Raw genomic sequence first — 57,019 nt, forward strand, 5'->3', positions numbered from 1 at the left:
ACTCCCTTCGAGGCCGACCGCCTCCCCGGCGGTCTCCGACACGGCGGTCACCAGGTGGGCGAAGGAGGTGGCACCCGGGTCAGGGTGACCGTGGCTGCGGGCGGCCAAGCGGGCCGCGCGCCCCTTGGCCGGGGTGAGGTCGGCGGTGGCGCGCGCTGCCTGCTGGGCCTGCTCGGCGGCCTGGGCCCAGCAGCCGGCGGCCTCGGCGGGGCCCGCTCCGGGCGCTGCCGCGTCGGCACCCTCCCTCAGGGTTCGGCGGAACGGCTCGATCGCGTCGAGCATCGTCTTGTCCCCCAGGCGGGCCCCGCCCAGGGCGATGAAGGCGCGCACGGCCCCGTCGAAGGCGTCGGCGAGGGCCGCAGGGCCGATGTCGCCGACGCCCCTCCCCTCCAGCCCGGCGCCGGTCTCGGCGAGCAGGACCCCGTACAGCGCCCCGGAGGCGCCGCCCGCCGCGTCGGCGAAGGCGGTCCCGGCCGCCAGCAGCGCCCCGGAGACGGGTTCGCCCGCCTCCTCTGCTCCGCGTGCGGCGGCGACCGCGGCGCGGATGCCGCGCGTCATCCCGAGGCCGTGGTCGCCGTCGGCGGCGACCGCGTCGAGACGGCCCAGCTCGTCCTCGGCCTCTTCGAGCCGCACCATGGCCGCGCTCAGCGCGCGGTCGACCGGCCCTGCGGCGGCCCCGGGAGCGGGGCGCTCCAGTCCGGCGTCGGCGGTGCGCACGGGTTCGACCGGCTCCAAGCGGGCCCCGGTGCTGCGGTAGCCCGGGGTGTCGCAGGGGGCGGCGTAGAGCTCGGCCAGCTCGTCGTCGAGCACCATGACCGACAGCGACAGGCCCGCCATGTCCAGGGAGGTGACGAACTCCCCGGCCTCGGTGTGCACGGGGGTGAGCCCGGCGGCGGCCAGGCGCTCGTGCACTCGGGTGGAGACGGTGAACATCTCCTCGTACTTGGTGCGGCCCAGGCCGTTGAGGAGGACGGCCACACGCCCCTGGCAGGGCAGTTCGGGCAGGAGCCCGTCGACGAGCTCGTCGGCCAGCGCCTCGGGGCCCAGCCGCCCGACGGTGCGCACCCCGGGTTCGCCGTGGATGCCCAGTCCCAGCTCCATCGCGCCGTCGTCGACCGTGAACAGCGGGTCGTGCGCCCCGGGGAGCGTGCACCCGCCGAAGGCGACCCCGAACGTGCGGGTGGCGGCGTTGGCCTTCTGTGCGGCGGCGTGCACGGCGGCGAGGTCGTCGCCGCGCTCTGCGGCCGCACCGGCGACCTTGAAGACGAGGAAGTCGCCCGCGACGCCGCGGCGGCGCGCGGTGTCGTCGGCCGGCCCGCTGGCCACGTCGTCGGTGACCAGGACGGTGCGCGAGTCGATCCCTTCGGCGGCCAGGCGGCGCGCGGCCAGGCCGAAGTGGAGGACGTCGCCCTGGTAGTTGCCGTAGCCGAAGAGGACGCCGCCGCCGTTGTCGGCTTCGCGGGCGGTGCGGTACACCTGCTCGGCGCTGGGGCTGGTGAAGACGTCGCCCACCACGGCGCCTCCGGCGAGGCCGGGGCCCACGAGCCCGGCGAAGGCCGGGTAGTGCCCGCAGCCGCCGCCGATGACCACCGCGACCTTGCCCTGGCGGGGGCGGTCGCGGGTGACCACGCCGTAGGCGCCGGGGACCTTGCGGACCAGGCGCCCGTAGGTGGTGGCGAACCCGTCGAGCCAGTCCCGCTTGAAGGTCGCGGCCTCTCCCAGGACCGTCATCGCCGTGCTCCTTCGGTCTCGCGCTCGCCGTCCAGGCGGGCCAGCAGCAGGCCGCGCGCGGCGACCGCCCCGTCGGCGACCTCGGCGGCCAGCTCCAGGGCGTCGGGCTTGGGCGGGTAGGCGGGGTTGGGCACCGCGATCACGGTCAGCCCCGCGGCGGCCGCCGCGCGGATGCCGTTGCTGGAGTCCTCGACCCCGAGGCATTCGGCGCCGGTGCGGCCCAGTCGGGCGGCGGCCTCCTGGTACACGTCCGGGCTCGGCTTCCCGCGGGCCACCTCGGCGCTGGAGACGGTGGCGGTGAAGGCGTCGGCCAGGCCGTGCGCGGACAGCGCGGCGTCGATGACCGGGCGGGCGGCCGATGAGGCCAGGGCGACCGGGACCCGGGCGGCGGCGTCGCGGACCATGGCGGCCGCGCCCTCCAGCAGCGGTGCGCGGCCCTCGGCGACCGCCGCGACGAGCCCGTCGACCACCGCCTTCTCGGCCTCGGCGGCGCCCTCGGGCACGCCGCAGGCCTCGGCCAGGTAGGCCGCCCACTCGGGGGCGCTCTTGCCCTGGCATGCGGCGGTGTCCTCAGGCGACCACTCCACGCCGTGCCGGGCGGCGTAGGCCGTCCAGTTCTCCTCCCATAGGTGTTCGCTCTCCACGAGCACCCCGTCCATGTCGAACACCACGGCGGCGAAGGCCATGTCAGCAACCCCTCTCACAAACTCACCGGGAAATTAACATGGACACTGTTATTTGTCACGACCGATCTGATGCCCTTCCGAGCAGGACCCCGCCCCGATGCGCGATCCTGGTGCGCATGAACAAGGAGACGCCGAGCGGCGGCAGCACCCGCTCCCGCAACATCCGGCAGCAGCGGATCACGGACCACGTCATCAGCCGGGGGTCCGCGTCGGCCGCCGAGCTGGTCGAGCTGACCGGGGTCAGCCTGATGACGGTCCACCGCGACCTGGACGAGCTGGCCCGGCGCGGGCTGCTGCGCAAGTTCCGCGGCGGGGTGTCGGCCCTGCCCTCGACGGTGTTCGAGAGCAACGAGGAGTACCGGCGCCAGGTGCACGTGGAGGCCAAGGCGGCGATCGCGCGCAAGGCCGCCGAGCTGGTCGAGCCCGGGATGTCGGTGATGCTCGACGACTCCACCACCGCCCTGGAGGTGGCCCGCCTGCTGCCCTCCGCGGGGCCGCTGACCGTGGCCACCAACTACCTGCAGGCCATCGAGGCGCTCAAGGGCGCCGAGGAGGTGCGGCTGATCTGCCTGGGCGGGGACTACTCCTCCACCCACGACTCCTTCAACGGCATGGCCTGCATCGAGGCGGTCGAGCGGCTGACCGTGGACGCCGCGTTCCTGTCGACCTCGTCGATGACCGCGCAGACCACCTACCACCAGGAGCCGGAGATCATCATGGTCAAGCGGGCCATGATGGCCGCCTCGCGCACCCGGGTGCTGCTGATGGACTCCAGCAAGATGCCGCGCCCCGCCCTGCACCGGCTGGCGCCGCTGGCCGAGTACGACCGGCTGGTCGTGGACGAGGGCGTCCCCGACGACCTGGTCGAGGAGGCCCGCCAGCACCTCCCGGTGGACGTCGCCGCCCTCTGAGTCCGGGCCCCGGCCGGCGGGGTCCGCGGGGCGGCCCGCGATGCCGGTCGGCGGGGGCGGTCGCCGGGGCGGCCCACACGGATTTTCCATTCACATATTGCGCGTTAAGTTAACAAGGTCCATGATGTGCTCCGGATCTCACCTGGAGGACACATGACCGCAACTTCACCGACGGCGGACTCCCGCGCGCCGAGCGCGCTCTCCCGGTGGCTGGACCGGGTGGGCGTCCCCGTCCCCCTGGCCCTGGGCTACCTGGGCCTGCTGATCTTCATGATCGGCGACGGCATCGAGTCCGGCTTCATCACCCCGTTCATGGCCGCCAACGGCGCCGGCGACGACGTGCACGCCTCCTACGCCGTCACCGTCTACGGCGTGGCGGTCATGGTCGCCTCGTGGCTGTCCGGGGCGCTGTCCCAGCTCTGGGGGCCGCGCCGGGTCATGATGATCGGCCTGGGGATCTGGCTGGTGTTCCACGTCGCCTTCCTGGCGGCGGCAGCGGCGCAGAACTACCCGATGATGCTGGCCGCCTACGGCCTGCGCGGCTTCGGCTACCCCATGTTCGCCTTCGGCTTCCTGGTCTGGATCACCGCGGTGGCGCCCACCGCGCGGCTCGGCGCGGCCGTCGGCTGGTTCTACTTCGCCTTCACCGGAGGCCTGCCGACGCTCGGCTCGCTCGTCGCCAGCGGCACCAACCCGATCCTCGGCCACTACGGCACGCTGTGGCTCTCCCTGGGTGTGATCGCCCTGGGCGGCGCCATCTGCCTGCTGGGCGTGCGCGAGCGCACCGGATTCACCCGGATGGCCCCCGAGGGCGTCAAGCCGGTGCAGAGCCTGATGTCGAGCATGTCCCTGGCCTGGCGCAACCCGCGCGTGGGCATGGGCACGGTGGTGCGCATCATCAACACCGCGCCGCAGTTCGGCATGCTGGTGCTGTTCCCGACCATCTTCGCCCAGCAGATCGGCTTCGGCGAGGCCCGCTGGCTGCTGCTGGTGTCGGTCATCTACGGCACCAACATCTTCTTCAACCTGATCTTCGGCGTGGTCAGCGACAAGATGGGCTGGCGGAACACCATCTTCTGGTTCGGCGCCCTCGGGTGCTCGGTCTCCATCCTGCTGCTGTACTTCGTGCCGGTGGCCTTCGGCGCCGACTACTACTGGCTGGCGCTGATCGTGGGGGCCCTGTACGGCGCGACGCTCGCCGGGTTCGTGCCGATCTCCGCGCTTCTGCCGTCCCTGGCCCCGGAGAACAAGGGCGGCGCGATGGCGCTGCTGAACTTCGGCGCGGGCGGCGCCACGTTCGTAGGCCCCGCCCTGGTGAGCCTGCTGCTGGTGCCGTTCGGCGCGGGCGGCGTGGTGATCTCCTTCGCGGTGCTCTACCTGATCGCGGCGGCGATGACCTGGTTCCTGAAGACGCCGGCCGACCCCGCCCATGCGGCTGCGGCGGCCGACGGCTCCGCCGACAGGGCACAGGGCGGCGACCGATCGGCAACGGATGTGACACGGGAGGCGCCCCCGGCCGAATCGGCCTCCCCCCGCTGACCAGCATCGACGCCGATCGGGGCGGAGAAACGGCGGCGAGGTGCGCGGCGGAGTCCGGCAAAGAGTGTAAAAATCGACCTACATGAAGCAGCCGCCGCACATCCTCGTCGTCAACGGGACGAAGGTCAGGCGCCCGGTGTTCGTGCTGGGCGCCCCCCACTCGGGTGCCGACCTCCTCGCCCGCGCGCTCGGCCGTGCGCCCGGCTTCCTGGTGAGGGCCGGGCACGCGGCCGTTCTCAATGCCGTCTACACGGTGGCGCGGCGCCCGTCCCTGGCCGAAGAACGCGCCTCGGGCACATCCGCCCTCCTGCGGGACGCGTTCGCCGAGGCGTGGAGCCTGACGCCGCCCAACTGCCCGTTCTGCCCGGGCGTGCGCTTCCCCGCGCGGGAGGCGGCCGCCCCGTGCCGCCACGCGGGCGGGATCAACGCCTATGGCGACGCGAGCCCGGACCTCTTGTACAGCGCCCCCGCACTGAGCGCGGCCTTCCCCGATGCGGCGTTCGTGCAGATCATCCGGGACGGCCGGGACGTGGTCGCGGAGATGCTGGAGGACGAGCGCTCGATGGCCTGGTTCCGCCCGGGCGCCGTCCGCCTGGAGGGCGAGCTGCCCCATCCCTTCTACGGGGTGGAGGACGAGGAGGAGCGTGACGGGTACACGTCGCTCTCCGACACCGCCAAGTGCGCGATGCGCTGGCGGGGCGCGGTGCGGCTGTCGGCCCGCCTGCGGGGCGAGATGGACGCCGAGCGGCTTATGACGCTGCGCTACGAGGATGTGGCGGGCAAGGAGGTCGAAACGGCGGAACAGCTGCGGGCGTTCACCGGGGCTCGGGTGTCGGCCGTGGAACTCATCCGCGAGGAGTCGGCCGGTCCGCCGTCCCGCACCCGCCTGACGACCGACCAGCACACGGAGATCCGCTCGGTCGCCGGAACCGAACTGTCCCGCCTGGGCTACGGAGAGAAGAAGTCCCGCTCGGCACGGGCGTGAACGGCGCTTCGGTCCGCCGTTCGCCCCGCGGCCACAGGATCTGGTCGGCCCCTGCCCCGCCGACGCCCGTGAGGACCCGCCGCCAGGGCCCATCCGATGAGTTCGGTCCGCCAGGGGAGTCCTACCTGGCTGACGGAACGATTCTCCTTCTACGACGCAGTATGGAGGCCCACCGTGCGGACACTCGCGGTAACGCAGAACATCACTGTCGACGGCTCGATCGAGATGCTGGGAGACTGGTTCGACCCGCAGGCGCAGGGCGACGCGGACGGCTCAGACCACTCCGAAGAGGTGCACCGTCAGGCCGGCAAGGCCGACGCCCTGGTTCTCGGCCGCAATACCTTCGAGGACTTCCGCGGCTACTGGCCCGAGCAGTCCGATGACACCACGGGTGTCACCGACTACCTCAACAAGGTCCACAAGTACGTCGTCTCCTCGACCATGACCGACCCGCAGTGGCAGAACTCCACGGTCCTGTCCGGCGACCCCGCCGAGGAGGTCCGCGCACTGAAAGAGCAGCCGGGCGGGGACATCGTGGTCACCGGCAGCATCACGCTGTGCCACACCCTGATCGGGGCCGGACTGGTCGACGAGTTCCGGCTCTTCGTGTATCCCGTTGTGCAAGGCCGCGGCCGTCGCCTGTTCCCGGAGGGGGGCGAAGTGCCGACGCTGAGGCTGCTCGAAACGAAGGAATTCCGCAGCGGCGTCACCTACTCGCGCTACGCCCGAACCTGACCCGGCACGAGGGGGCGGAACACGCCCCCGCCCGATCCAGGTCGGCTGCGGTGCCTGGATTCCTGCACGTGCTCCCGGGGCCCGAAGGGCCCCGGGAGCACGGTGGCCGGAAGCGGGCAGGGGCCCGGCTCAGGACCCCGAGCTGGACTCCATCCATGCGCGTGCCGCCGCCCAGGCTCGGTGGGACGGGTCGATCATCACGAAGTGGTCGGCACCCGAGACCTCCTCGAAGTCGACCTCGTCCCCGGCCAGCCGCGCCTCCTGGACATAGGTCCTGCTCTGCTCGATCGGGACGCGCTGGTCCTGGTCCCCGTGCACGATCAACTGTGGGACGCCCACCGGCACCTGCCGCAGGGGCGAGGACTCGTGGAACGCCGAATGCGGTGCCTCCTCGCCCAGGAACGCGTCGACCGCGCCCTCCCCCAGCCCCCGTTCGGCGGTGTCGACCATGTCGGTGACGGGCGCCAGTCCGACCACCCCGCGCAGCGGGGACCCGGGGGCGGCCAGCAGTGCCAGGTGGCCTCCGGCCGAATGCCCCACGGCGACCACCTTGCCGGGCGCGGCCCCCTCCGGGTGCTCGGAGAGCTCCTCGGACAGCAGCACGAGCGCGGCCCGCACGTCGTCGAGGGTCTGCGGCCAGCCGCCGCCGTCGGCGCCGGTGCGGCGGTACTCCACGTTCCACACCTGCCACCCGGCCCGCACCAGGTCCTCGGCGATCGGCTCCATCAGCTCCATGCCGTGCCGGTCCCGCCAGAACCCCCCGTGCAGCAGGACCGCCACCGGCGCGGGGCCGTCCCCGCCCGACTCCGGCCCTAGAACGCGCACCCGCTGGCTCGGGTGGTCTCCGTACCGCAGTTCCCGCTCATCGCGCTCCATGACTCCCATCCTCCGTCACCGGACGCCCGGTCAAGCGGTGCGCGGGCCTCCGGCGTGTTGGGGCCGCCACCGCCGGTGCGCGGGCCCGGGGTCGGGACTGCGCAGCAGTTCCAGGCGGGGGCGCGGGCCGTCGGTGCGCCCGGTGGGCGGGCGCCGGGACCCCGCCTTGAATTGCACCGGCCACTGCGCGCCCGGCCCTGAGTACTCCTGCTCGGCGGCGGCGTGCAGGGTCCACTGCGGGTCGTACAGGTGCGTGCGCCCCAGGGCGCAGAGGTCGGCGCGCCCCGCCAGCAGCAGCGAATTGACGTCGTCATAGGAGGAGATGGCCCCCACCGCGACGACGGGCACGTCCACGCGCGCGCGGATGCGCTCGGCGAAGGGCACCTGGAAGCTGCGCCCATAAGCCGGCTGTTCGTCCGGTGTCACCTGGCCGGTGGACACGTCGATGGCGTCGGCCCCGGCCTCGGCGAACGCGCGCGCGATCTCCACCGCGTCCTCGCCGGTGGTGCCGCCCTCGACCCAGTCGGTGGCCGAGATCCGCACCGTCAGCGGCTTGTGGTCCGGCCACACCTCGCGCACCGCCGCGAACACCTCCAGCGGGTAGCGCAGGCGGCCCTGGAGGTCGCCGCCGTAGCGGTCGGTGCGCCGGTTGGTGACCGGCGACAGGAACGACGACAGCAGGTAGCCGTGGGCGCAGTGCAGCTCCAGCAGGTCGAATCCGGCGCGGTCGGCCTCGCGCGCGCTGTGCACGAACGCGTCGCGGATCCGGTCCATGCCGTCATGTGTCAGCTCTTCGGGCACCTGGTTGACGCCCTCGCGGTACGGCAGCGGCGAGGGGGCGACGATCGGCCACTCCCCCTCCTCCAGGGGCTCGTCGATGCCCTCCCACATCAGGCGTGTGGCACCCTTGCGGCCCGAGTGCCCGAGCTGCACCCCGATCGCCGCGGTGGAGCGTTCGTGCACGAAGTCGGTGACGCGCCGCCAGGCCTCGGTGTGCTCAGGTGCGTACAGCCCCGCGCACCCGGGGGTGATGCGGCCCGGCGCCGACACGCACACCATCTCGGTCATCACCAGGCCCGCACCGCCGAGCGCCTTGGAGCCCAGGTGGACCAGGTGGAAGTCGCCGGGGGTGCCGTCCTCGGAGGAGTACATGTCCATCGCCGAGACCACGACCCGGTTCTTCAGTTCCAGGCCGCGAAGGCGGAACGGGTGGAACATGGGGGGCCGCGCCTCGCCGCCGCCGTTGGCCCGGCCGAACCAGTCGTCCACCGCGTCGGCGAAGTCGGGGTCCCGCAGCCGGAGGTTGTCCCGACCGACACGGCGGCTGCGGGTGAGCAGGTTGAAGGCGAACTGCTTCGGCTCCTGGCCGACGTGCATCGCCATGTCCTCGAACCACTCAAGGCTCGCCTGCGCCGCGCGCTGGACGCTCTCGGCGACGGGCCGCCGCTCCTCCTCATAGGCGGCCAGCGCCTCCTTCACCCCATCGTGCTCGTGCAGGCACGCCGCCAGCGCCAGGGCGTCCTCCATCGCCAGTTTGGTGCCCGAACCGATGGAGAAGTGCGCGGTGTGCGCGGCGTCCCCCAGGAGCACGGTGGCGCCCCGCCTCCAGGTGCGGTTGCGGACCGTGGTGAAAGACCGCCACCGCGAGGCGTTGGGGATGAGGGTGTGGCCCTCCAGGGCGTCGGCGAACAGGTCGGCACAGCGCTCCACGGCCTCCAGGTCGGTGCCGTCGGGGGCGGTCGGCCGCCCCGGCGCGTCGAACCCTGCGGCGCGCCACACGTCCTCGTGCATCTCCGCGATGAACGTCGAGGCGCCGTCGGAGTAGGGGTAGGCGTGCGCCTGCATCACCCCGTAAGGCGTCTCGACGACGTGGAAGTTGAAGGCGTCGAAGACCTTGTCGGTGGCCAGCCACATGTAGCGGCAGTGCCGCCGCTCCAGGGTTGTGCCGAAGTCGCCCGCGAACGCGGTGCGGGTGGCGCTCCCGGCGCCGTCGCAGGCCACCACCACGTCGTGGGTGCGCTCCAGCTCCTCGGCCGGCGGGGCCTCGGTGCGCAGGCGCAGGTCCACGCCGAGCGCCGTGCACCGGTCGCGCAGGATGCCCAGCAGGCGGCGGCGGTCGACCGCGGAGAACCCGTGCCCGCCCGAGGTCGTCACGGTGCCCCGGTAGTGCACGTCGATGTCGTCCCAGCGGGCGAACTCGGCCGAGAGCGCCGCGTACACCTCGGGGTCGGCGTGCTCGATGCCGCCGAGCGTCTCGTCGGAGAGCACGACGCCGAACCCGAAGGCGTCCCCGGGGGCGTTGCGCTCGTAGACGGTGACCTCGTGTCCGGGGCCGAGCCCCTTCATCAGGGCGGCGAAGTACAGCCCTCCCGGGCCGCCGCCGACGCAGGCGATGCGCATGTCCCCCCTCAGCCGTTCTCGCGCAGCTTGTAGCGCTGGAGCTTGCCCGTCTCGGTGCGGGGCAGCGCCGCGGTGAACTCGACCAGCCGCGGCGTCTTGTACGGCGCCACGCTCTGCTTGACGAAGGCCTTCAGCTCCTCGGCGGTGGCCTCGTCCGAGCGTGTTCCCTCGGCGGGGACCACCACCGCCTTGACGATCTGGCCCCGGCCGGGGTCGGGCACCCCCACCACCGCCGCCTCGCGCACGAGGGGCGAGCGCATCAGGACCTCTTCGACCTCCATGGCGGCGATGTTGTACCCGGCGGAGACGATGATGTCGTCCGAGCGCGACCGGTACCAGAAGTAGCCGTCGGCGTCGCGGACGTAGGTGTCGCCGGTGATGTTCCAGCCGTCCTGCACGTAGCGGCGCTGGCGCTCGTCGGCCAGGTAGCGGCACCCCACGGGGCCGCGCACGGCCAGGCGGCCGGGGACGCCGTCCGGGGCCGGGCGGCCTTCCTCGTCGAGCACCTCGGCGGTGAACCCGGGCACCGGCCTGCCGGTGGACCCGGGGCGGATGTCGTCGTCGGAGGCGGAGATGAAGATGTGCAGCATCTCGGTGGCGCCGATGCCGTCGATCAGCTTCACCCCGGTGGCCTCGTACCAGGCGGCCCATACCGCCTCGGGCAGGTGCTCCCCGGCCGATACGCACCTCCTGAGCGAGGACAAGGCGTGCGCCCGGGGGTCGGACAGCATCGCCCGGTACGCGGTGGGGGCGGTGAACAGGACGGTGACGCGCTCCTCCTCCACCGCGCGCGCGAGGCGGTCGGGCCCGGCCTTCTCCAGCAGGAGCGTCTCGGCTCCGGCCCGCATCGGGAAGATGAGCAGCCCGCCCAGGCCGAAGGTGAACGCGAACGGCGGGCTCCCGGCGAACAGGTCGTCCGGGCGCGGTTTGAGGATGTGGGCCGAGAAGGTGTCGGCGATGGCGGTGACGTCGCGGTGGAAGTGCACGCACCCCTTGGGGCGGCCGGTGGTCCCCGACGTGTAGGCGATGAGGGCGACGTCGTCCGCGGCCGTCCGCACCGCGGGGAACGGGGGTTCCCCCTCGGCGGCGGCGCGCTCCGCGAGGACCGCCGGGTCGTGCGGTCCGCCGCCGCCGTAGAGCGCGATCGCTGTGCGCTCCCCGACCTGCGGGGCAGCGCGGTCGGCCGCCTCCTCCAGGTCGTCGGCGAACCGGGCGTCGCACAACGCGTGGGAGACGCGCGCCGAGCGGAGGATCGCCTCCAGCTCCTCGGTGCGGAGCACGTGGAGCACGGTCACCACGACGCCCCCGGCCTTGAGGACCGCCAGCCAGCAGGCGGCCAGCCACGGCGAGTTGGGGCCGCGCAGCAGGACGCGGTTGCCGGGGCGCACCCCCATGTCCTCGGTGAGCATCCGGGCGATGCGGTCCACGCGCGCGCGGAGCTGGCCGAAGCTCCAGGCGTGGCGCGCGCCGTCGTGCTCGCCGCGCACGCACGGGCGGTCGGCGCCGAAGCGCTCCAGGCCGCCGTCGAGCAGTTCCTCGGCGCAGTTGAGGTGCCGGCCGGTGCGGTCGAGCTCAGGCAGGGTGAAGCGGAGTTCGGGCCATTCCTCCGGTGGGGGAAGGCGGTCTCGGGCGAATGTGTCGGTGTAGGCGGACGGGGAAAGGGTCGGCTCCATTGCGTGCTCCTCCTCCGGTCTTCCTCATCCGGTGCCGGACCGGCGTGGTCAGCCGACGCCGGTGCGGTGCGTCCGGGAGGCGTCCGCGCGGCGGTACATCTCGCGCGCGATGATCCCGCGCTGGACCTCCGAGGCGCCCTCGTAGATGCGCGGGGCGCGCACCTCGCGGTAGAGGTGTTCGAGCAGGTGTCCGCGGCGCAGGGCGCGGGCGCCGTGGATCTGGACGGCGGCGTCGACGACGAACTGCGCCGTCTCGGTGGCGTAGAGCTTGGCCATGGCGGCGCGCTCGGTGGCGCCGGGGCCGGGTGCGGTACTCGGCGGAGCGCCGTTCTCTGCGCCGGAGGGGCCGCCCTCTCCGCCGCCCTGGGCGTCGAGGGCGTCGGCGGCCCAGTAGACGAGCAGGCGGGCCGCCTCGGTGCGGGTGGCCATGTCGGCCAGCGTGTGCGCGACCGCCTGCTGGTCGCGCAGGGGGCCGCCGAAGGCCTGGCGGCGGTCGGCGTGCCCTCGGGCGGCGTCCAGCGCCGCCTGGGCCATGCCCACGGCGAACGCGCCCACGCTGGGGCGGAAGAGGTCGAGGGTGCGCATGGCGGCGCGGAACCCCCGGCCCTCCTCGCCCAGCAGGTCGCCGCGCCGAACCGGGGCGCCGTCGAAGCGCAGCGTGCCCAGGGCGTGCTCGCCGAGCATGTCGATGGGCTCGGCCGACAGGCCGGGGCGGTCGGCGGGCACGAGGAACGCCGTGACGCCCTTGGCGCCCTGTTCGGGCCCGGTGCGGGCGAAGACGGTGATGATGTCGGCGTGGGGGGCGTTGGAGATCCACGTCTTCTCACCGTGCAGGGTCCACCCCCCGCCGACCGGGTCGCGGCGGGCCTCCAGCCTCAGGGCGGCCGCGTCGGATCCGGCCTCGGGCTCGCTCAGCGCGAAGGCCGCCGCGGCGCGCCCCGAGGCGACCTCCGGGATCCAGCGCTCGACCTGTTCGGGGGTGCCCGACTGGAGGATCGGGTAGGCGCCGAGGCCCTGCAGGGCCAGGGCCGTCTCGGCGGCGGTGCTCACGCCCGCGACGGCCTCGCGGAGCAGGCAGATCTCGATGGCGGGGGCGGGGCCGCCGGGGAAGAGGCGGCCCAGCAGCCCGGAGCGCGCCAGTCGCCGCAGGAGGTCGCGCTCGCCTCCGCCGGGCCCATCGCCCCGGTCCGATGTGCGTGGGGCGGGCGCCGTCTCCGGGCCGTCGCGGCCGAACTCCCGCTCGGCCGCGGTCCGCGCCCAATCGGCGAAGCCGCGGTGGTGCGGGCTGAGCGAGAACGCCATGTGCCCTCCCCGAGTGACCGGTGGCTCCCTCCCGAATATACAGAGTTGGTGACGCTCGTCAATGGGACGACACGGGACCCCGTCCGCCGGTATCGTGCCGGTGTGACGACCCCATCGAACGCGGCCGGGGGCGGGTGGGCCCCGCGCACGGGCGGCGAGCGGCGCAACCGCCGCCCCCGGTCGCTCATCGTGTCCTTCTTCGGCGCCCACGGCCGCCGCATCGGCGGCTGGGTCTCGGTCTCGGGCCTCATCGGCCTGATGGGCGGGCTCGACGTGGACCCGCCCGCGGTGCGCTCGGCGGTCTCCCGCCTCAAGCGGCGCGGGCTGCTGGAGGCCGAGCGGCGCGGCGGGGCCGCCGGGTACCGCCTGTCGGAGGAGGGGGTGCGCATCCTGGCCGACGGCGACCGCCGGATCTTCGACCGCCGCCCGGCCGACCTGGCCGACGGGTGGGTGCTGGTGGTGTTCTCCATCCCCGAGTCCGAGCGCGGCAAGCGGCACCTGCTGCGCACACGCCTGGCCTGGCTGGGGTTCGGAGCCACGGCGGCGGGGGTGTGGATCGCCCCGGCCCACTTGGCGGGCGAGGCGCGCCGGGCCCTGGGCGAGCTCGGCGTGAGCGAATACGCCCAACTGTTCAGCGGGCACCGCATCGGCTTCGGGGAACTGTCGGACGCCGTCGCCGACTGGTGGGACCTGGACGCGCTGCAGGAGATGTACCAGGGCTTCCTGGACGAGTTCGAGCCCGTCCTCGCGCGCTGGCGCGCCGTGCTGCACAGCGGCCACGGCGGGGCCGCGCATGAGCGGCCCCAGGAGCGGGCGGCGGACGCGCCTTCAGCTTTCGCCGACCACCTGCGGGCCGTGGACGCCTGGCGGCGCATGCCCTTCCTCGACCCGGGGCTGCCGCCGGAGGTGCTGCCCGCCGAATGGTCGGGGGTGCGTGCGGGCCGGGTCTTCACCGACCTGCACGCCCTGTTGCGGGAACCGGCGCTGCGCCACGTCGAGGACGTCGCGGGGCCGTTCCCCGATCCGGCCGTCCCCGGCGCGGCGCCCTCCGGCTCCGGTCAGCCCGAACCGGCCGCCGGATCCCCTGAGGGCCCAGACGGCGCGTCCTCAGGGACGACGGCGATGCCCACCAGCTCCACCCTCGCCTGAGGGTCGAACAGCTCGGTCACGCCGAACAGCGCCATCGCCGGGTAGTGGCGCCCGAGGTGGCGGCGGTACACCCGGCCGATGTGCTTGAGGTCGGCACGGTAGGCCGGGACGTCGGTGGTGTACACGGTCAGCGAGACCAGGTCGCCCGGGGCGCCGCCCGCCGCCCGCAGCGCGGTCACCAGGTTGCCCAGCGCCAGGTGGAACTGGCCGGGCAGGTCCGGGGCGCCGATGGTGCCGTCGGGGAGCTGCGCGGTCTGCCCCGCCAGGTGGACCGTGCGGCCGGGGGCGGCCGCCACCGCGTGGGCGAACCCCACGGCGGGCGCCAGCCCCGGCGGGTCGACCATGCGGTGGCGGGTGGCCGCACTCGCCTCCTCGGGGCCGCCGCCCCCGGTCCCCGCACCGTCACCGGCGCCCGCGGTGCGCCCGGACCCCGCGTCGCCCTCGGTCTCCGCGCCGTCACCGGCGCGCCCGGCACCGTCCGCATCCGCCGTCATCGCACTACCTCCCCTTCCACTCGGGGTCCCGCTTGCCGGTGAAGGCGGCGTGGAACTCCCGGTAGTCCTCGCTCTTCATCAGCAGGGCCTGGGTGACCGCCTCCAGCTCCACCGAGCCGGACAGGCCCATGTCCAGCTCGCGGGAGAGCAGCGCCTTGGTCTGGGCGTAGGCGAAGGCGGGGCCGTCGGCCAGGCGGCGGGCCAGGCGCTGCGCGGCATCGGCCGCCCCGCCCTCCCCCACCGCCTCGCTGACCAGGCCGCACCGGTCGGCCTCCGCGGCGTCCACCGTGTCGCCCAGCATCAGCAGCCGGGTGGCGTGGCCCAGCCCGGCGATGCGCGGCAGCAGGTAGGCCGCGCCCATGTCGCCCCCGGCCAGGCCCACCCGGGTGAACAGGAAGGCGAACCGGGCGGTGCTCTCCACCACCCGGAAGTCGGCGGCCAGGGCCAGCACCGCGCCGGCCCCGGCGGCGATCCCGTGCACGGCGGCGACGACGGGGACCGGGCACTCGCGCATCGCCCGCACGGTCTCGCCCGTCATGCGGGTGAAGGCCAGCAGGTCGTCGGGGGCCATGTCGAGGGTGGCGCCGATGATCGCGTCGACGTCGCCGCCCGAGCAGAACCCGCGGCCGCGCCCGCGCAGCACCAGGGCGCGCACGTCGTCCCGGTGGGGCAGCTCCAGCAGCAGGTCGCGCAGGTCGGCGTAGGCCTCGAAGGTGAGGGCGTTGAGGCGGTCGGGGCGGTCGAAGGCGACCGTGGCCACCCCGTCGTCGACCGTGAAGCCGAAGTGCTTCCACTCCGGGGTGAAGGGCGCCGAGGCGCGGAACGGGCTCACGACTGGATTCCTCCTCCGTCGAGTACGAGGGACTGGCCGTTGACGCAGGCCGCGGCGCCGGAGGCGAGGTAGGCCACGGCCGCGGCGACCTCATCGGGCTCCACCAGGCGGCCGAGCGGGGCGGATCGGGCCAGCGCCTCCTCCGCGGCGCGCGCGTCGCGGCCGGTCCGTTCGGCGATGCGGGCGGCGGAGCGCTCGGTCATGGGGGTGCGCACGAAGGCGGGGCATACGGCGTTGCTGGTCACGCCGCTTCCGGCGACCTCCGCCGCGACGACCCGGGCCAGGCCGAGGACGGCGTGCTTGGAGGCGGCGTAGGCGGCGGTGTAGGGGGTCCCGGCCAGGGCGGCGGTCGAGGCGACGAAGACGATCCGGCCGCGGTCGCGCTCGCGCATGCCGGGCAGCAGGGCGCGGGTGAGGAGGAAGGCGGTGGTGGCGTTGGCGGCGAAGTGGGCGTTCCAGGAGTCCAGGCCGGTGCGGTGCAGCGGGGCCGACTCGGCCGCGCCCGCGTTGTTGACCAGCACGTCGACCGGGCCGGGGAGGGCGTCGGCGGCGGCCGCCACCTGGTCCTCGTCGGCGGCGTCGCAGACCAGGGTGCGCACCGGGAGGTCACGGGAGAGCGCGTCCAGCCTCTGTGCGTCCCGCCCGAGGGCGACGACGTCGAGACCGGCGCGGACCAGCTCGGCGCAGACGGCGCGGCCGATTCCACCGGCCCCGCCGGACACCAGGGCGCGTCGGGGGGCAGCCTCCATGGAGGCAAGGTATCACTCGATCATGACCGCCGTCACGAATACGACACACTTGATTCGAACGGCGACCCCCCCGGACACCGCTTCTGCCGTGTGGCCCCACAAGAGCGTTCGAGGGCGGCGGTTCAACCGCCCGATCGCCCCTGACGAGGCCTTTTCACCACGCCAGACATTCGAACCGGCGTTCCCACACCCGGCAGACGCTCGGGTGGCACACCCCGGCCCAGCGCCTGGCCGAGCTGATCGCCCCTGCCCCGGCACCCGGCCCGTAGTCGCACTCACCACGTGCTCCGGCCGACGGATCGACAGCATCTTCGTTGAGATCATCGGCAGGAAGGGCGCGCCCGGACCACGAGCGGCTCGACGGGCGGCAAGCAGGGCCTGGGAACCGCCCCGCTCCCCCGTCACCGCCCGCAACGGTGACCACGCACACGCCCGACAGCCGACGACCCCCCCGAAAGGAACGCCGACGACACCTCGCCGCCACCGGGCACGAGGACACCGGCTCGCCTCTCCCCCCTTCCCCTCCCCGCTGCTCGGGGGCGGGTATCGGCGCTTAGGATGGACCCCATGGGTGAACTCGGAATCGCCGGCCTGATCATGCTGGCCGTCATCATGGCGATCCCCGTCAGCATCTTCGGGGGTTTCGCCTTCTACACCGCGCGCGTGGCGCGCATGGGCCCTGAGGCCACGCTGGCCGCTGCGCGCAAGCGCCGCGAGCTGGCCTGACCGGCCGCGCCCGGCGGGACGGCCGCGCCTCAGCGGCCGGGACCCGCAGGGGCACATGAGCGTGGCGGTGGGCGGCTCCCCGGTACGGGGTCGCCGCCCACCGCCGCATTTCGTCCTGCCGGTCAGCGCACGTCAGTCGGCCACGTCGAAGGTGTCCGGATCGGGGCCGAAGCGCTGGTCGGCGTTGAGGGCGGTGATCGCCTCCATGTCGCCGCTGGACAGCTCGAAGTCGAAGACGTCGATGTTGGCGCGGATCCGCTCCGGGGTCACCGACTTGGGGATCACCACGTTGCCGAGCTGCAGGTGCCAGCGGATGATCACCTGCGCCGGGGCCTTGCCGTAGGCCTCGGCGATCTTCACGATGGCCGGGTCCTGCAGCAGGTTCCCCTGCCCCAGAGGGCTCCACGCCTCGGTGATGATGCCGTGCTCGGCGTCGAACCGGCGCAGCTCCTCCTGGACGAGTCTGGGGTGCAGCTCGATCTGGTTGACCATCGGCGTGATGCCGCCCTCGTCCATCACCCGCTCGAGGTGGGACGCGTGGAAGTTGGAGACGCCGATGGCGTGCACTCGCCCGTCGGCGTAGAGCCGCTCCAGCGCCTTCCACGTGCTGACGTAGGCGTCCCGGGCGGGAAGCGGCCAGTGGATCAGGTACAGGTCGAGCTGCTCCAGGCCGAGGCGCTGCATGGAGGCGTCGAAGGCCCTCATCGTCGCGTCGTACCCCTGGTCGCTGTTCCACAGCTTGGACGTGATGAACAGGTCGTCGCGCGCGATGCCCGAGCGGCGCACCGCCTCGCCGACGCCGTCTTCGTTGCCGTAGGCGGCGGCCGTGTCGATGCTGCGGTACCCCGCCTGCAGTGCGGTGCCGACGGCGTCGGTCGCCTCCGCCGAGCCCACCTGCCAGACCCCGAAGCCCAGCTGCGGCATGCGCACGCCGTTGTTGAGAGTGACCTCAGGCACCTCGAACATGTCTCTCCCCCGTTGCGGTCATTCGCGTCCTCCGCGGCTGAACCCCGAGCCCCGGAAGATCATTCCGGCGGGAGGCGCGCTGTGCCCAGCGCCACTCCCGATTCCCCTCATACCCGGTCCGTCGCGTCGGACCGGGCCCGCCGCCCGAGCATGCGGCACGGAGGCGCCGACCGCAAGCGGACGTGCGCTAACACACTCCGGACGACGCTTCCGGGGCACGATCGGCCGCCCCGGGGCCGCACGTGGCCGAAGAGTCGGCGCCCTTCCGGCTCACGGCGCCCCGCCGATCCGCACTCGCGGAACTCCCAGCGCTCCCGGAGCGGCGCCCCACACGCCCTTGAGGCCCCGGATCACTCCCCGGCCGAGGGCCAACCGACCCGGTACACGATGCCGATGACGACCTCGTCCCCGTGGGCGGCCTGGGGCACAGCCCCGGGGAAGTCCTCGGCGGGGCCGTGGCGGACCACGTAGGGGGCGCCGGGCCAGCGCTCCTCGATCTCCTCGGCGACGGCGGTGCGCGCGGCCGCGTCGGCGGTCTCCCGCTGACCCCGGGTCTCGAGCTCGGCGGGGCGGTAGGTGCGGGCGACGACCCCGACCGCACGGGCCTGCCCGGGGACGAGCCCCGCCATGCGCCCGACGACGTCGACGACCTCGGGCGGAACCCGGCGTCCGGCCTGTTCGGCCTGTCTGTGCTCCATGGTTCATGGTGCATCACGGATCGCCGGTTGTCACCAGCACATACACGCAGAGCGACGAAAGTCCCGGGATCGCCTGCGGGCCGGGAAACCTGTCCCGACCACGGCCGCGAGTGCGATAGAGTTTCATCCGTCGCCGGGGGCGCGGATTCCGGCCCAGCGGCAGGACACGGGACGTAGCGCAGTTTGGCAGCGCACTTGACTGGGGGTCAAGGGGTCGTGGGTTCAAATCCCGCCGTCCCGACATATCAGAGCAGTTCAGGAGCCCGACCTCCGGAGACCGGCGGTCGGGCTCCTGAATGTCCGCCCCCTGCCGCCACGTGATGGCGCGGGGAGACGTTCGTCCGGCGTCCCACAGTGCTCAAACGGGGCCCAGACGAGGCGCCGTGCGCCGCTCCCCCAACACCTGGCCCCTGCCGCGGCGGTCGGCGGCGGCTACCGGATGAGGCCGTCGGACGGGGGCAGTTCCCCCGACCCCCGCACGATCAGGCGTGTCTCCAGGCGCTCCTCCCACACCGGGGACGCGTCCCCCGCGATCCGGCTGAACAGGCGGCGGATGGCCAGCGTGCCGATCCCGAAGACGTCCTGGGCCACCACGGTCACCCGGGGGTCCAGGAGGTCGGCGGCCGGGAAGTCGTCGAACCCGACCACCGCGACACGGTGGTGCAGGCCCATCGCCTGGAGGGTCTCGATCGCCCCCATGGTGACCAGGTTCTGGCTGGTGAACAGTGCCGTCGGCGGGTTCGGCAGCCGCATCAGCCCTTGCGTGGCCCGGGCCGCGGCGGCCGCATCGGAGAGGTCACAGGCCACGATCTCCTCCCGGCGCGGCAGCCCCTGGTCCGCCAAGGCCCGCTCATAGCCCTCGTACCGTTCCACGACGGTACGGATCGACCAGTCGTCGCCCAGGAAGGCGATGTCGCGATGGCCGTAGGCCGCCAAATGCGCCGTCGCACGGTAGGCGCCCCCGGTGTTGTCGGAGAGCACCGCATCGGCCACGAGGCCCCGCGGCGGCCGGTCGACGAACACGACCGGGGTTCCGGTGTGCATCTCGCGGTGCAGATACCCGTGGTCGGACGACGCGGGGACGATGATGATGCCGTCCATGCGGTGCTGCACCGCCGCGCGCACCAGTTCCAGTTCCCGCTGGGGGTCCTCGTCGAGGCTCCCGGCGAACACCAGGGTGTCGTGCGTGTTGGCGACATCCTCGATCGCGCGGTGCAGGGTGGCCGAGAACGGGTTCGCGACGTCCTCGATCAGCAGCGCGACCTGCCGCGTCTTGCCGTCTCTGCGGCGCAGGCTGCTCGCGGCCAGATTGGGATGGAACTCCAACTGGGCACTCGCCTGGGATACCCGCTGCCGCAGCTCCGCGGAGACCTCCGGGGACCCGTTGACCACCCGGGACACGGTCTTGATGCTCACGCCCGCCAGGGCGGCCACGTCCCGCATCGTCGGCCGACGGGCCGGGGGGTCCGCCTTCGAGCCGAGCGTCCCGTCCTGCCCAGCGCTGCCCGCCGCCACGCCCTGTCTCCCCCGGTTCTTCGCCCTGGCCGCCTGTGTGGTCCGGCCCGCGCCGGACCCGGGACTCGCCTCCCGTCTCCCCGGCGCGGGCCGATATCGCATGTCCTATTGTGCCGTACCGTCGCGATAGGGGTTCAGCGGACGGACCGAGAGGTCACGGGCGTAGCCGCGCCCGCCCTCGGCGTACAGGGAGATCCCCGTCGCCTCGGCGCCGGGGAAGATGCGGTGGGTCAGGACCCTGGAGCCGCCCTCGGCGAACACCTCGACCGAGGACGTGTCGACGACCACGCGGAGTTCCAGCGTCGCGCCGGGGTCCACGGCCACCGAGCTACGGCTGGGGAACGCGCTGTTGAAGCCGACGTCGCCGGACCGCTCGCGGTCCACGAACAACCGCGAGCGCCGCGCGTCGTAGCCGATGACGGTCCCCGTGGTCCCGTCCTGCCGCACCGTGAGGCCGATCTCGTCGGCCGTTTCGGGGTCGAGCTCCACGTCGAGCTCGAAGACCTCCCCCTCGGCTCTGGGCGGGAGCCGCCGCTCCCCGCCGTCGAGGGGCAGGGCGTCGTGGGAGTAGGCGATGTCCCCGCGCAGGGACGCCAGTTGGTCCACCGGACGCTGCACCAGCTGGGGCCGCCCGTCGAGGGTCGCCAGCTCCAGCCGGCGGGGCAGGCTCATCGCGCCCCGCCACGGCGACGTCGGGATGTCGCCGGCGTAGTCCCAGTTGTTCATCCACCCGAGCATGATCCGCTCATCGTCGGGCGCGTCGTTGTAGGACACGGCGGCGTAGTAGTCGCGGCCGTGGTCGAGCCAGTCGTAGTTCTCCAACCCGCTGCGCGCCGGTGCGTCGGAGAACATGATGTGGTCGAGGAGCACGTGCCCCCAGCCGTCCGAAGCGTCGTCGCGGACCCGGATATGCGCGGTCCTCCCGCGGTATTCGCTGACGTTCCAGGCGGTCCAGTCGAGGTGTTCGGAGTCGCGCCCCGTGGCGGTGCGCACCACCTCGCCGTCGACCACCAGGTTCACGGAGGTGTCGCCGGTGTCGGAGCGGGGGTTGTCGCCGCCGCCCACCAGCAGGTTGATGTAGTCGCGTTCGATCGTGAACGCGGGTGAGGCCGCCTCGCCGCGCGGAGCGTCCCCGTCGACGAAGCCGTTCATCAGGTGCCCGCCCCGGTGGCCGTCGACGGGCTGCTGGCCCGGCAGGGTTCCCGCGGCGGGCGCGGAGCCGAAGGGCCCCTCGGTCCCGGTCCCGTCGAGGTCGTTGGTGATCTCCCAGTCGCCGTAGCCGTTCTCGAAGTCGGCGAACACCTCCCCCTCGGGCGGATCGTCCCCGGTGACGAGGCGGTCGGGGGTGAACTCGACGCCGTCGAAGTCGCCGACGAAGTACTGGGCGCCGGAGCCGCCGGCCACGGCCCCGGGGTTCAGGTTGACGACCAGGACCCACTTGCTCCCGCCCGCGCCGCCGTCGACCGGGAGCTCGAACAGGTCGGGCACCTCCCATACGCCGCCCGTGGCATGGGCGGGGCCGAACTCGCTGAGCTTGGTCCAGTCGAGGAGGTCGTCCGAGCGGTAGAAGTGGACCACCCGCTCGTCGGCGACGACGACCGCCATCACCCAGTAGCCGCCCTCCTCATACCAGAACACCTTGGGGTCCCGGAACTCCCCGGAGCCGATGTCCAGGACGGGGTTGCCCTCGTACTTGGTCCAGGTCTCGCCGCCGTCGTTGCTGTAGGCCAGCGACTGCGCCTGGATGCCGGCGTGTTCGGACCGCTCGGTGTAGGCGCTGGTGTAGACGGCCACCATCGGGGCCTCGCCGTCTGTTCCCAGGCCGCTGGAGTTGTCGTGGTCGACCACGACGCCGCCGGAGAAGATGTGCTCCTCCTCGGTGTAGGGGATCGCCAGCGGGCGCTCCTCCCAATGGACGAGATCAGGGCTCACGGCGTGGCCCCACGACATGTTGCCCCACGCGTTCCCCTCGGGATTGTGCTGGTAGTAGAGGTGGTATTCGCCGTCGTGGTAGACGAGCCCGTTCGGATCGTTCATCCAGTTCTCCGCGGGCGTGTAGTGCACTCGGGGTCGGTGCGGGTGCTCGGCCGCCAGTGCCGGCGGGGAGATCATCGGCACGGTGCAGGCCGCCGCCGCCAGTGCGGCGCAGCAGCGGACGATGCCCCGGGCCGCCCGGGTTCCGATCATGCGCAAGCCTCCATTCCACGGCCCGGCGAGTGGCCCGGTCGCGCGCCGTGGCGCTGGCGCCACTGGGGGCACCGGCCCTGTGGTGAGGAACACCATCACCCGATATGTCAACGTTGTCAATGACTGCATCAGCGACATTGACAGGCGATCCGCGGATGGATGAGACTCACCTGACATCGTTGTCATCTGTGATGTCCCGCACAGGAGAGAGGGCACCATGCGCCACCGTCGCCCGGACCATCGGAGCCGCTACGCCGCCGGTATCGGGGTGGTGCTGTCGCTCGCCCTGACGTCCTGCTCCTCACCCGGGGAGCAGGACGGACAGGTCGTCGTCGGCCTGGTCACCAAGACCGACACGAACCCCTTCTTCGTCAAGATGCGCGAGGGCGCGGAGGAGGCCGCCGAGGAGCACGGCGTGGAGCTGCAGACCTTCGCCGGCGACTACGACGGCGACAACGACACCCAGGTGCGGGCCGTCGAGAACCTCGTGGCGCAGGGGGCGGACGGCATCCTCATCACCCCCAACGACTCCGAGGCCATCGTTCCCGCGCTGGAGGCGGCCCGCAGCCAGGGGGTCACGGTGCTCGCCCTGGACACGCCGACGCGGCCGGCGGACGCCGTCGACGCCACATTCGCCACCGACAACTTCCTCGCCGGCGAACTCATCGGCGAGTGGTCCCAGAAGCACTCCGCCGCCGAGGGCGTGGAGCCGTCCATCGCGATGCTCGACCTCAACCCCAACCAGATCGCCGTCGACGTCGACCGCGACCAGGGATTCCTGCAGGGCTTCGGCATCGACACGGGAGACCCCGCGGTGATCGGCGACGAGGAGGACCCCCGGATCGCCGGGCACGAGGAGACCGAGGGCGCCGAGGAGGGCGGCCGCACCGCCATGGAGAACCTGCTGCAGCGCGAGCCCGGCATCAACCTCGTCTACACCGTCAACGAGCCCGCGGCGGCCGGGGCCCACGAGGCGCTCCAAGCCGCCGGAAAGGCGGACGACGTCACCATCGTCTCGGTCGACGGCGGCTGCCCCGGGGTGCAGAACGTGGCCGACGGCGTCATCGGCGCCACATCGATGCAGTTCCCCCTGGAGATGGCCCGGCAGGGGGTCGCGGCCGTCGCCGACCACGCCGAGAACGGGACCGTGCCCGAGCCCGATGAAGGCGAGCAGATCGTCAACACGGGCGTGGAGCTCATCACCGACGAGCCGCAGGAAGGGCTGGACTCCAAGGACACCGACTGGGGCCTGGAGAACTGCTGGGGCTGACGCCCACCCGAAACGCCGCCCCCCACCCTGAGGAACCTGAACGTGACTGCATCCAACTCCCTCACGCCCCACCGCGGAGAACACGAGCCGGGGGCGATCACCGAACCGGACGTCCCCGGCTCCGGCACGCCGACCCTGCTGGACCGGGTGCAGCGGGTGATGCACGCCCAGGCGACGCTCGGCCCCGCCGTCGTGCTGCTGATCGCCGTGATCGCATTCGCGATCGTGTCGGACCGCTTCCTCTCCGCCGCCAACATCTCCCTGATCCTTCAGCAGACCGCCGTCATCGGTACGCTCGCCCTCGGCCAGACGCTCATCATCCTCACCGCGGGCATCGACCTGTCGGTGGGGGCGGTGATGGTGCTGTGCTCGATCGTCATGGCCCGCGCCTCCAGTGAGCTGGGCCTGCCCGGCCCCCTGGCGCTCGTGGCCGGCTTCGTCTGCGGCGCCCTGTGCGGCCTGCTGAACGGGACGCTGGTCACCAGGATCAAACTGCCGCCGTTCATCGTCACTCTGGGGTCGATGAACATCTTCTTCGCCCTGAACCTCTGGCTCTCCCGGGGCGAGACGATCCGCGGCTCCGACATGTCCCCGCTGCTGCTGTGGACCGGCAGGGTGATCACCATCGGGGACACCCGCCTCACCTACGGCTCGGTCATGATGCTGGCCCTCGTCGCGGTCCTCGGCTACTGCCTCCACCGGACCGCCTGGGGCCGCCACGTCTACGCCGCGGGCGACGCCCGTGAGGCGGCACGGCTCTCGGGGATCCGCGTCGACCGCCTGCTCCTGAGCGTCTACATCACCGCCGGGCTCGTCTACGCGCTCACCGCGTGGATCCTCATCGGCCGTGTCGGCTCCGCGAGCCCGCAGGCCGGAATCATGAACAACCTGGAGAGCATCACCGCGGTGGTACTCGGCGGGACCAGCCTGTTCGGCGGGCGCGGCCTCATCGTCGGGACCATCGTCGGCGCGCTCATCGTCGGCGTCTGCCGCAACGGCCTGTCCCTGGCCGGCGTCGACGTGCTGTGGCAGGACCTCGCCGTCGGCGTCCTCGTCATCGTCGCCGTCGCCCTCGACCAGTGGATTCGGAAGGTGCGCCGGTGAACGACACGGCCGAACCCGTCCTCAGCGCCCATGGCCTGGTGAAGCGCTACGGCAGCGTCACCGCGCTCGCCGGAGCCGACCTGGAACTGTATCCGGGGGAGATCCTCGCGGTCATCGGTGACAACGGCGCGGGCAAATCGAGTCTGATCAAATGCCTGTCCGGTGCGATCACCCCGGATTCCGGCGAGGTCCGGGTCCACGGGCGGCCGGTCCGGTTGACGTCCCCGATCGCGGCCCGTGACGCGGGCATCGAGACCGTCCACCAGAGCCTCGCGGTCGCCCCGTCCCTGGACATCGCCACCAATCTCTTCTTGGGGCGCGAGCTGCGCAGGGGCGGACTGCTCGGGTCGGTGTCGCGGTCACTGGACCACGGGCGCATGCGCGCCGAGGCCCGCAGGCACCTCGACGACCTGGGCATCATGACCATCCAGAACCCCAAGCAGTCGGTGGAGACGCTCTCCGGCGGCCAGCGCCAAGCGGTCGCCGTCGCCCGCGCCGCCGCGTTCGGCAACGAGGTGGTGATCATGGACGAACCCACGGCCGCCCTGGGGGTGCGCGAGTCCCGCGCCGTACTGGACCTGATCCTGCGCGTCCGGGCCAAGGGCCTGCCCGTCATCCTGATCAGCCACAACATGCCCCATGTCTTCGAGGTCGCCGACCGCGTCCACGTGCAGCGCCTCGGACGGCGCACGGCCTGCCTGAATCCCGCGGTGTGCACCATGGCCGACGCCGTCGCGGTCATGACCGGGGCGGTCTCCCCCGACGACCTTCCCGCCTCGGCCCTCGCCCAGGGGCCGACGGCGGCCGCACGGCAGGCGGACGGGTGATCGTCGTCCGCGGGCGGGCACCGGCCGAGTCGGACACCCGGCGTGCGGTCCCCGGCGGCGGACCGGCCGACCGCCCTGCGCCCGACGGGGCCCTCCCCCGGCCCGCCGGGCGATCTCCCCCGATCGTCCGCGGCGGCTCCCGGGAGGTCACTCGCTGAGGCGTCGCAGTCGGGTCAGGCGGCGGAGGCCGTCGCCTTCCGCCGCCTGACCCGCGGGGCTCAGGGCCTCCCTCAGGCGGCGCCCCACCTCGGCCGTGTCCAGGTGCATGCCGATGGCCACCAGGCCGTCCCGTCCGCCGCCCTGCGGGTGCGATTCCACATGGAGCTGCCTTCCGACCATGCTCACCGCGAACCGCCGCGTCCCCCGGCCCGCCGCCACCGCGACCGTCCCCTTCAGCCGGTAGACACCCTCCGGCGGGTCCTCCAGCAAATCGACGAGGCGCCCCGGGTCGGCCGGGGCCTCCGCGGCGACGGTCACGCCGTCGGCGTGCACGTGCGGCGCGTGGTCCTCCCCGTCCGCCGCGGCGAACGGCAGCTCGGGCTGGGCGGACTCCTCCGCGGCCGCGTCGAACACCAGGGCCGGGTCGATGCGCCCGCGCTCGGCCGCCACGACGTGCGCCCGCGGGTTGCGCTCCTTGATCCGCCCGGTGATGCGCGCCCGCACCGCGTCCCGGTCCGCCTCGGCGATCCGGTCGATCTTGTTGATGACGACCAGGGTGGCCGCCGCGTACCGCTCGGGCGGCAGCACCCCGGTGTCGACGGTCGCGAAGTGCTCCCCGGCGTCGACCACGTCGACGACCCCGCCCGAGCGCACGCCCTTGACCTCGCTGAAGCGGATCAGCCGCGCCAGCGAGGACGGATCGGCGACGCCGCTGGCCTCGACGATCACCGCGTCCAGGCGCAGCCGGGGCCGGGCGAGCTTCTCCAGCGCCTCGTCCAGACCGCCCGCGTCGGGCAGGCAGCACACGCAGCCGCCGCTGATCGCCTCGGCGTCGTCGACCTGGCCGGTCACCAGCCCCGCGTCGACGTTGATGGACCCGAAGTCGTTGACGACCACGCCCAGCCGCGCCCCGGGGGCGCGCAGGAGCCGGTTGAGGAGGGTCGTCTTGCCCGCGCCGAGGTGCCCGGTCAGCGCGATGACGGGGAGCTGCCGCATGCCGTCACGCCTCTCGCAATCGTCCGTTGGATCGGTCGGTGCCACGATTGTCTTACGGCTCCGGGAGGCCGGGCCGCGTGAACCCGTGGGACGGAGCGTGATCTGGGCCTCGAAGGGGCCGGGGGCGGGGCCCACCGGAGGCCGTTGGGAGGATCGCCCCGGGCGCCGGTCCGCGGCGCCGCACGATCTCGTCCCACGGAGGGCTCGTGAGCGTTGGTGAACCGTACGACGGCACAGGGGCGCCCGTCGCCCTGCGCCGTCCCGTGCGCCGGGTGGTCTCGCTGGTGCCGTCCCTGACCGAGACCGTCGCGGCCACGGCGCCCGGCACGCTGGTCGGGGCGACCCGGTGGTGCACGCACCCGCCGGGGCTCGAGGCCGAACGGGTGCGCGGGACGAAGAACCCGGACGTGCGCCGCATCCGGGACCTTGGTCCCGACCTCGTCATCGCCAACAAGGAGGAGAACCGCGAGCTGGACGTGCGGCGCCTGAGGGAGGCGGGCACACCCGTGTGGGTCACCGTCATCGAGAACGTCGAGCAGGCGCTGCGCTCCATGCGCCGCCTCTTCGAGGAGGCGTTGGGCGTCCCGGTGCCCGGCTGGTGGGAGGGCGCCCGCGCGGCTTTCGCGGCGCCGCCGCCCGCTCCCCTCGCGCGCGCGGCGGTGTGCGTCTGGCGCGACCCCTGGATGGTGGTCGGCCGGAGCAATTTCGCCTCGGACGTGCTGCGGCACGCCGGCGCGGCGAACGTGTTCCAGGAGCACGAGGGCCGGTACCCGCGCGTGGGGCTCGACGAGATCCGCGATTCCGGAGCCGACCTGGTGGTGCTGCCGGACGAGCCTTACCCGTTCTCGGCGGACGACGGCCCGGAGGAGTTCGGGGAGCGGGCCCGGCTGGTGACCGGACGACTGCTCACCTGGTACGGCCCGTCCCTCACCAGCGCGCTGCCCCTCCTGAGGGGCGAACTGGGGTTCGGGGACCGCCCCGCCGTATAAGGGGCCGGGGCGCGGCTACTCCAGCCGGAGCCGCCCGGGGGCCTGGGCCTCGATGATGTCCACCAGCCAGTCGAACACGGTCGGCCCCTCGCCCGCCGCCGCGCGGTCGCGGTCGGCCTGCACCGCGGGCCGGTTGGAGGGGTGGGCCTTCTGGAGCCGTTCATCGAGGCGGCGCACGGTCTCGTCGTGTCCCAGGGCCCGGCGGGACGCCTCGTGGTGCCGCCATTCGATGACGAAGTCCCCGTCCGGCGGGGTGCCGTACCCTCCGCTCAGGCAGTCGGCGAACGCGTCGAGGTTCGTGCCGAAGTAGCCGCCCGGGCCGTTCACGGCTTCGCCGATCACCTGCCAGAAGCGGTCGAGGCCGGTCACCTCGCGGCCGTCGATCACGTAGGTCGCCGTCATGGGCGGAGGGTACCCGGCCTTTCCTCGTCGGTGGGGTTCCTCAGGGGGTGTTCCGTCGGAGGCACGGCCCCGCGGACGCCGCCCGCGGGGCCGTGCCCCGGTGGGTCAGCAGCCGTAGTCGACCAGGCGGAACGAGGCGTAGTGGTCGGCGGTGTAGTAGTCCTCCTGGTAGGAGTCGCCGGTGACGATGCGGCGGGCACCGCGGTCGGGCGAGCCCGGGGTCTCGACGGTGTACTCGTGGTAGTAGCCGGTCTCCTGGTCCGGGAGGAGGCCTTCCCGGTTGTAGAAGGTCCCTCCGTCCTGCGGGTAGGGGTAGGGACCGCCGTCCTCGATCAGGTCGAGGGTGTCGTGGGCCTCCGGGGGCAGGGCGGTGTAGCAGACGTGACCGACGGCGGCCACGGCCGGGGCGGTCGCACCGCCGACGAAGAGCGCCGCCATGAGGACGGCTGCGGTACCGATACGCGAAAACAGCGGGGAGATTCGCATGGCCACCATTGAGCGGCCCGAACCACCGATGCGTCAACGGCCGTCGAACGGATTTCTCCATGGCGTGGGCATCCCGTCACCCGACAGATGACCGGGCGCCCATCTGCCGCCGGTGTGATGGGCCGGCTCCGCTGCCGACAGCCGCGGTGCTCCGCTCCCGCCGCCACAGAGGAACCCGGTGGTCCAAGCCTTCGAGTTCAGGAAGCGCCCTCGGAACCCGTCGCATCACGAGGAGCGTGCCAGCGTTCGGTTCCGGTGTGATGGCGCGCGGAAACCGCAGGGCTTTCCCAAGAGAGCCCAAGGGGCGACACCGGTCACCTCCGGTACGGGTCCGCGTCGTTCAGCGTGGACCGGGGGCACTGGAATCCCTCGGTGGAACCCGCCATCAAGCGATACCGCTCCCGATACGTGCCCTCACCGGAAACGCAAAAGGGGCGCCCACCAAGGTGAGCACCCCTCATCTGTCGGGACGGCGGGATTTGAACCCACGACCCCTTGACCCCCAGTCAAGTGCGCTACCAAACTGCGCCACGTCCCGGTGCCCCCGTGGGCCTCCGGCTCTTCGGCCGGTTCCCTTGGGGCGTTGGGAAGCTTATCGCATCTCCGGCCTGTCGGCACATCGGAGACGGCCCACCAGCGCCTCCCGGTGCGAGTGGGCCCCGTCGGCCGCGCCCGGCGGGCCGGCTCCGGACCCCGGCGTCTCAGCCGATGGGCGGCACCTGCTCGCCCTCCGGGACCGGGCCGGGCGCCGTCCCCCCGCCGAAGGGGCTGCCTCCCAGTTCTTCCCTGTAGTGCGGGGTCAGCCAGCCCCGCGGGTCCGGGCCCGCCGCGACGACGCCGGTCGGGTTGATGCCCGTCATCACCCGGTAGTAGTGCGCCCGGATGTGGTCCAGGTTCGCGGTGTCGCCGAACCCCGGCGTCTGGAACAGGTCGCGCGCGTACGCCCACAGCGCCGGATACTCGCTGATCTTGCGCACGTTGCACTTGAACAGGCCGTGGTAGGCCGCGTCGAAGCGGAGCAGCGTCGACCACAGGCGCACGTCGGCCAGCGTGATGTGGTCGCCGACGAGGTACCGCCGAGCGCTCAGCCGCTCCTCCAGTTCGTCCAAGCGCGCGAACAGGCGGCCGACCGCCGCGTCGTAGCGCTCCTGGTCGGGGGCGAACCCGGTGCGGTACACGCCGTTGTTGACGTCGTTGTAGACGCCTTCCCCGATCTCCTCGATCTCCTCCCGCAGCCCCTCGGGGTACAGATCGGGCGCCCCCGGGCGGGCCAGCGGCCCCCACTCGGCGGCCATGTCGGTCGAGAGCCGGTCGTAGTCGTTGGACACCACGTGCCCGGTCCCGGTGTCGACCAGGGCGGGCACGCTGACCCCGCCGTCGTAGCCGGGGGCGGCGGCGAGGTAGGCCTCGCGCAGGGCGTGGACGCCCAGCACCGGGTCCCGGCCGCCGGGACTGCCCGTCTCCTCGGTGAACACCCAGTGCGGGTCGCCCTCGATGATCTCCTGAACGGGGTCGGCGACAGCGAGCGAGACCGCGTCCTCCAGGCCCATGAGCCTGCGGACCATGACGACACGGTGCGCCCACGGGCAGGCCCTGCTGACCACCAGGCGGTACCGGCCGGGCTCGGCGGCCCTCCCGAACCGCCCGTCGGAGGTGACCCGGTCGGCGAAGGCCGCCGGTTCGCGCTTGATCTCCTCGGTCGGGACCTTGTTGGCCCGCATGGCGCCTCCTCGACGGCCGGAACGCACTCTCCCCCGATCCTAAGGAGGGTGGGGGCGCGGTGGTCGGACCGGGGCGGCCGCGCGGCGAGCGCGTCGTCAGCGCTCTGGAGCATGGACCCCGTCCGCCGTCGGCGCCTGCCCGTCCTCCGACCGCGTGACCACGTCGAAAGCGACGCGGCGGTGCTCAGCGAACAGTTCCAGCGCACGCCCGGCGTCCCGCGCGCGCAGCGCCGCGGCCAGTTCCCGGTGCTCTCCGGGGATGTGCGCGAGGTAGCCGTCGGTGTCCCGGCCGATCCGTGTCAGAAGGAACAGGTGCACCTGGGAGCGGATCGCCTGCCAGGCCTCTTGGAGCCGCCGGTGGCCGGAGGCGGCGTACACCGCGTCGTGGAAGGCGATGTCGCACCGCACCATGGCGTGGCCGTCCTCGGCCCGCGCCATCCGGTCGGCGGCCGCCTCCACCGCGTCCAGGTCCTCCTCGGCGGCCCCGGCGACGACGGTGCGCACGGCCAGGCCGTCGAGGGCGTCGCGCAAGGTGTCGAGCTCGGCGACGTCTCCGGGGGCCAGCTCGGTGACGGTCACGCCGCGGTGCCAGGCGCTGTGCACCAGTCCTTCGCGTTCGAGGAGCAGCAGCGCCTCACGGACCGGTCCGCGGCTGACGTCCAGTGCCGTGGAGAGCTCCACCTCGCGCAGCTGCGCCCCCGGGGCATAGGCGCCGTTGAAGATCGCCTCCCGAATGCGGTCGGCGACCTCACCGGCCAGTCCCCGCCGCCTGGCGGGGGCCACCTTGCCCTGTTCAGCCATGGACGACTGCCCCTCTCCCTTGTCGCAATGTTAACGACCCGGCATCCGCGTTCCTGGGCCGAGCACGGCGCCGCGCGGCGCCCGGTGCCTGCGCCCCGGCCCACGGCGGCCGCCTGCACCGGACCCCGCCGATTCCCATTGAACGATCGCGGGGGCGTCCCATCGAAGCGGTTTTCCGGGCTTAGCGCAAAACGCCGCACACTCCCCGTATCGGCCCAGGGGGCGTTCCGGGCGGCCACCGTCCCATTCGGGGATCACGCTGTTCTCCACCGGGTCCGCCCGCATGACGGTGTGCACCGCTGTACGGTCGTTGCGACCCCGCCCAGTGGAAAGAAGGATCGCGTTGACCGAGAACGGCACGGACGAGCGCACGGCCCCTACCACGGTGACCGCGGCCGACGTGGCCGCGGCCGCCTCCCGGATCTCCGGCGTCATCCCGCCCACGCCCCTGCAACGCAGCGAGCGCCTGTCGGTCCAGTACGGCCTCGACGTCCGCCTCAAGCGTGAGGACCTCACTCCGATGCGCTCCTACAAGGGGCGCGGCGCCCTCAACTTCGCGCGCTTGCTCGACGAGGAGCAGCGCAGGCGCGGCGTGGTCTGCGCGAGCGCGGGCAACCACGCCCAAGGGGTGGCGTTCGCCTGCGCCTCGCTGGGCATTCGGGCCCGGGTCTACCTGCCGCGCACCACACCGCGCCAGAAGCGCGACCGCGTCGCGGCCCTGGGCGGGTCCTTCGTGGATCCCATCGTCACCGGGGAGACCTATGACGACGCGGCCGCCGCGGCCCGCGCCGACGCCGAAGGTCTCGGCATGACGCTGCTTCCGGCCTTCGACGACCCGCGCACGGTCGCCGGCCAGGGGACGGTGGTCCGCGAGGCCGTCGAGCAGTTGGGGCACGCCCCCGACGCCGTGGTGGTGCCGGTGGGCGGCGGCGGCCTCCTGGCGGGGACCCTGGCGTGGCTGCGCGAGGCCCACCCCGAGGTGCCGGTGGTCGGGGCCGAGCCGCTGGGCGCGGCGAGCATGGCCGCCGCCCTGGAGGCCGGGCACCCGGTGGGGCTGGAGCAGATCGACCCGTTCGTGGACGGGGCGGCGGTGCGCCGGGTGGGGCGGCTGACCCACGCCATCGCGGCGGCCGGGGCCCCGCACACGGCCGCCGTCCCGGAAGGCCGGATCTGCGTTGAGATGCTGGACCTCTACCAGACCGACGGGATCATCAGCGAGCCCGCCGGTGCGCTGGCCCCGGCCGCCCTGGGTCCCGCGGCCGCGGCGGCGGACCTGCCGCAGGGGGCGACGGTGGTGTGCGTGCTCTCGGGCGGCAACAACGACGTGAGCCGGTACTCCGAGATCGTGGAGCGGGCCCTGATCCATCAGGGCCGCAAGCACTACTTCCTGGTGGAGTTCCCGCAGGAGCCGGGGGCGCTGCGCCGGTTCCTCGACGACGTGCTGGGGCCCGACGACGACATCACCCGGTTCGAGTACGTGAAGCGCAACAACCGGGAGACCGGCCCGGCGCTGGTGGGCGTCGAACTGGGGGCGCCGGAGAACCTGGAGCCGCTGCTGAAGCGGATGGAGGCCGCACCGCCGCGCATCGAGCGGGTGTCGCCGGACAGCCCGCTGTTCGGCTTCCTGGTCTGACCGGCCGCGCGGACAGGCCGCGCCGGCCCCGGCTCACCCCGGCCCCGGAACCGGCCCGGCGGCGTGCCGCCGGACCGGTCCTCGAGGAGACGAGGGCGCACGCCCAGAGCGGCCTCAGCCTGAGACGGCGGCACGCAGCGTCTCAGCGAGCGGCGTGGTCGGACGCCCGATGAGCCGCCGCAGAGTGTCGGTGACCTCCCCCAGCTCGCCGTCGCGCGTGTTCGCGTCCAGGGCGGCCACGAATCCGGCCGTGTCCGCGTCCAGACCCGCCTGCTGCAGCGCGGCGACGTGCTCCTCCGTGGTCACGTCCTGGTAGACGACCTCCCGCCCCAGCACCTCGGACAGGGTCCGGGCCAGGTCCGCCCGCGTCCACGCGGTGTCGCCCGAGAGCTCGTACACGGCGCCCGCGTGCGCCTCGGGCTCCAGGAGGACCGCGGCGGCGGCCTCCGCGAAGTCCCGCAGGGCGGCGCTCGCCGTGAGCCCCTCCCCCGCGCTGCCGACGATCCGGCCCGTCGCTTGGGCCTCCTCCAGCTGCGGGAGGAAGTTCTCGTTGTACCAGCCGTTGCGCAGGATCGTGGAGGTCAGACCGGAGGCGGCGATGATCTTCTCGGTGGCCGCGTGCTCGGGAGCCAGCACCAGCGTCGTGTCGGTCGCCTTGGGCGCACTGGTGTAGACGATGTGCCGGACCCCGGCCCCGGACGCGGCCTCGACGGCGTTGCGGTGCTGGGCCGCTCTCTGGCCGATCTCGCTGCCGGAGACCAGCAGCAGCAGGTCGGCGCCGGTGAAGGCCGCCTTGAGGGAGGCAGGGTCGCCGTAGTCGGCGCGCGCCGTGCGGACTCCCCGCTCGGCCAGTCCCGACAGCCGTTCGGGGTCGCGGCCCACGGCGGTGACCGACCCGGCGGGGAGGCCTCGGCCGAGGAGTGTTTCGACGGCGGCTTGGCCGAGCCGGCCGGTTGCTCCGGTGACGACGACGGACATGGGCGGTCCTCTCTCGGTCGCGGCCGAGCCTGTCCCGGCCGTCAGCCCCTCCAACCACCGCCCATTCCCGCACATTCCGAATCTCTGGTACCCACTTATAAGTAAGTGCTGATACCTAGGTAAGTGCCCGTGGCCGCCCGAACCGCCCACGGCCCTGCTGCATCCCGCGTACGCGGGCTATCTTGGGCGCAACCGCTCCCCGCCGACCGGCCGAACGAGGAGGCGCGTTGCCCCACCCCCCGCACCGCACACCCCGCCCACGCCCCCGCCCGGGTGCCGGTCCGGCGCCCGGCCGCCCAGCGGCCCACCCCTCGTGAACCGGCCCGCCGACGCCGTCCCCGGCGATGTCCCGGCCGCCGTGCTGCGCCTGCGCGACGAGTACCGGCGCCGCGCCGACCGGGCCCTGCTCCTGTTCCGCCTCTCGGGGACCGCGCTCATCCTGCTCGGCGCGGCGATGCCGCTGTTCGCCATCGCCGAGTACCCCTACAAGGCCGCGGCGGTCTCGGTGGCCGGTGTGGCGATGTCCCTGTCGGCGAGCCTGCACGCCTTCTTCCGCTGGGACCGGCAGTGGCAGCTCCTGCGCGGCGCCCAACTGGACCTGGAGGACGCGCACCTGGAGTGGTCGCTGGCGACCGCCGACCCGGGGACGGCCGGTCCCGGGCGGGACGCCCGCCTCGCCGAGGCCGACCGGTCGCTCTTCGAGCGGTACCGGGCCATCAGGGGCGCCGAGACCGAGAAGTTCTTCACCCTCGTGGAGTTCCCCGGGCGTCCCGCGGAGAAGGTCGGCCCTCCGGAGTGACCCGGGGCCCGGATCACGCCGCGCGCGGCGTACCGGCATGATCGGTACACCCGCCCGCCGCCCGACAGGAGAACCGTGAACATCCCCCTTCCCCCCGAACTGGCGGCGCTGGAGCCGGGAGACCCCCGCGCGATCGGACCGTTCCGCCCGGTCGGCAGGCTCGGCTCCGGCGGCATGGGCGCGGTGTACGGGGCGCTCGACGCTCGGGGCAGGTGCGTGGCGGTGAAGGTGGTCCACCCGCGCCATGCGGCGGCCCCGGAGTACCGCGCCGCGTTCGCCCGCGAGGCCGACCTGATGCGCTCCCTGGACGCCGAGTGCGCCCCGGCCTTCCTCGGGGCCGCCCCCTCGGCCGAACCGCCCTGGCTGGCGATCGAGTTCGTCCCCGGACGCACGCTGCGCGCCCGGGTGCGGGAATCGGGCCCGCTGGAGCCCCCGGCGCTCGCCGCCTTCGCGGCCGGGACCGCCGAGGCGCTGGAGGCGCTGCACCGGCTGGGCGTCGTCCACTGCGACATCAAGCCGGGCAACGTGGTGCTCTCCCCCACCGGCCCGCGGGTGCTGGACTTCGGCATCGCCCGCGCAGCGGGACGCCCCGGCCCCGAGAGGATCGAGGGGACCCCCGGGTACCTCGCGCCGGAACGCCTCAGAGGGGCGCCCCCGTCCCCGGCCGTCGACGTGTTCGCCTGGGGAGCGATGGTCGCCTATGCCGCAACGGGGCGGCCGCCGTTCGGCGGCGGCGAGGTGGACACGGTTCTCGCCCGCACGCGCGCGGGCGATCGCGACCTGGAAGGGGTGCCGGAGGAACTCCTCGGCATCGTCACGGCCGCCCTTGATCCCGACCCGGGTCTGCGTCCGAGCGCGCGCGACTGCTTCGCCGCCGCGCTCCACGTGGCCGCGCCCGCAGGGGGCGGTGACGCCGCGCCCGTGGGCGCCGAGCCCTTCCACGAGGAGGCGGACGCGTCGCCGCGCTCGCGCCTGCGTTCGGCCCTCGCCTCCGTCTGGCGCGGGTTCGACGCCGCCGGGCACAGCCCCGAGGCTTGGATGGCCGCGGGGACGGCCCTGGCAGGGACGGCCGCCGCTGCCACCGCGACCTCCGGCATCGGCGCGGGTGCCGGGGCCGCGGGATCGGCAGGCGGCGGAGCCGCCTCCGCCACCGGGGCGGGAACGGCGGCCGGGAGCGGAGCCGTCTCCGCAGGGGCGGGGAGCGGGGCAGTCGGTGCGGGCGCCGGGGGCGGCCTCGGCGGGGCCGCGGCGACCGGGGGCGGTTCGGCCCTTCTCGGCGCCAAGGGCATCGCGATCGCCTCCGCCGCCGTCGTTGCGGCGGGTGCCGCCGGGATCGGCGGCTACTTCGGGTACGAGTCCTATGCCGCCGCCCAGCGCGCGGAGCTGGCCGGGCAGGCGGCCGCGGTGGTGGAGAACGGCGCCGGGTTCACCGCGAGCCTGGTGCGCGAACCGGCGGACGGAGGCTCCGGAGGCGGCGAGCCCTTCACCGCCGAACTGCTCTATGCCCCCGACCGGCAGGACACGCTGGTCTACCGTCTCCCGCCCGAGCAGGGCGGCGAGACCGTCGCCAATGTCGGGGGCCGCGTCCTCGCCTACGCTCCGCGCGCGGCCGTCGTGGACGACCCGGTGGGGTGGTACGCCGAAGCGGACCGGTTCACGGCCGACGCCTACAGCCGGGACGCGGTGCTCGGCGCCGTGGCGGCGCTGGCGGGGGCCGCGGACCTGGACAGCGGCGAGACCGAGGCGGAGGGCGCCCAGGCGACCCGCCTGACCGGGACCTTCACGGTCGACGGCCCCGACGGCGAGGAGATGGAAGCGCGCGGGGAGATGGATCTGGACGACGACGGGCTGCCGCTGCGGCTGGCCTACTCCTCGGCCGACTGGACGACGACCGTGGACTTCGCTTCCGTCGACGAGGCGCCTTCGGTCGAGGAGCCGGAGGGCGCCATGTTCGCACCGGAGACGCAGGTCTTCGAGGTGCCCTACGACACGCTCATGTACACGCCCCCGTGCGGCCGGGTGTCCGTGGGCGGGAGGGACTGGAACGTACACGCCGTGTCGTGGGGGACGGGCTGCAGGGACGCGATGGACCTCGTCGAGAGGTACGCATCGGGTGAGGGAGAGGTCATGACCGGGTGGGCCGGGACCGGGGTGCAGCGCCTGTACTTGGGCGGCGTTTCGTGCCAACAATTGGCAGCGCACGACCCCGAGGGCGGACCGGGCGACGGGCGGCTTCCGATGTCGTGCGAGGAGACCCGGCAGAACCCCGATGCCACCTCGCCCTTGGACGAGTACGAGGTCGGAGGGACGGTCGTCAGGTTCACCGAGGCCGAAGAGGGTCGGCGCCCCGGCCGGTGATCGTAGGCGGTCGACCACCACTCGACCGGGGCACCGGTCCGCCGGTCGTTCCTGGTCGCTGCGCCGTACGCCGCGATCCTCCGGCGCGCCCGACCACCGGCCTCCGGTGCGCGCGGCGTGGCCGTCGCGGAACGCGCCTGGACCGACGGACCACCGGCGGGCCTGGCGGGTTCCGCCCGCCCTGAGTCCCTGCCCGGCCCCGCGCCCCGGATCAGCGCCGGTTCAGCGCCGGTTGACCGCCGTCGAGCCGCGCACCACCAGTTCCGGGGTATAGCGCACCCGCTCGTGTGTGTGGTCGGGGTCGTGCAGCTCCCCGAGGAGCAGGCGCATCGCCGCGCAGCCCAGCTCGTACTTGGGCTGGGCCACCGTGGTCAGCCCCGGATGCACCAGGGAGGCGGGCGCCACATCGTCGTACCCGACCACCGACAGGTCGCTCGGCGCGCTCAGGCCGCGCTCCCCCAGCCCCTTCAGGACGCCGAGCGCGAGCTGGTCGTTGGCGCAGAACACGGCGGTCGGGCGCCGCCCCGGCCCTCCGGCCAGGACCTCCTCCACCGCCTTCTCCCCGGACTCGGCGTTGAGCTGGGCCGTGTGCACCACGCGCACGGCCGCCTCCGGGTCGATGCCCACCTCGGCCAGGCCCTCGCGCAGGCCCTGGAGCCGGGTGCGGCACTGCTCCAGCCCCTCGGGCCCGCTCAGGAAGGTGATGCGCTCGTGCCCCAGACCGATCAGGTGGCGCGCCGCGGCCGCCCCGCCGGCGAGGTTGTCGACCGAGACGCTGCACGCCACTTCGGGGCCGACGTCGCCGCGGTCCAGAAGGACCCCGCTCACCCCCTGCTTGCGCAGCCACAACAGGTCGGCGGTGTCACCGTCGACGGGCATGACCACCGCTCCGGCGGCCCGCTGCTCGGCAAGCAGGCGGGCCGAGCGCCGCTGCCGGTCGCTGCGCTCGGCCGAATTCAGCAGCACGACCGCCAGGCCGTCCTCGGCGGCGACGTCCTCGACCCCTTGGGCGACCTCGGTGAAGAACGGGTTGGTGACGTCGAGGACGACGAGGCCGATGGAGTCGCTGCGCCCCGAGCGCAGGTTGCGCCCGGAGGAGTTGCGCACGTAGTCGAGCTCCTCGATGGCGCGCTCGACCCGGCGGCGGGTCGCCTCGGAGACGCGCTCGGGGCGGTTGAGCACGTTGGAGACGGTCCCGGCGGACACGCCCGCGCGGGCCGCGACGTCGTTGATGCCGACGGGCCGGTCGGCGCGTTCGCTCGGTTCCACCGCTGCCCTTCCCAGGAGTCACGGCCAGAGGTCACGAGTGTGCCCGTTCATCCTTTCAGGCGGTATTGAAACGTGTCAATGGCGGTGCGGCAACGGGGCTTGCGAGGGGAGTGGTGTGTGTGCGACGCCGGTCCACCGAGCCGCATTCCCCAGGCGGTGGCCGCAGGGACACTTCATCGTTCGACGAGACGGGAATTGAAACGTTTTTCCCCACGCCGCACCCGCTCCGCCCCCCGTCCCCGCCGCGCGTGAGCCACCCAACATACAGAGGCGGCCCACCGGCGGCGCGCGGCCGCACCGGCGTCCGGTTCGGGACGGGTGCTCCGGCGGGCCGGGACCTCCGGCCCGCCTTGCGATCAATTCACGGAAACCGCTGCGTGGGCCCCCGGCGCGTGACAGCATGCATCTGTGCCTCCCACCGGGACCTCTCGGTGGCCGAGCCGACGACGGCCGACTCCCCCCTGCAGGCCTGGCGGCACGGTCCCCCGACCCCCCGGGGACTCCCACGGGAGCGTGCGCACGGTCGTCGCCGCGGCCGCGCCACCCGGCGCGGTGTCCGCCGTCGGTTTCGCCCTATGGAACGGGCGGCGCGGCATGGCCACGGGCCCTCTTGGCCGACGCCGCCGCGGTGCGGGTCCTCCGCTTCCGCCGCGGACGCCGACCTTGCGGGGTGTTCCCAGGGCGGGGGCGCCGTTCCCCAGGGCGTCCCCGCCCGCCCCGCTCCGGCCGTGCACTGGCCCTCCCTCGCCTGCCGCTTCCTGGCCCCCGGCGGGCCGCGTCACCCCCACGGCGCCGCCGCGCTCACGAGGCGCGCCGGACCGCGGAGAGATCCGGCTCCAGGCCCATCAGGCCGCACCCGTACGCCTTGGCCCTGCCGATGCCCTCCTTGACCGCCTCGGAGAAGGCCCCGGGGTCGGTGACGATCAGCCGACCGGCGAAGGCCGCGGGAAGGATCGAGATCTTCAGGCGGGAGTCTCCGCGCGCCTTGGAGCGCTGGTCCACCTTCCTGCCGACGAGCGCGGGACGCGGCTCGGCGGCCGCGTCCGGGGCGCCGTCGGAGGCCGTGGGGATGACGAAGCCGTGCCGTTCGCCCTGGCGGATCAGCCAGGCCACCTGCTCCTCGGGATCGTGGATCGGCCGCCGCTTCCCGCGCGCCCGGCCGCCCGGCGCTCCGCCGACCGGCGGGGTGCTGCGGGTCGGATTGGCGACCAGGCGGAAGGCGAACCGCCCGCCCGGGACGGCCGCCGCCAGGACCGGTTGCAGGCACGTCACCTTGATCCGCCCGGAGGCGTAGCCGTGGGGCAGGCGGGTCCAGTCGGGCCGCACCCGGCTCTGCACGAGCAGAGAGCGGGCGGCGGTGCCCTCTCCCACGCGGGCGACGCCGACCTCGTCCATGCGCCAGAGCAGGCCGTGGTGGCGGCGCGCGGCCGCGTCCACGCCGGCCTCGCCGAAGACGCTCATCAGTGTGCGGTGCATGTCGTGGACATCGGCGTAGTCGCGCCGGAAGGCGCGCGACATCTCGTTGACGGGGACCCGGCTCAGGAACAACGATCCGCTCCAGTCATCTCACCGACGGCGGCCGACGGGCGCGCGGCCGGTCACGCTTCGCGCGGCGTCGTCGGCCGTCGGGCACACGGCGGAGAAGCCGCGCCGTCGCATGGACGGATCGTCGCCGACCGCTCGGCGGAACCGCCGTTCGAGCGCCCGAGCCCCGGCCGTCGTCGGACGGCACGGAGAGCGATACTAACGCCCGCCGACGGCGATCCGCGGCGGAGCACCAGGGCTGGCCGATTGAGGACACGACCCACCGGAGATCGCCGCAAGGACGAGTCCGCCCATGCTCCCGTCACACCCCGGACGGCGGCCATGACCACCGCAAGTCCCACCGCTCGGGCGGACACGACCAGTGTCCGCCGGGGTGGCGTGGTCCGCGTTCGGGTAGGTCGGCGGTTTCGTTACGCCCCCGGACCAGACCGCCGCCGGGGAGCTGACCGGCGAGCCGCTTTCGGGCGGCGGCCGGCCGCCTCCACCGGAAGGGCGGGGCACCGACCAGGAGACCCGAGTGCGGCACCGGGCGGTCCCAGCGCCGTAACGGTCGGGCCGACCTCGCCGAACGGGGCATCCACCGCTCACCGCTCCAAGGCGCGCACCACGGCCGAAGTGAGCGCCCTTCACCCCTCCAGCACATCGGCGAAGCCCGGCTCGGGGCATCCGCAGCTCCGGCGGGGGATCAGGCGGCCGCACGGCCGCTCCCTCGGCTCCTCGCCGCCGAGGAGGACCGCGACCGCCCTTTCGGCGACCTCCTCGAAAGGCTGCTCCACCGCGGTCAGGGACGGCACGGTGAACGCCGCGTCCGGTGTCCCGTCGCAGGCCGCCACCGCCAGCCGCTCCGGCACCGCCACACCGGCGGCGGCCGCCGCGGCGAGCACGCCCACCGCCTGCTCGTCGGTGGCGGCGAGCAGCGCGCGCGGCAGCTCCCCCCGCGCCGCCAGACCGGCGGTCAGGCGCGCCGCCGACCCGCGCGCATACCCGCAGCGCAGGAGCTCCCCCGCGGCGGGCGACTCGCGCCAGGCGCGCATCCGCTCGGCCACCGGCCCATCGTCGGCCGGCCCCGCCAGGAACGCGATGCGCTCGTGGCCGTGCCCGCGCAGGTGCTCCAGGGCCGCGTGTACCCCCGCACGGTCGTCCGCGGCGACCAGCACCGCCCGCGCCCCCTCGGGGCGGTGGTGGACCGCGACCACCGGCACGCCGGCGTCAGCGGCCGCCGGCGCCGGGTCGTCGGCCCCGTCCGCGGAGGCGACGACGAGCCCGTCGGGCTGGGCGGCGAGGATGCGCTCGACGGCCTCCGCCTGCCGCTCGGCGTCGTAGCCGGTGGTGGCGACGACCGTGAGCCGCCCCGACCGGGAGAGCGCCGCCTCCAGCGCCCGGCCGAGCGCGGCGAAGTACGGGTTGGCGGCGTCCGGCAGCACGACCCCGACCAGCCCCGACGACCCCGAGCGCAGCGCCGCCGCCACCCGGTTGCGGCGATAGCCCAGTTCGGCGGCGGCGGCGAGCACCCGCTCCCGGGTGCGCGCCGCGACCGGCCGGGGACCGCCGTTCACCACGTAGCTGACCACCGCGACCGAGGTCCCGGCCCTGCGGGCCACGTCGGCCATGGTCACCGCCATGAGCGCCGTCCCCCCTCTCCCGGGCGGCGTCCGGCGCGCCCGCCCGCCGCGCCCGGCCTTGACACCGCCGGGGCGCGCGGTTCATCGTAACGGGGTCACTCTAATCGTTTAGACTCCTCCCCGGACGCACCGGAGGCCGCATGCCCGACCTGCTCATCGACACCGACACCGGCTCCGACGACGCGGTGGCGCTGCTGCTCGCCGCGCTCGACCCGTCGGTGCGCATCAGCGCCGTCACCACCGTCGCCGGGAACGTCCCCCTCCCGCTGGCCACCCGCAACGCCCTGATCAGCCTCGAACGCGCCGACGCGGGCGCCGTGCCCGTCCACGAAGGGTGCGGCCGGCCGATCCTCCGCCCCCTGCACACCGGCCAGGAGGTACACGGCGAGGACGGCATGGGCGACATCGGCCTGCCCGACCCCGCCGCCGCCCCGAGCGGGCAACACGCGGTGGACGCCATCCTCGACCTGGCCCGGCGCCGCCCGGGCGAGCTCACCCTCGTCGCCCTCGGGCCGCTGACCAACATCGCCGCCGCGCTCCTGCGCGACCGGTCGCTGCTCACCCGGTTCCGGCACGTCGTGTGCATGATCGGCGCCCCGGACATGGTGGGCAACATCAGCGCCACCGCCGAGTTCAACGCCTGGGCCGACCCCGAGGCCGCGCAGATCGTGGCCGAGGCCGCGACCCCCGACCGGGTCACCTGGGTCGGCTGGGACGTCTCCCGGAAGGACGCCGTGATCACCCCCGCCGACCAGGAGCGGCTGCGGGGCCTCGGGACACCCGTCGCCGCCTTCGCCCACGAGATCAACCGCAAGGTCGCCGAGTGGGCCACCACGGTCACCGGACTGGCCGGATACGACCTGCCCGACCCGGTCGCCATGGCCGTCGCGCTCCGGCCCGAGCTGGTCACCGACTCCGAGGAGGCGCACGTCCAGGTCAGCCTCGCCCCCGGAACACGCGGCCAGACCAGCCCCGACCGCCGGGGCGTCGCCGACGCGCCGAACCTGGCCCTGGTGCGCCGCGTGGACGAGGACGGCTTCAAGGCCCTGCTCATGGACGCACTGGGCCGGGGAGGCCGCTCATGACCGGCCGCGTCGAACTCCACTGCCACCTGGACGGGTCCGTGCGCCCGGCCACCGTCGCCGAGCTGGCCCGCGAGCAGGGCGTCGTATTCGACCGCCCGGTCGGACAGATGGTCACCGCACCCCGCGACTGCGGCGACCTGATGGCCTACATCTCCTACATCGACCCGGTGCTGGAGGTGCTGCAGAGCCCCGAAGCGCTGCAGCGCGGCGCCCGTGAGCTGGTCGAGGACTGGCATGCCGACGGCGTCGCCCTCGGGGAGGTGCGCTTCGCCCCGCAGCTCCACACGCGCAAGGGCATGGACATGGACGGCGCGGTCGCGGCCGCCGCCCGCGGGCTGGAGGAGGGAGCCGCGGCGACGGGCGTGGAGACCGGTCTTCTGCTGTGCTGCCTGCGCCACCAGTCCCCCGGGGTCAGCGAGGAGGTCGCCGATGCGGCCGTGCGCCACATGGGGACCGTGTCCGGCCTGGACCTGGCCGGCGACGAGAGCCGCCCGGGGACGCCGCACCGCGCCGCGTTCGAGGCGGCACACGCCGCGTCGCTGCCGGTCACGGTGCACGCCGGGGAGGCCGCAGGCCCGGAGAGCGTGTGGGAGGCACTGGAGGTGCTCGGCGCGCGGAGGATCGGGCACGGGGTCCGATCGGTCGAGGAGCACGCGCTGCTCGACCGTCTGAAGGCGGACGCGGTGACACTTGAGATGTGCCCGGTCAGCAACGTGCAGACGGGCGCTGTGGCCCACCGGTCGGTGCACCCGGCCGACCGCCTCCTGTCCGAGGGGTTCGCCGTGACGGTGTCCACCGACGCCCGCACGACGTCGGCGACCAGCCTCGACCGCGAGTTCCGGGAACTGCGCGAGGAATTCGGCTGGGACCGGCCCGAGGAGACCCGCTGCCACGAGAACGCCCGCGCCGGAGCGTTCACCGTTTGACGGCCCATCCTGTTTGACGCCTCACCTTGCGGCTCGCGGGCACGCCGGTGGACGACCACGCCGGGGCGTCGAACCACGGTGGGGCCCCGGACCACGCTGGGGCGCACGCCCATCCGGCGATCCCCCCGAGGAGCGGCGCCCGGTCAGGTGGTTCCCCGCTTTCGGCCCCGGTCAGCCGCCCGGCCACCGGGATGCCAGGCGAGGAGCAGCGACGGCCGAGCCGGACGGTTCCCCGGGCCTGCCTTCCGGGTGGCGGGTTCCCCGCGGTCCGGGTGGGCGGCGGGTCGCCGGGGTGTAGGGCGGAGGGCGGCGACGAGGAAAGGTCCACGGCTCTTGCGGTGGCGCTGTCGGCCGCCGGGCGTGTGCGTGGTCACCGTGATGGGCGGCGACGGCGGAAGCGGGGTGGTTCCCTGGGCCTGCTTGCCGGGCGGCGGGCTCCTTGCGGTCCGGGGGCGGCGCCGTCGGGGAGCGGGCGCGCGCCCGTGCTCCTGATGGGGCGACCCAGTCCCGCATTCCGGGCATATCGGTCACAAGGGGGAGGTTCCGGCGGTGATGTGTGGCGGATTCGCCACGCGATCACACGGAAAGCGCCTCTTTCGCCGCACGGGACGGTCCCGGGCCCGGCGTGGCGCCCGGAAGGCGGGTTCCGATCCGGCCGCTACCCGCCCGGCGTCCGGTTCGTCCGCTTCCTGGGCCGCGGAAGCTCCTCCCTCACCCTGTTCGAGGCCCGGGGCGGCGGCGCGGGCAGCGGGGGTGCGCGGTCATCACGACTCCAGAACACGTTCTGCCTCCAGAAGGACCCCAAGCGGCACACCGGGACCGTTTGCTACCCCTGTCGTCACTGCGTGTAGGCGACATCGGCCGGGAGCGACCCCCCGGGCGCCCAGCGGGGACGCCCGGGCTGCCGCGCCCCCGCTTCGGTGCCCCACCGGGACCGCCCGGACGGGCACGAACCGGGCATTCCAGTTCCAGAACCTGTTCTGGAATCGTCGACTTCGCACGCCCGGAGCCCTCGCGGGCGTCGCTGAGCACGTTTCCCGCTCCCGCCCACCCTTAACGCGGAGTGTTCGCCCAGGTCAGCGTGCTGCCGGATTCGGGGCGGGCCCGGCGGGGGCGGGCCCGGGCGCCGGAGAGGGCGAACCCCGGCCCCTCCGTCGCACCATGCGGGACCCTCCCGCCCCGGACGGCCCTGCCCGAGGCCCCGAGGCTCAGACCCGGCGGCCGCCACGAACACGAACAAGCCCCACCTTCCCGGCCGCACCGCCCACCCGGACCGCGAGGAGCCCGGCGCCCGGCGAGCAGGCCCCGGGGAACCGCCCGCCGACTCCGTCGCCGCCGATCACGGCGACCACGCACACGCCCGGCGGCCGACAGCGCCGCCGCAAGGGCCGGTGCCCTTCTTCGTCGCCGCAAGATACCCGGCACCCCGCCCACCCGCCGGACGGTCGGGGCCCGGAGAAGGGGACCATCCCTTTCCTCGGTGCCACTCCCGTCGACGGCACCGGTGGCCGCCTCGGGAACGGCGGGCGGTCGATGATCACTCCCACTAGGCTTCCCCCATGCACAGCGAGGGGACGATCGCATCGGTCAATACGGGACCCGTCATCGAGGCCGACTGGGCCGGGAGGATGAAACGGACGGCGATCGACAAACGGTCCGCCGCCGGGGCGGTGGTCGTCGGGCTGCTCGGGCTCGACGGGGACGACCAGGCCGACCGGGAGCACCACGGCGGGCCCGACAAGGCCGTCTACGCCTACGCCCGCGAAGACCTCGACGCCTGGCAGGCACGCCTCGGGCGCCCCCTCCGCGACGGGGCCTTCGGGGAGAACCTCACCACCGTCGGGGTCGACGTCACCGGCGCCGTGATCGGCGAGCAGTGGCGCGTCGGCACCACGCTCCTCGAGGTCACCCTGCCGCGCACCCCCTGCCGGGTGTTCCAGGCCTGGATCGGTGAGAACCACTGGGTCACGTCCTTCACCGAGGAGGGGCGCTTCGGCGTCTACCTCCGCGTCCTCGACGAAGGGCGGGTGCGCGCCGGCGACCCCGTGGAGGTGGTGCACCGGCCCGACCACGGGATCACCTCCGCCGCCGGGTTCGCCGCCGGGCGCGCGGCCGACGTCGGCCTGCTGGAGCGGATCGTCGCCCTGCCCGATGCCGCGACCGCCTGGAAGGAGGTCCTGGACCGCGCACGTGCCCGGCGGGCGCGCTCCGGTGCGGACGGAGGGGAGAGCAGGGCGCCGGGCACAGGCCCGACCGGGGATGAGATCGGGCTCTAGGGCAGGCGAGCCGCGAGCAGGCGGGGGCACGGCCCGTGCCGGTCACCAGCGCACGGGCAGCTCCCCCGGGCCCTCGTCCACCATCGACGCCTCCCGCGGGATGTTCGCCGGCTCGACCGCCAGAGCCAACCCCGGCAAGCGCGACTCCGACTCCGCGCCGCCGACCGTACGGGCGGCGGCGACGGGGGCATTCCGCGTAGGGCGGCGTAGGCGCTCGGCGGCGCTAGCGGGCCGGGGCGTTACAGCGGCAGGCGGATCATGGATTCCGGCACGGGTGCGGCCTCATCGGGCATGGGCGGGCTCCTCAGAGGGGGTGCCGTCGGTTTTTCCAGTACGATTGCAATGCAAAAACCCCACCCCTCGGGTGTCATTGCGTCCGCATCGTGAAAAACTGGCGGCCATGCCGAAGACGGTCGACCACCACGCCCGCCGGACCCGCATCGCCGACGCCCTCATCCGCGTCGCCGCCCGCCAGGGACTGGAGGCGGTGAGCCTGCGCCAGGTCGCCGCCGAGGCCGGTGTCTCCACCGGCATGGTCCAGCACTACTTCCGCGACAAGAACGCGATGATGGCCTTCGCCCTGCGGGCCGTGGCCGAACGCGTGCAAGACCGGCTCGAACAGGCCCGCCCGGACACCCTCCCGCCCAAAGAGAGCGTGCGCGGGTTCCTCATGCAGCTCCTCCCCCTGGACGGCGAACGCGCAGTGGAAGGCAAGGCCGCCCTCGCCTTCCAGGCCCACGCCGCCGTGCACTCGGATGTGGCCGGGGCCGTGCTGCCCGACCCCGAGCCCCTGCGCGCGCACATCGCCGACCTCATCCGTTCAGCGCGCGCGGAAGGGGCGAAGCAGGCGGGCGCAGGTGGGGCCCCGGCGCGCTCGAAAGTCCCCGCCCCCTACCCTGCGGCCGTAGCGCTTCTGGCCCTCGCCGAGGGCCTGGGCACGCAGATTCTCACCCGGGAATGCAGCCCCGAGGACGCCGTCACCGCCCTGGACGCCCAACTCGACACCGCCTTCGGGTGACCCGGACGAGCGTCGACACGAATGAGTGTTGACGCGGATGACCGTTTCGGAAGGCGCCTGCCGAACTTCCGACGGACAGGAGCCTCCAAGGACGGCAGGCGCCGCCCCGAGACCGACTGCAGTACCGGGCCGATCCGGGGCCACGCAGTACCAAGGAGCGGAGCCAGCGGCCCCCTGACGAGCCCTGCAGCCCACCCAAGCACCGACACCGGTCAGCTGCGGGCGGTGCCCGCGAGGAACTCCTCGAACGAGACCAGGCCCGCTTGCAGGCCGAAGAACTCGGCCACGCGGTCCGGGTCCCCGGCCGCCTCCTTCATCGCCTCCGGCAGCCCTTCGGGCATCTCCCCCTTGGCCAGTCCTGAGCACGTGCGGAAGGACACCGACGTGCGCCGGTCGCGCTCGGCCGCGTAGTCGGCCGTCGCACGGTCGACCGCCTCGGGCCCCTCCCCCAGGGCTCCGATGAGCCGCTCGCCCAGCAGCTCGGCCTGGACGAACGCGTCGGTGATGCCCAGCGCGCACAGCGGGTCCTTCACGTGCCCGGCGTCCCCCACCAGCGCCCACCCCGGGCCGGAGGAGGTGCGGTACCGGTTGGCCAGCCCGCCGTCGCCGACGATGCGGCTCTCCCGCTCCCCCTGCGCCAGCGCCGCGTACAGGCCCGGGACGGCCTCCCGCAGCGCCTCGGTGTAGTGCCCCTCCACGTCCGCCCTGACCCGCCCGAACGCCTCACGGGGCCAGCCAACGGCGACCACCGTGCGGCCGTCGTTGGTCGGGATGACGATGACGGTGCACCCCGTCCCCGTGTACACACGGAACCCCTCGTCGGGCAGCCCGCTCCAGTACGCGTAGTACATGCACCCCTGGACGCCCTCGTCCGCGTAGGTCTCGGCCCCCACCACGCGCGCCAGTGTGGAGTGCTTGCCGTCCGCTCCGATGACCACGCGCGCGCGGGCGCTGAACTCGCGCCCTCCGGCGGCGCAGGTCACTCCCGCGACACGGTCTCCCTGGTAGAGCGGCGCACGGAACGACGCCCCCTGGCGCACCTCTGCCCCCGCGTGCGCCGCGGCCTCGACGAGGATCGTGTCCAGCACCGTCCGGCGCGGCGCGTAGCCGGTGCGGACCCCGTCGACCTCGGGCGGCAGGCCGTCGAGGACGGTCCCGGCGACGTGGAAGGCGACGCGCTCGATCGGCGGGCACCCCGAGGCGCGCAGTTCGTCCAACAGCCCCCAGGCCGCCAGGCGCGCCACCCCGGCGTGGTGGATGTAGTGGGTGGACACGGTGTCGCTGGGGAAGGTCGCCCGGTCGAGCAGCAGGACCCTGGCGCCGGAGCGGGCGAGCAGCATCGCGAGCGGGGATCCCGCGCAGCGCGCGCCGATGATTATGGCGTCGTAGTCGTCCATGGGATCGATCGTCCTTCGGGGGTGAGGGCTCGGGTGCGGCCTGCGCTCCAGGGCGTCCGCATGGCAGGCAACTGTAGTGGCCGACCCGCCGCCGCGCGTGGGCCTTCGTGAGAAACGCCCACATCGCCACCTTTACGAGGTAGATTCCCGAATGCCCGGTTCCCGAGTGGACCCCCGGTACCGCGCCGCCCCGTTTCCCCTGGCAGAGGCGTGGCCCGGCGGAGCACCGGGGGGCGGTCGGCAGAGCCGATGAGCCCTTCAGGCCTTGCGCGCCATCCCGCCGAACCCGTCCACCTCGGGCGGCTCGACAGCGAAGGGCCCCTCCCCCGCCTCGGGCCGCCAGCGCGTCACCATCACCACGCCGGGCTCGACGGGCTTCAGCCCTTCGAAGAAGGACGCGATCTCCTCAGGGCTGCGCTGCACATACGGGACCGCGCCGCTCTGGTTGTAGCGCTCGTGCGCCTCGACGTTGGCGTCGCTGAGCACGTTGGTGCCGTCGTTGACCGTCAGGTGGCTCCCGCGCGGCAGCCCCGCCAGCAGGCGCCGGACGATGCCCCGGGCCTCCTCCAGGTCGGCGACGTGCCCGAGGATGCCCATGAGCATCAGCCCGACGGGGCGGTCGAGGTCCAGCGTCGCGGCCGCCCCCTTCAGGATGGCCTCCGGCTCGCGCAGGTCGGCGTGGATGTAGTCGGTCGCCCCTTCCGGAGTGCCGGTCATCAGCGCGCGGGCGTGTGTGAGCACCAGCGGGTCGTTGTCGACGTAGACCACCCTGCACTCCGGCGCGCAGGCCTGGGCGACCTCGTGGGTGTTGTCGTGCGTGGGCAGCCCCGTCCCGACGTCGAGGAACTGGCGTATCCCTGCCTCCTCGACCAGGTACCGCACGGTCCGCTTCAGGAACGCGCGCGATTCCCGGGCGCCCTGCGCCATGCCGGGGAAGACCTCCAGGAAGCGGTCCCCCGCCTCACGGTCGACCGGGTAGTTGTCCTTGCCGCCCAACCAGTAGTTCCAGATGCGCGCGCTGTGCGGGACACTCGTGTCGATCGCTCCGCCGCCGGGCGTGGGGGGTGTGTTCGTCATCGCCGTGGCACTCCTGATCCTTATAGCCGAGCGCCATTCTGGTCCGGCCGCAGCAGCCCCGCAAATGGCGAGGGAGAGCGCGAGAGGAGGGTGGGAACGCCTGCGCCGCTGGCGTTCCCGCCCGCTTCCGAGAGCGTCCACGAGAACGCCGGAGGCGCGGTCTCGGGCATGCCGCAGAGCGCCGTCAGGAATCGGCCCCGAGCCCCCAGAAGGGAATCTCCGGCTCCTCGGGTTCCTCGTGCTCCAGGGACTTCAAGTAGGCCTCGGCGGCGTCGATCTCGTCCTCGGTGAAGACCGGGATGCCGCTGTCGCTCAACAGGTACGACGTCACCCCCGGGCCCGTGACCTTCGCCCCCGTGAAGCTCCCGTCGTAGACCGACCGGGTCCCGCAGCTCGGGCTGCCGTCCTTCAGGACCGCCAGGCGCACCCCCTGGCTCCGGGCGGTCTCCAGGGCCGCGCGCGCTCCGGAGACGAATTGGCCGGTCACGTCCTGTCCCTCGGGGGTGACGATCGCCGCCGCGCCGTCGAGCACCGCCTCGGCCCCCGCCGCACCCGCGATCTCGGCGGGCGGGCGCGGGACCGCCAGCCCCCCGGCGATCTCCGGGCAGTGCGGGACGAGGCGCCGCTCCGCACGCCAGCGCTCCAGCACCGGGTGCCCCGACGTCTTCGCCCTGCCGTCGAAACGGACCTTGCGCCCCATCAGGCAGGCGCTCACCAGCACCTTGTACACGGCCGACCTCGTTTCCCGCACCCCGGGCGGGGTGCGAACGGACCGGCGGGAAGGCGACCGGCGGGGGCGGCGGCACGCCGCCGCCCCCGCCGGTGGTCAGCGCCGCCAGTCGGGGCGGACGCTGCCCTTGGACGCCTTGGTCCCGCCCTTCTTCTCGCGGATGCGCATGCTGACCTTGATCGGGCTGCCCTCGAACCCGAAGTCCTCGCGCAGCCGCCGCTCGATGAACCGCCGGTAGTTGTCCTCCAGGAACCCCGTGGTGAACAGCACGAAGTGCGGCGGCCGCACGTCGGCCTGGGTCGCGAAGAGGATCTTGGGCTGGCGCCCGCCCCGCACCGGCGGCGGGGTCGCCGCGACCAGCTCCTTGAGCCAGCTGTTCAGCCTCCCGGTCGGGATCCGCGCGTCCCAGGAGTCCAGCCCGGCCTCGATGGCCGGGACCAGCTTCTCCATGTGCCGCCCGGTCTTGGCCGAGATGTTCACCCGCGGCGCCCAGGACACCCGGGACAGCTGCCGGTCGATCTCCTTCTCCAGGTAGTAGCGCCGGTCCTCGTCCAGCGTGTCCCACTTGTTGAAGGCCAGCACCAGCGCCCGGCCCGACTCCATGACCTGCTCGACCACCCGGATGTCCTGTTCGGCCAGCGGCTCGGACACGTCCATCAGCACCACCGCCACCTCGGCGCGCTCCAGCGCCGTGGAGGTGCGCACGGTGGCGTAGTAGTCGGCGCCCTGCAGGCGGCGGAACCGGCGGCGGATGCCCGCGGTGTCGATGAACTTCCAGGTGGTGCCGCCCAGCTCGATCAGCTCGTCCACGGCGTCGCGGGTGGTCCCGGCGGTGGGGTCGACCACCACCCGGTCCTCCCCCGCCAGCCGGTTCAGCAGGCTGGACTTGCCCACGTTGGGCCGCCCCAGCAGGGCGATGCGGCGCGGCCCCTCGTCCTCGGCGGCGGCCCGCTGCCCGGCCTCCTCCCGGTCGGGGAAGTGCGCGGCCACCGCGTCCAGCAGGTCGCCGGTGCCGCGCCCGTGCAGCGCCGACACCGCGACGGGCTCGCCCACACCGAGGTTCCACAGCGCCATCGCCTCGGCCTCCTGGGCCGGGCCGTCCACCTTGTTGGCGGCCAGCACCACCGGGCGGCGGGTGGAGCGCAGCACCCGGGTGACCGCGGCGTCGGCGTCGGTGACCCCGACGGTGGCGTCCACCACGAACAGCACGACGTCGGCGGCCTGGGCCGCGTACTCGGCCTGCCGGGCGACGCTGGCCGCCATCCCCTCGGCATCGGTCTCCCAGCCACCGGTGTCGACCAGGGTGAAGGGCCGCCCCTGCCAGGAGGCGTCGTAGGCCACCCGGTCCCGGGTCACCCCCGGCACGTCCTCCACGACCGCCTCACGCCGTCCGAGGACCCTGTTGACCAGGGACGACTTTCCGACATTGGGGCGTCCGACGACGGCGACGACCGGTACGACCGCCGCCTGCTCACCCGCTTCGGCCGCCTGGGCTGCCTCTTCCGTGGCCTCCCACGCCTCGCCGGCGGGGCTCTTCTCGCTCATGCCTCTCCGAACCTTCTCCCGGTTCCGTATCCCCCGCGCGCCCGGGACGCGTGCCGCGGGGGTGGTCGTGTACTGCGTGCGGTGCGCCCGGGCCGGGCGCACGCGTCCTCCGGCCCCGACCGGCCCACGGCCGACCGGGGAGGCGCCCCTGGAGCGGGGCGCGATGCCCTCCCGGAGGACGATGGCGGTACGGCGCCGCTACTGCGCGGCCGCCTGCGCCTGCGCGCCGTCGGCCGCCTCGTCGGCAAGGCCGACGACGATGTCGATGACCTCCTGCAGGCCCAGCCCGCTGGTCTCCAGCTCCAGGGCGTCCTCGGTCTGCGTGAGCGGCGAGTCCTCCCGCGAGGAGTCCAGCCGGTCGCGCAGCGCCAGCGCGCGCTTGGTGGCCTCGACGTCGTCGGTGCGCACCTCCTTGCTGCGGCGCGCGGCCCGCGCCTCCGCGCTGGCCGTCAGGTAGATCTTCACGGCGGCGTCGGGGGCCACCACGGTGGTGATGTCGCGCCCCTCGACGACGATTCCGCCCGACTCGCGCCGTGCCCGCGCGATCGTGTCGCGCTGCATGGCCACCAGCCGTTCACGCACCGCCGGTACGGCGCTGACGGCGCTGACGCCGGAGGTGACCTCCTGCGTCCTGATCGCCTGGGCCACGTCCGTGCCGTCCACCTGGACGGTGGGGGCCGACGGATCGGTGCCCATGGTGATGACCGGCCGCGACGCGGCGGTGGCGACGGCCTCCGCGTCGCCGACGTCGACCTGGTGGTGCATCATCCACCAGGTCATGGCGCGGTACATCGCCCCCGTGTCGAGATACGCGAAGCCGCGCGCGGCGGCCACGCCCTTGGAGGTGCTGGACTTGCCCGACCCGGACGGCCCGTCGATGGCGATCACCATGCCCGGCCCGGCCGCGCCCTCGGCGCCCGCTCCGGCGTTGCCCTGCGCGCTCACGTCGGTTCTCTCCCCAGGGGTTGGGTTCCATCTCATCTCAACGAAACAGGTTACAGCCGTAGTCCCCCTCTTCCGCCCGGATCGCCGGGCGGTCGGAACAGCCCGGAGCGGCACGGGCGCGCCCGTGATCCCTGGTGGCGGTGGCATCCGCCGGACCGCTGCGGCTCCCGGCCGCCGTGGGGCCGTGGTCGGCGCCACGGCGGCATGCCAGGTGCGGACCTGAGCGGTGGCGGCCCCGCCGACCGGGCCGAACGCACGTTCCGCGTACACGGTCCCATCGGCGGACACGGACACTGCGCCGAAGGCAGACCGTTCCCGAGCCTGTGCCGTCCCGCCGCCCCCGGCCGGACGGAGGCCGCACGATTCCGACGGTCGGTCCCCGTGGCGGCCTGGGCGGTCGGTCTCAGGGTGATCGACGCCCCAGCGGCGCCCGCCGGACCGGTGGCCCGTCCGTCACCCGCGGCCCGCCGCAGCGGTCAGATGTGCACCGACCATCCGCCCTCGCGCAGCGCCCCCACCAGGCCCTCGGCGGCCTCGGGCAGCACCGCCAACTGCGCCAGCCCCAGCGGCTGGCCCGGCGAGTGGTCCATGCGCACGTCCTCGATGTTGACCCCGGCCTCGCCGACCGCCGAGAACAGGCGGCCCAGCGCCCCCGGCTCGTCGGGCAGCACCACCGGGACCTCGGTGTAGCGGGGGATGGTCGGCGACGGCTCCCCGTGCTTTCCGGGGATCCGCCCGCGGCCCTCCACCCCGCGCTCCAGCAGCGCGCGCACCCCCCCCAGGCCCGCTCCGCCCTCCTCGCGCAGGCGGCCGGCGGCCGCGGACAGGTCGGCGGCCATGGCCTCCAGCACCTCGGCCACCGGGCCCGGGTTGCCCCCGAGGATCTCGGTCCACAGCGCGGGGTCGCCCCCGGCGATGCGGGTGACGTCGCGCACCCCCTGCCCGGCCAGCCGCATCGCCTGCGCGTCCCCGCCGGCCAGGCGGGCGGCCACCGCGGAGGAGGCCAGGTGGGGGGCGTGGGAGACCAGGGCCACCGCGCGGTCGTGCGCGGCGGCGTCCATCACCACCGGGTCGGCGCCGCACAGCCGCGCCAGCTCGGTGACGGCGGCCACCGCCTTGGTCCCCGCCTCGGCGGTCGGGCACACCGCCCAGGAGCGCCCCTGGAACAGGTAGGAGCGGGCGGCGCCGGGGCCGCTCTTCTCCCGGCCTCCCATGGGGTGGCCCGGCACGAACACCGACATGTCGCATCCGGCGCGCTCGGCACCCTCGGCCACCCGCGCCTTGACGCTGGCGGCGTCGGTGTAGACGTGGGCCAGGTGCCGGCGCTGGGCCCGCAGGAGGGCCGCCGGCACGGCGGCCGGGGGCGCGGCGATCACGGCGACGTCGGCGGGTGGGCCGGGGTCCGCCCCGAGCTCCTCACCGGCGCCCATGTCGCGGGCGATGCGCAGGTTGCGCGGGTCGGGGTCGTCCAGGTGGACCCGCACGCCCTGCCCGCGCAGCGCCAGCGCGACCGAGGTGCCGATCAGCCCGGCCCCGATGACGACGGCGCGGTCGATCATGGGTGTGCGTTCCCTCCGAGTTCCGGCGCGCCCGCAGGTCAGGGGCGCACTTCAAGCGTATCGGGCGTCCGGTCGGGCCGGAGGGCCCCCGCGGCGCCGTGTCACGTCGCGGCGGGAAGCCCCGCACGGGCCGCGGCCCAGCGGGCAGGTCCGCGGGCCGGTGCCCTGCCCCCGGGAGGCCGTGCCGAGCGTATCGGTATCCGGCACTGCGCTCCGCCGCCCCGCCCGTCGGACGAGGTGCCGGCCAGGGCTCTGGGGGCAGGCCGCCCCAGCGGCGTATCGACTGCTGTGACCTGGTCCGATGGGGTTTCCGAGGACGCGCCCCAGGGGTGGTGCCCGGGGCGTCGGCGACGGCCGACCGGCCTAGAAGAGCGGGGCGCACCTGCCCCCGACCGGGGGTCTGGGACTCGCCCGCCGCATTGGTCCCGGACGGATGGGCCTGCTGCCGACCGCCCCCAGGGAGATGACACCGCTTCAGAAGGTACGACCGAACCGGCCGCGGGACCGCCCCTCAACCGCGCGGGGCGGCCGCCGGTTCCCGGGCCGGGGTCACTGGGCGATGTCGAGCCGTAGCGCCTGGGCCCCGCGCAGGTAGACGTGGTGCAGGTCGGAGCGGGGAAGATCGGTCTCCACGTGCGCCATGAGGCGGACCACCCGGGGCATGCCGTGCGGCACGGCGATCTCGCTCGCGCACATCAGCGGCACGTCGGCGAACCCCACCTTGCGCGCGGCGAGCGCGGGGAACTCCGAGGTCAGGTCCGGTGTGGCGGTGAACAGGACGCTGATCACGTCATCGGTGGACAGGCCGTTGCGGCGCATCACCTCCGCCACCAGCTCGGCGGTCGCCTCGATGACGAGCTCGCGCTCGTCGGCGTCGACCTGAACCGCCCCACGGATCGCTCGCACTGCCACTGTCGCCTCGTCCCTCTCCCGCTCTTCTGCGGCGTCCCGAGAACCACCGGCTCCCGTCCCGCGTTCTGCCCGCTCCACCGTACTCCTTGTGGTGCGGGGCCTCGGCCTTCCCGCCTGGTGAATCGGGCCCGAGGAGACGCAATGACGACCGGATCCGGGATTGCGCCCCCAGGCTCCCTAGCGGTCCGCACGCGGCCCCGGGTCCCCCCAAGAGCTGGGGACGGACCGGTGCCGCCAGGAATGCTCGTGTCCGCTGGAGCGGTGTCGTCTCCTCCGAGACCATCGGGGAGCCGGGCCAGAGGTGCCCGCAACGGCGGCCAGGGCCGGCGAAAGTTCCACCACTCCAGCGGCGCCCAGGAATCCCCCGCCGCGCACAGGCGGAGCACACGACGGCGCCGCGGGGCCCAGACAGTGGGCCCCGCGGCGCTCGACGGGTGCGGGGGCTACATGCCCGCCGCCGTGTACAGCTCGCTCACCTCTTGCGCCGTCAAGGCGCGCATGGTGCCCGTCTTCAGGTTGCCCAGGCCGATCGGCCCCACCTGGGTGCGGGCCAGGTCGGCCACCGGGTGGTCGACCGCCTCCATCAGGCGCCGCACGATGTGCTTGCGCCCCTCGTGCAGGCGGATCTCCACCAGCGCCCGGGGCTCCAGGTTCTCCACCACGCGGAAGGAGTCCACCTCGACAGGGCCGTCGTCCAGCTCCACGCCCTTGCGGACCTCCCGCACCACCTCGCGCGGCACCGGCCCCGGCACCTTCGCGATGTAGGTCTTGACGACCTTGTAGCGGGGGTGGGTCAGCCGGTTCGCCAGCTCGCCGTCGTTGGTGAGCAGGATGAGGCCCTCGGTCTCGGTGTCCAGCCGCCCCACGTGGAACAGGCGCTCCTCGGTCTGCCCGGCGTAGTCGGACAGCGTCGGGCGCCCCTCGGGGTCCCACATGGTGCTGACCACGCCCCGCGGCTTGTTCAGCGCGTAGTACAGCCGGTCGGGGGCGGTGTTGACGAGCATCCCGTCGACCCGGATCTCCGAGCGCTCGGGGTCCACGCGGGCGCCGAAGCGGCGCACCACCTGGCCGTCGACCGTGACCCTGCCGTCGGCGATCAGCTCCTCGCTGGCCCTGCGGCTCGCCACACCGGCCTGGGCCAGGGCCTTCTGGAGCCGGATGCCGCCGGGCACGCCCTGGTAGGAGTCGCGGTCCCCGTCGGACCGGTGGTCCTCGTCGCCGGGGTCGAACTCCGAGCGGAGCGCCTTCAGGCGGGCGCGGGCCTCGCGCGAGAGTTCGCGCTCGGAACCGCGGCCCTTCTGCGGCGCCCGGCCGCCGTCCCCGCGGTCGGGGCCTCCCCGCCCGGCAGGACGCCCGGAACGCTCGGGACGCCCGGACCGTTCAGGGCCTCCGGACCTCTCGGGACGCCCGGACCTCCCAGGGCGTCCGCCGCGCTCCGGGCGGCCCGACCGCTCGGGGCGCCCGCTCCGCTCCTGGCGGGGCGAGTCCTGGCGCGCGGAACGTTCAGGACGGCCCGAACGCTCGGGACGGCCGGACCGTTCAGGGCGGCCACCGCGCTCCGGACGGCCAGCGCGCTCCTGGCGGCCGGAGCGGTCCCCCCGCTCCGGGGCGCCGCGGTCGCCGCCGCCGCGTCCGCCTTCGCGCGCGCCGCCGCGGGCCGCGCCCTGGCGGCCGCCGCGCTCGGGACGCTCCTCGTAGCGGCGCCCTTCGCGCCGCTCGGGGCGGTCCTCGCGCCCTTCGCGCCTGTCGCCCCCGCGGCCGCCGCGTTCGGCCCGCTCGGAACGGGGCTCGGACCGGTGCTCGGTGCGCCGCCCTTCGCGGCGCTGGGAACGCTCGTGCTTGTCGTCGCCGCGCTCACCGCGCGGGGCCCGGCCGCGCTCACCGCGCGGTCCGGTCGAGTCCCGCCCACCGCGGGACCTGTCGTTCTTACGTGGTGTGTTCACCGGTTTCGTCAATACCTTCGATGTCGTCAGGCAGGAACGGGGCCAGATCCGGAAGATCGTCGAGGCTCAACAGGCCCAGACGCTCGAGGAAATAGCTGGTCGTGCGGTACAGGTGCGCCCCGGACTCGGGGTCCTGTCCCGCCTCCTCGATGAGCCCTCGCAGTACGAGGGTACGCATAACCCCGTCGCAGTTCACACCCCGGACCGCTGAGACCCTTCCCCGGGAGACCGGCTGCCGGTAGGCGACGACCGCGAGTGTCTCCAGCGCCGCCTGCGTCAGCCGGACCTCCTGGCCCTCTTTAAGGAAATGCTCGACGACCTCCGCGCATTCCGGGCGCGTGTAGAAACGCCACCCCTCGGCGACCTGGCGCAGGTCGAAGCCGCGGTCCTGGCGGGTGTACTCCTCGGCCAGCTCCTCCAGCGCGGCGGCCACGTCGTCCAGCGGGCGGCCGAGCCCGCGCGCGATGTCGAAGGCGGCCACCGGCTGGTCCAC

48 protein-coding genes and 2 tRNA genes (1 of these 50 cut by a window edge) are annotated in these 57,019 nt (G+C 73.9%); 18 read left to right on the top strand and 32 right to left on the bottom strand.

Translation table 11 applies throughout. The annotated features are described in order from the left end of the window. The coding region (locus O4U47_RS13345; RefSeq protein ID WP_270678157.1) for a dihydroxyacetone kinase family protein at positions 1–1,731 on the bottom strand (1,731 nt) is incomplete at its 3' end. Beyond that, the gene (locus tag O4U47_RS13350; RefSeq protein ID WP_270678158.1) at positions 1,728–2,417 is read right to left on the bottom strand and encodes an HAD family hydrolase; all 690 of its coding nucleotides are present in this window, start codon (positions 2,415–2,417) and stop codon (positions 1,728–1,730) included. The genes O4U47_RS13345 and O4U47_RS13350, both read right to left, overlap by 4 nt. A gap of 116 nt (positions 2,418–2,533) precedes the next feature. Between O4U47_RS13350 and O4U47_RS13355 the strand changes: the two genes are divergently transcribed. From O4U47_RS13355 to O4U47_RS13370, 4 genes are all read left to right on the top strand, one after another. Further along, positions 2,534–3,328 (top strand): DeoR/GlpR family DNA-binding transcription regulator, encoded by a 795-nt coding sequence (locus O4U47_RS13355; protein ID WP_270678159.1) that lies wholly within the window; start codon positions 2,534–2,536, stop codon positions 3,326–3,328. A gap of 153 nt (positions 3,329–3,481) precedes the next feature. Then, positions 3,482–4,867, top strand: a complete 1,386-nt coding sequence (locus O4U47_RS13360) for an MFS transporter (RefSeq protein ID WP_270678160.1) — start codon at positions 3,482–3,484, stop codon at positions 4,865–4,867. A gap of 82 nt (positions 4,868–4,949) precedes the next feature. After that, the gene (locus O4U47_RS13365; RefSeq protein WP_270678161.1) at positions 4,950–5,852 is read left to right on the top strand and encodes a sulfotransferase family protein; all 903 of its coding nucleotides are present in this window, start codon (positions 4,950–4,952) and stop codon (positions 5,850–5,852) included. 174 nt (positions 5,853–6,026) lie between these two features. Then, a complete protein-coding gene (locus O4U47_RS13370; protein ID WP_270678162.1) occupies positions 6,027–6,587 on the top strand; it encodes a dihydrofolate reductase family protein in 561 nt (186 codons plus the stop codon). Positions 6,588–6,716: 129 nt separating this feature from the next. On the opposite strand, the gene O4U47_RS13375 is transcribed toward O4U47_RS13370, so the two are convergent. From O4U47_RS13375 to O4U47_RS13390, 4 genes are read right to left on the bottom strand one after another with little or no spacing between them, the layout of a single operon-like run. Then, positions 6,717–7,463, bottom strand: coding sequence for an alpha/beta hydrolase family protein (locus O4U47_RS13375; RefSeq protein WP_270678163.1), 747 nt, complete (start codon positions 7,461–7,463; stop codon positions 6,717–6,719). A 30-nt stretch (positions 7,464–7,493) separates the two neighbouring features. Then, positions 7,494–9,863 (bottom strand): bifunctional salicylyl-CoA 5-hydroxylase/oxidoreductase, encoded by a 2,370-nt coding sequence (locus tag O4U47_RS13380; protein ID WP_270678164.1) that lies wholly within the window; start codon positions 9,861–9,863, stop codon positions 7,494–7,496. Between the two features lie 8 nt (positions 9,864–9,871). Continuing rightward, positions 9,872–11,536, bottom strand: coding sequence for an AMP-binding protein (locus O4U47_RS13385; protein WP_270678165.1), 1,665 nt, complete (start codon positions 11,534–11,536; stop codon positions 9,872–9,874). 48 nt (positions 11,537–11,584) lie between these two features. Next, positions 11,585–12,838: an acyl-CoA dehydrogenase family protein gene (locus O4U47_RS13390; protein WP_270678166.1), complete on the bottom strand. Its 1,254-nt coding sequence runs from the start codon at positions 12,836–12,838 to the stop codon at positions 11,585–11,587. Between the two features lie 102 nt (positions 12,839–12,940). On the opposite strand from O4U47_RS13390, the gene O4U47_RS13395 reads away from it, so the two are divergent. Continuing rightward, positions 12,941–13,987, top strand: a complete 1,047-nt coding sequence (locus tag O4U47_RS13395) for a PaaX family transcriptional regulator (protein WP_270678167.1) — start codon at positions 12,941–12,943, stop codon at positions 13,985–13,987. Here the strand turns inward: O4U47_RS13395 and O4U47_RS13400 are convergent. Genes O4U47_RS13400 through O4U47_RS13410 form a run of 3 tightly spaced genes read right to left on the bottom strand, consistent with a single transcriptional unit; the run spans position 13,897 to position 16,062 of the window. Next, complete coding sequence (locus O4U47_RS13400; protein ID WP_408638970.1) at positions 13,897–14,481, bottom strand: RidA family protein; 585 nt, start codon at positions 14,479–14,481, stop codon at positions 13,897–13,899. The genes O4U47_RS13395 and O4U47_RS13400 overlap by 91 nt on opposite strands. Positions 14,482–14,485: 4 nt before the next feature. Continuing rightward, a complete protein-coding gene (locus tag O4U47_RS13405) occupies positions 14,486–15,313 on the bottom strand; it encodes an enoyl-CoA hydratase family protein (RefSeq protein WP_270678168.1) in 828 nt (275 codons plus the stop codon). Further along, positions 15,310–16,062 (bottom strand): SDR family NAD(P)-dependent oxidoreductase, encoded by a 753-nt coding sequence (locus O4U47_RS13410; RefSeq protein ID WP_270678169.1) that lies wholly within the window; start codon positions 16,060–16,062, stop codon positions 15,310–15,312. The genes O4U47_RS13405 and O4U47_RS13410 overlap by 4 nt, the downstream gene beginning before the upstream one ends. Positions 16,063–16,629: 567 nt before the next feature. Between O4U47_RS13410 and O4U47_RS13415 the strand changes: the two genes are divergently transcribed. Continuing rightward, positions 16,630–16,788, top strand: coding sequence for a hypothetical protein (locus O4U47_RS13415; RefSeq protein WP_270678170.1), 159 nt, complete (start codon positions 16,630–16,632; stop codon positions 16,786–16,788). Between the two features lie 132 nt (positions 16,789–16,920). Here the strand turns inward: O4U47_RS13415 and O4U47_RS13420 are convergent, their stop codons facing one another. Further along, entirely contained in the window at positions 16,921–17,754 is an 834-nt protein-coding gene (locus tag O4U47_RS13420) for an aldo/keto reductase (RefSeq protein WP_270678171.1), read from the bottom strand. 350 nt (positions 17,755–18,104) lie between these two features. Next, the gene (locus tag O4U47_RS13425; RefSeq protein WP_270678172.1) at positions 18,105–18,452 is read right to left on the bottom strand and encodes a hypothetical protein; all 348 of its coding nucleotides are present in this window, start codon (positions 18,450–18,452) and stop codon (positions 18,105–18,107) included. Positions 18,453–18,619: 167 nt separating this feature from the next. On the opposite strand from O4U47_RS13425, the gene O4U47_RS13430 reads away from it, so the two are divergent. Then, positions 18,620–18,693: transfer RNA gene (locus tag O4U47_RS13430), tRNA-Pro, on the top strand. A 191-nt stretch (positions 18,694–18,884) separates the two neighbouring features. Here the strand turns inward: O4U47_RS13430 and O4U47_RS13435 are convergent. Further along, the gene (locus O4U47_RS13435) at positions 18,885–19,895 is read right to left on the bottom strand and encodes a LacI family DNA-binding transcriptional regulator (protein WP_270678223.1); all 1,011 of its coding nucleotides are present in this window, start codon (positions 19,893–19,895) and stop codon (positions 18,885–18,887) included. A 177-nt stretch (positions 19,896–20,072) separates the two neighbouring features. After that, entirely contained in the window at positions 20,073–22,154 is a 2,082-nt protein-coding gene (locus O4U47_RS13440; RefSeq protein WP_270678173.1) for a glycoside hydrolase family 32 protein, read from the bottom strand. A 217-nt stretch (positions 22,155–22,371) separates the two neighbouring features. Here O4U47_RS13440 and O4U47_RS13445 point away from each other — a divergent pair, with 217 nt between their 5' ends. From O4U47_RS13445 to O4U47_RS13455, 3 genes are read left to right on the top strand one after another with little or no spacing between them, the layout of a single operon-like run. Continuing rightward, positions 22,372–23,424 (top strand): substrate-binding domain-containing protein, encoded by a 1,053-nt coding sequence (locus O4U47_RS13445; protein ID WP_270678174.1) that lies wholly within the window; start codon positions 22,372–22,374, stop codon positions 23,422–23,424. A 42-nt stretch (positions 23,425–23,466) separates the two neighbouring features. Next, positions 23,467–24,528, top strand: coding sequence for an ABC transporter permease (locus O4U47_RS13450; protein WP_270678175.1), 1,062 nt, complete (start codon positions 23,467–23,469; stop codon positions 24,526–24,528). Continuing rightward, the gene (locus tag O4U47_RS13455; RefSeq protein ID WP_270678176.1) at positions 24,525–25,355 is read left to right on the top strand and encodes an ATP-binding cassette domain-containing protein; all 831 of its coding nucleotides are present in this window, start codon (positions 24,525–24,527) and stop codon (positions 25,353–25,355) included. Before O4U47_RS13450 ends, O4U47_RS13455 begins: the two co-directional genes overlap by 4 nt. A 147-nt stretch (positions 25,356–25,502) precedes the next feature. On the opposite strand, the gene O4U47_RS13460 is transcribed toward O4U47_RS13455, so the two are convergent. Next, on the bottom strand, positions 25,503–26,510 hold the full coding sequence (locus tag O4U47_RS13460) for a CobW family GTP-binding protein (RefSeq protein ID WP_270678177.1): 1,008 nt from the start codon (positions 26,508–26,510) through the stop codon (positions 25,503–25,505). A 206-nt stretch (positions 26,511–26,716) separates the two neighbouring features. Between O4U47_RS13460 and O4U47_RS13465 the strand changes: the two genes are divergently transcribed. Then, complete coding sequence (locus tag O4U47_RS13465; RefSeq protein WP_270678178.1) at positions 26,717–27,499, top strand: helical backbone metal receptor; 783 nt, start codon at positions 26,717–26,719, stop codon at positions 27,497–27,499. Between the two features lie 15 nt (positions 27,500–27,514). On the opposite strand, the gene O4U47_RS13470 is transcribed toward O4U47_RS13465, so the two are convergent. The 5 genes from O4U47_RS13470 to O4U47_RS13490 all read right to left on the bottom strand — a co-directional run bounded on the left by O4U47_RS13470 (position 27,515) and on the right by O4U47_RS13490 (position 30,909). Beyond that, complete coding sequence (locus O4U47_RS13470) at positions 27,515–27,901, bottom strand: barstar family protein (RefSeq protein ID WP_270678179.1); 387 nt, start codon at positions 27,899–27,901, stop codon at positions 27,515–27,517. Between the two features lie 105 nt (positions 27,902–28,006). Then, the gene (locus O4U47_RS13475; RefSeq protein ID WP_270678180.1) at positions 28,007–28,387 is read right to left on the bottom strand and encodes a ribonuclease domain-containing protein; all 381 of its coding nucleotides are present in this window, start codon (positions 28,385–28,387) and stop codon (positions 28,007–28,009) included. A 464-nt stretch (positions 28,388–28,851) separates the two neighbouring features. Continuing rightward, positions 28,852–28,925, bottom strand: a tRNA-Pro gene (locus tag O4U47_RS13480). Between the two features lie 163 nt (positions 28,926–29,088). Further along, positions 29,089–30,108 (bottom strand): glutathione S-transferase family protein, encoded by a 1,020-nt coding sequence (locus O4U47_RS13485; RefSeq protein WP_270678181.1) that lies wholly within the window; start codon positions 30,106–30,108, stop codon positions 29,089–29,091. A gap of 96 nt (positions 30,109–30,204) precedes the next feature. Continuing rightward, the gene (locus O4U47_RS13490; RefSeq protein WP_270678182.1) at positions 30,205–30,909 is read right to left on the bottom strand and encodes a GntR family transcriptional regulator; all 705 of its coding nucleotides are present in this window, start codon (positions 30,907–30,909) and stop codon (positions 30,205–30,207) included. A 343-nt stretch (positions 30,910–31,252) separates the two neighbouring features. Between O4U47_RS13490 and ilvA the strand changes: the two genes are divergently transcribed. Next, on the top strand, positions 31,253–32,542 hold the full coding sequence (gene ilvA / locus O4U47_RS13495) for a threonine ammonia-lyase IlvA (protein WP_270678183.1): 1,290 nt from the start codon (positions 31,253–31,255) through the stop codon (positions 32,540–32,542). Between the two features lie 114 nt (positions 32,543–32,656). On the opposite strand, the gene O4U47_RS13500 is transcribed toward ilvA, so the two are convergent. Beyond that, entirely contained in the window at positions 32,657–33,520 is an 864-nt protein-coding gene (locus tag O4U47_RS13500; RefSeq protein ID WP_270678184.1) for an SDR family oxidoreductase, read from the bottom strand. A gap of 313 nt (positions 33,521–33,833) precedes the next feature. Between O4U47_RS13500 and O4U47_RS13505 the strand changes: the two genes are divergently transcribed. After that, positions 33,834–34,319 (top strand): DUF4231 domain-containing protein, encoded by a 486-nt coding sequence (locus O4U47_RS13505; RefSeq protein WP_270678185.1) that lies wholly within the window; start codon positions 33,834–33,836, stop codon positions 34,317–34,319. A 75-nt stretch (positions 34,320–34,394) separates the two neighbouring features. Beyond that, positions 34,395–36,677: a serine/threonine-protein kinase gene (locus O4U47_RS13510; protein WP_270678186.1), complete on the top strand. Its 2,283-nt coding sequence runs from the start codon at positions 34,395–34,397 to the stop codon at positions 36,675–36,677. Positions 36,678–36,899: 222 nt separating this feature from the next. On the opposite strand, the gene O4U47_RS13515 is transcribed toward O4U47_RS13510, so the two are convergent. From O4U47_RS13515 to O4U47_RS13525, 3 genes are all read right to left on the bottom strand, one after another. Further along, on the bottom strand, positions 36,900–37,946 hold the full coding sequence (locus O4U47_RS13515) for a LacI family DNA-binding transcriptional regulator (RefSeq protein WP_270678187.1): 1,047 nt from the start codon (positions 37,944–37,946) through the stop codon (positions 36,900–36,902). A gap of 801 nt (positions 37,947–38,747) precedes the next feature. After that, positions 38,748–39,494: a type I-E CRISPR-associated protein Cas6/Cse3/CasE gene (gene cas6e / locus O4U47_RS13520; RefSeq protein WP_270678188.1), complete on the bottom strand. Its 747-nt coding sequence runs from the start codon at positions 39,492–39,494 to the stop codon at positions 38,748–38,750. Positions 39,495–40,117: 623 nt separating this feature from the next. Further along, entirely contained in the window at positions 40,118–41,113 is a 996-nt protein-coding gene (locus O4U47_RS13525; protein ID WP_270678189.1) for a LacI family DNA-binding transcriptional regulator, read from the bottom strand. Between the two features lie 140 nt (positions 41,114–41,253). On the opposite strand from O4U47_RS13525, the gene O4U47_RS13530 reads away from it, so the two are divergent. From O4U47_RS13530 to O4U47_RS13545, 4 genes are all read left to right on the top strand, one after another. After that, positions 41,254–42,198 (top strand): nucleoside hydrolase, encoded by a 945-nt coding sequence (locus O4U47_RS13530; protein ID WP_270678190.1) that lies wholly within the window; start codon positions 41,254–41,256, stop codon positions 42,196–42,198. Beyond that, positions 42,195–43,124 carry an adenosine deaminase gene (gene add, locus O4U47_RS13535; RefSeq protein ID WP_270678191.1) on the top strand — a complete coding sequence of 310 codons (930 nt, stop codon included), beginning with the start codon at positions 42,195–42,197 and terminating at the stop codon, positions 43,122–43,124. Before O4U47_RS13530 ends, add begins: the two co-directional genes overlap by 4 nt. Before the next feature lie 1,559 nt (positions 43,125–44,683). Beyond that, positions 44,684–45,400, top strand: a complete 717-nt coding sequence (locus O4U47_RS13540; RefSeq protein ID WP_270678192.1) for an MOSC domain-containing protein — start codon at positions 44,684–44,686, stop codon at positions 45,398–45,400. A gap of 400 nt (positions 45,401–45,800) precedes the next feature. Then, on the top strand, positions 45,801–46,418 hold the full coding sequence (locus tag O4U47_RS13545; RefSeq protein ID WP_270678193.1) for a TetR/AcrR family transcriptional regulator: 618 nt from the start codon (positions 45,801–45,803) through the stop codon (positions 46,416–46,418). 212 nt (positions 46,419–46,630) lie between these two features. On the opposite strand, the gene O4U47_RS13550 is transcribed toward O4U47_RS13545, so the two are convergent. From O4U47_RS13550 to scpB, 9 genes are all read right to left on the bottom strand, one after another. Continuing rightward, positions 46,631–47,815 carry an NAD(P)/FAD-dependent oxidoreductase gene (locus O4U47_RS13550; protein ID WP_270678194.1) on the bottom strand — a complete coding sequence of 395 codons (1,185 nt, stop codon included), beginning with the start codon at positions 47,813–47,815 and terminating at the stop codon, positions 46,631–46,633. Between the two features lie 258 nt (positions 47,816–48,073). Continuing rightward, complete coding sequence (locus tag O4U47_RS13555) at positions 48,074–48,892, bottom strand: SAM-dependent methyltransferase (protein WP_270678195.1); 819 nt, start codon at positions 48,890–48,892, stop codon at positions 48,074–48,076. A 184-nt stretch (positions 48,893–49,076) separates the two neighbouring features. Then, on the bottom strand, positions 49,077–49,622 hold the full coding sequence (locus O4U47_RS13560; RefSeq protein WP_270678196.1) for a DUF523 domain-containing protein: 546 nt from the start codon (positions 49,620–49,622) through the stop codon (positions 49,077–49,079). Positions 49,623–49,718: 96 nt separating this feature from the next. Next, a complete protein-coding gene (gene der, locus O4U47_RS13565) occupies positions 49,719–51,167 on the bottom strand; it encodes a ribosome biogenesis GTPase Der (protein ID WP_270678197.1) in 1,449 nt (482 codons plus the stop codon). A 198-nt stretch (positions 51,168–51,365) separates the two neighbouring features. After that, the gene (gene cmk, locus O4U47_RS13570) at positions 51,366–52,112 is read right to left on the bottom strand and encodes a (d)CMP kinase (protein ID WP_270678198.1); all 747 of its coding nucleotides are present in this window, start codon (positions 52,110–52,112) and stop codon (positions 51,366–51,368) included. 476 nt (positions 52,113–52,588) lie between these two features. After that, on the bottom strand, positions 52,589–53,671 hold the full coding sequence (locus O4U47_RS13575; RefSeq protein WP_270678199.1) for a prephenate dehydrogenase: 1,083 nt from the start codon (positions 53,669–53,671) through the stop codon (positions 52,589–52,591). A 549-nt stretch (positions 53,672–54,220) separates the two neighbouring features. Beyond that, entirely contained in the window at positions 54,221–54,583 is a 363-nt protein-coding gene (aroH, locus tag O4U47_RS13580; RefSeq protein WP_270678200.1) for a chorismate mutase, read from the bottom strand. A gap of 443 nt (positions 54,584–55,026) precedes the next feature. Continuing rightward, positions 55,027–56,526, bottom strand: a complete 1,500-nt coding sequence (locus O4U47_RS13585; RefSeq protein WP_270678201.1) for a pseudouridine synthase — start codon at positions 56,524–56,526, stop codon at positions 55,027–55,029. Further along, on the bottom strand, positions 56,510–57,019 hold the 3' portion of the coding sequence (gene scpB, locus O4U47_RS13590; RefSeq protein ID WP_270678224.1) for an SMC-Scp complex subunit ScpB. Its footprint extends 90 nt past the window's final position; only the last 510 of its 600 coding nucleotides appear in the window; its start codon lies beyond the right edge, outside the window; its stop codon occupies positions 56,510–56,512. Before scpB ends, O4U47_RS13585 begins: the two co-directional genes overlap by 17 nt.

This window comes from Nocardiopsis suaedae (assembly GCF_027706745.1).
In the GTDB taxonomy this organism is placed as follows: Bacteria; Actinomycetota; Actinomycetes; order Streptosporangiales; family Streptosporangiaceae; genus Nocardiopsis_A; species Nocardiopsis_A suaedae.

What these genes read in the sequence shown, in the direction of transcription:
- O4U47_RS13380 (WP_270678164.1), bottom strand. Translation starts at nt 9,863, where the DNA reads ATGCGCATCGCCTGCGTCGGCGGCGGCCCGGGAGGGCTGTACTTCGCC.
- O4U47_RS13470 (WP_270678179.1), bottom strand. Translation starts at nt 27,901, where the DNA reads ATGACGGCGACCTACGTGATCGACGGCCGCGAGGTGACCGGCCTCGAC.
- der (WP_270678197.1), bottom strand. Translation starts at nt 51,167, where the DNA reads ATGAGCGAGAAGAGCCCCGCCGGCGAGGCGTGGGAGGCCACGGAAGAG.
- O4U47_RS13545 (WP_270678193.1), top strand. Translation starts at nt 45,801, where the DNA reads ATGCCGAAGACGGTCGACCACCACGCCCGCCGGACCCGCATCGCCGAC.
- O4U47_RS13415 (WP_270678170.1), top strand. Translation starts at nt 16,630, where the DNA reads ATGGGTGAACTCGGAATCGCCGGCCTGATCATGCTGGCCGTCATCATG.
- O4U47_RS13500 (WP_270678184.1), bottom strand. Translation starts at nt 33,520, where the DNA reads ATGTCCGTCGTCGTCACCGGAGCAACCGGCCGGCTCGGCCAAGCCGCC.
- O4U47_RS13460 (WP_270678177.1), bottom strand. Translation starts at nt 26,510, where the DNA reads ATGCGGCAGCTCCCCGTCATCGCGCTGACCGGGCACCTCGGCGCGGGC.
- O4U47_RS13445 (WP_270678174.1), top strand. Translation starts at nt 22,372, where the DNA reads ATGCGCCACCGTCGCCCGGACCATCGGAGCCGCTACGCCGCCGGTATC.
- O4U47_RS13575 (WP_270678199.1), bottom strand. Translation starts at nt 53,671, where the DNA reads ATGATCGACCGCGCCGTCGTCATCGGGGCCGGGCTGATCGGCACCTCG.
- O4U47_RS13435 (WP_270678223.1), bottom strand. Translation starts at nt 19,895, where the DNA reads ATGCGGGACGTGGCCGCCCTGGCGGGCGTGAGCATCAAGACCGTGTCC.
- O4U47_RS13550 (WP_270678194.1), bottom strand. Translation starts at nt 47,815, where the DNA reads ATGGACGACTACGACGCCATAATCATCGGCGCGCGCTGCGCGGGATCC.
- add (WP_270678191.1), top strand. Translation starts at nt 42,195, where the DNA reads ATGACCGGCCGCGTCGAACTCCACTGCCACCTGGACGGGTCCGTGCGC.
- O4U47_RS13355 (WP_270678159.1), top strand. Translation starts at nt 2,534, where the DNA reads ATGAACAAGGAGACGCCGAGCGGCGGCAGCACCCGCTCCCGCAACATC.
- O4U47_RS13350 (WP_270678158.1), bottom strand. Translation starts at nt 2,417, where the DNA reads ATGGCCTTCGCCGCCGTGGTGTTCGACATGGACGGGGTGCTCGTGGAG.
- O4U47_RS13360 (WP_270678160.1), top strand. Translation starts at nt 3,482, where the DNA reads ATGACCGCAACTTCACCGACGGCGGACTCCCGCGCGCCGAGCGCGCTC.
- O4U47_RS13390 (WP_270678166.1), bottom strand. Translation starts at nt 12,838, where the DNA reads ATGGCGTTCTCGCTCAGCCCGCACCACCGCGGCTTCGCCGATTGGGCG.
- O4U47_RS13400 (WP_408638970.1), bottom strand. Translation starts at nt 14,481, where the DNA reads ATGACGGCGGATGCGGACGGTGCCGGGCGCGCCGGTGACGGCGCGGAG.
- O4U47_RS13555 (WP_270678195.1), bottom strand. Translation starts at nt 48,892, where the DNA reads ATGACGAACACACCCCCCACGCCCGGCGGCGGAGCGATCGACACGAGT.
- O4U47_RS13525 (WP_270678189.1), bottom strand. Translation starts at nt 41,113, where the DNA reads ATGGCGGTGACCATGGCCGACGTGGCCCGCAGGGCCGGGACCTCGGTC.
- O4U47_RS13420 (WP_270678171.1), bottom strand. Translation starts at nt 17,754, where the DNA reads ATGTTCGAGGTGCCTGAGGTCACTCTCAACAACGGCGTGCGCATGCCG.
- O4U47_RS13425 (WP_270678172.1), bottom strand. Translation starts at nt 18,452, where the DNA reads ATGGAGCACAGACAGGCCGAACAGGCCGGACGCCGGGTTCCGCCCGAG.
- O4U47_RS13440 (WP_270678173.1), bottom strand. Translation starts at nt 22,154, where the DNA reads ATGATCGGAACCCGGGCGGCCCGGGGCATCGTCCGCTGCTGCGCCGCA.
- O4U47_RS13385 (WP_270678165.1), bottom strand. Translation starts at nt 11,536, where the DNA reads ATGGAGCCGACCCTTTCCCCGTCCGCCTACACCGACACATTCGCCCGA.
- O4U47_RS13540 (WP_270678192.1), top strand. Translation starts at nt 44,684, where the DNA reads ATGCACAGCGAGGGGACGATCGCATCGGTCAATACGGGACCCGTCATC.
- O4U47_RS13365 (WP_270678161.1), top strand. Translation starts at nt 4,950, where the DNA reads ATGAAGCAGCCGCCGCACATCCTCGTCGTCAACGGGACGAAGGTCAGG.
- O4U47_RS13490 (WP_270678182.1), bottom strand. Translation starts at nt 30,909, where the DNA reads ATGGCTGAACAGGGCAAGGTGGCCCCCGCCAGGCGGCGGGGACTGGCC.
- O4U47_RS13530 (WP_270678190.1), top strand. Translation starts at nt 41,254, where the DNA reads ATGCCCGACCTGCTCATCGACACCGACACCGGCTCCGACGACGCGGTG.
- O4U47_RS13375 (WP_270678163.1), bottom strand. Translation starts at nt 7,463, where the DNA reads ATGGAGCGCGATGAGCGGGAACTGCGGTACGGAGACCACCCGAGCCAG.
- O4U47_RS13410 (WP_270678169.1), bottom strand. Translation starts at nt 16,062, where the DNA reads ATGGAGGCTGCCCCCCGACGCGCCCTGGTGTCCGGCGGGGCCGGTGGA.
- O4U47_RS13485 (WP_270678181.1), bottom strand. Translation starts at nt 30,108, where the DNA reads ATGCGGGCCAACAAGGTCCCGACCGAGGAGATCAAGCGCGAACCGGCG.
- O4U47_RS13475 (WP_270678180.1), bottom strand. Translation starts at nt 28,387, where the DNA reads ATGCGAATCTCCCCGCTGTTTTCGCGTATCGGTACCGCAGCCGTCCTC.